The 46303-nt window shown below is 66.2% G+C and carries 40 protein-coding genes and 2 pseudogenes (1 of these 42 only partly in view); 22 read left to right on the top strand and 20 right to left on the bottom strand.

Translation table 11 applies throughout. From position 1 onward, the window contains the following. The 3 genes and pseudogenes from C7402_RS47510 to C7402_RS38925 form a co-directional block, all read left to right on the top strand. On the top strand, nucleotides 1-394 hold a 394-nt coding region (locus tag C7402_RS47510; protein WP_208949071.1), incomplete at its 5' end, for a hypothetical protein. 88 nt (nucleotides 395-482) lie between these two features. Further along, nucleotides 483-1178 (top strand): AbiU2 domain-containing protein, encoded by a 696-nt coding sequence (locus C7402_RS38930; protein ID WP_133254630.1) that lies wholly within the window; start codon nucleotides 483-485, stop codon nucleotides 1176-1178. Between the two features lie 279 nt (nucleotides 1179-1457). Continuing rightward, nucleotides 1458-2540, top strand: a pseudogene (locus C7402_RS38925) (IS256 family transposase); the annotation flags it as partial. 19 nt (nucleotides 2541-2559) lie between these two features. Here C7402_RS38925 and C7402_RS38920 read toward each other — a convergent pair. Continuing rightward, nucleotides 2560-3801 carry an IS110 family RNA-guided transposase gene (locus tag C7402_RS38920; protein WP_116614318.1) on the bottom strand — a complete coding sequence of 414 codons (1242 nt, stop codon included), beginning with the start codon at nucleotides 3799-3801 and terminating at the stop codon, nucleotides 2560-2562. A 237-nt stretch (nucleotides 3802-4038) separates the two neighbouring features. On the opposite strand from C7402_RS38920, the pseudogene C7402_RS38915 reads away from it, so the two are divergent. Continuing rightward, nucleotides 4039-4260: pseudogene (locus tag C7402_RS38915) on the top strand (transposase); the annotation flags it as partial. Nucleotides 4261-4477: 217 nt separating this feature from the next. Here the strand turns inward: C7402_RS38915 and C7402_RS38910 are convergent. From C7402_RS38910 to aroQ, 3 genes are all read right to left on the bottom strand, one after another. Further along, the gene (locus C7402_RS38910) at nucleotides 4478-5767 is read right to left on the bottom strand and encodes an MFS transporter (RefSeq protein ID WP_224045371.1); all 1290 of its coding nucleotides are present in this window, start codon (nucleotides 5765-5767) and stop codon (nucleotides 4478-4480) included. 92 nt (nucleotides 5768-5859) lie between these two features. Next, nucleotides 5860-6759, bottom strand: a complete 900-nt coding sequence (locus C7402_RS38905; protein ID WP_116614317.1) for a shikimate dehydrogenase — start codon at nucleotides 6757-6759, stop codon at nucleotides 5860-5862. Further along, complete coding sequence (gene aroQ, locus C7402_RS38900) at nucleotides 6756-7211, bottom strand: type II 3-dehydroquinate dehydratase (RefSeq protein WP_116614316.1); 456 nt, start codon at nucleotides 7209-7211, stop codon at nucleotides 6756-6758. The genes C7402_RS38905 and aroQ overlap by 4 nt, the downstream gene beginning before the upstream one ends. 305 nt (nucleotides 7212-7516) lie before the next feature. Here aroQ and C7402_RS38895 point away from each other — a divergent pair, with 305 nt between their 5' ends. The 3 genes from C7402_RS38895 (at nucleotide 7517) to C7402_RS38885 (ending at nucleotide 12186) form a co-directional block, all read left to right on the top strand. Then, a complete protein-coding gene (locus C7402_RS38895) occupies nucleotides 7517-9433 on the top strand; it encodes a bifunctional sugar phosphate isomerase/epimerase/4-hydroxyphenylpyruvate dioxygenase family protein (RefSeq protein WP_116614327.1) in 1917 nt (638 codons plus the stop codon). 133 nt (nucleotides 9434-9566) lie between these two features. Then, on the top strand, nucleotides 9567-10745 hold the full coding sequence (locus C7402_RS38890) for a porin (RefSeq protein ID WP_112172135.1): 1179 nt from the start codon (nucleotides 9567-9569) through the stop codon (nucleotides 10743-10745). Between the two features lie 109 nt (nucleotides 10746-10854). Next, the gene (locus tag C7402_RS38885; RefSeq protein ID WP_224045368.1) at nucleotides 10855-12186 is read left to right on the top strand and encodes a PucR family transcriptional regulator; all 1332 of its coding nucleotides are present in this window, start codon (nucleotides 10855-10857) and stop codon (nucleotides 12184-12186) included. Nucleotides 12187-12232: 46 nt separating this feature from the next. On the opposite strand, the gene C7402_RS38880 is transcribed toward C7402_RS38885, so the two are convergent. Then, a complete protein-coding gene (locus C7402_RS38880) occupies nucleotides 12233-13855 on the bottom strand; it encodes an AMP-binding protein (RefSeq protein ID WP_116614325.1) in 1623 nt (540 codons plus the stop codon). Between the two features lie 312 nt (nucleotides 13856-14167). Between C7402_RS38880 and C7402_RS38875 the strand changes: the two genes are divergently transcribed. Next, entirely contained in the window at nucleotides 14168-15751 is a 1584-nt protein-coding gene (locus C7402_RS38875) for an inorganic phosphate transporter (RefSeq protein WP_112172137.1), read from the top strand. Between the two features lie 21 nt (nucleotides 15752-15772). On the opposite strand, the gene C7402_RS38870 is transcribed toward C7402_RS38875, so the two are convergent. Genes C7402_RS38870 through badH form a run of 5 tightly spaced genes read right to left on the bottom strand, consistent with a single transcriptional unit; the run spans nucleotide 15773 to nucleotide 21090 of the window. Continuing rightward, the gene (locus C7402_RS38870) at nucleotides 15773-16549 is read right to left on the bottom strand and encodes an enoyl-CoA hydratase (protein ID WP_116614315.1); all 777 of its coding nucleotides are present in this window, start codon (nucleotides 16547-16549) and stop codon (nucleotides 15773-15775) included. Nucleotides 16550-16562: 13 nt separating this feature from the next. Next, nucleotides 16563-18230: a cyclohexanecarboxylate-CoA ligase gene (gene aliA / locus C7402_RS38865; RefSeq protein ID WP_116614314.1), complete on the bottom strand. Its 1668-nt coding sequence runs from the start codon at nucleotides 18228-18230 to the stop codon at nucleotides 16563-16565. Between the two features lie 46 nt (nucleotides 18231-18276). Continuing rightward, nucleotides 18277-19428 (bottom strand): cyclohexanecarboxyl-CoA dehydrogenase, encoded by a 1152-nt coding sequence (gene aliB / locus C7402_RS38860; RefSeq protein WP_116614313.1) that lies wholly within the window; start codon nucleotides 19426-19428, stop codon nucleotides 18277-18279. A gap of 59 nt (nucleotides 19429-19487) precedes the next feature. Beyond that, the gene (gene badI, locus C7402_RS38855; protein WP_116614312.1) at nucleotides 19488-20270 is read right to left on the bottom strand and encodes a 2-ketocyclohexanecarboxyl-CoA hydrolase; all 783 of its coding nucleotides are present in this window, start codon (nucleotides 20268-20270) and stop codon (nucleotides 19488-19490) included. Between the two features lie 52 nt (nucleotides 20271-20322). Continuing rightward, on the bottom strand, nucleotides 20323-21090 hold the full coding sequence (gene badH, locus C7402_RS38850; protein ID WP_116614311.1) for a 2-hydroxycyclohexanecarboxyl-CoA dehydrogenase: 768 nt from the start codon (nucleotides 21088-21090) through the stop codon (nucleotides 20323-20325). A gap of 163 nt (nucleotides 21091-21253) precedes the next feature. Here badH and C7402_RS38845 point away from each other — a divergent pair, with 163 nt between their 5' ends. Continuing rightward, nucleotides 21254-21742, top strand: a complete 489-nt coding sequence (locus tag C7402_RS38845) for a MarR family winged helix-turn-helix transcriptional regulator (protein ID WP_116614310.1) — start codon at nucleotides 21254-21256, stop codon at nucleotides 21740-21742. A gap of 48 nt (nucleotides 21743-21790) precedes the next feature. Further along, entirely contained in the window at nucleotides 21791-22132 is a 342-nt protein-coding gene (locus C7402_RS38840) for a DHCW motif cupin fold protein (RefSeq protein WP_116614309.1), read from the top strand. 23 nt (nucleotides 22133-22155) lie between these two features. On the opposite strand, the gene C7402_RS38835 is transcribed toward C7402_RS38840, so the two are convergent. From C7402_RS38835 to C7402_RS38825, 3 genes are all read right to left on the bottom strand, one after another. Continuing rightward, entirely contained in the window at nucleotides 22156-23283 is a 1128-nt protein-coding gene (locus tag C7402_RS38835; RefSeq protein WP_116614308.1) for a J domain-containing protein, read from the bottom strand. A 103-nt stretch (nucleotides 23284-23386) separates the two neighbouring features. Continuing rightward, nucleotides 23387-25171: a cobaltochelatase CobT-related protein gene (locus C7402_RS38830; protein ID WP_116614307.1), complete on the bottom strand. Its 1785-nt coding sequence runs from the start codon at nucleotides 25169-25171 to the stop codon at nucleotides 23387-23389. A 14-nt stretch (nucleotides 25172-25185) separates the two neighbouring features. Beyond that, the gene (locus C7402_RS38825; protein WP_116614306.1) at nucleotides 25186-26436 is read right to left on the bottom strand and encodes an AAA family ATPase; all 1251 of its coding nucleotides are present in this window, start codon (nucleotides 26434-26436) and stop codon (nucleotides 25186-25188) included. Between the two features lie 237 nt (nucleotides 26437-26673). Between C7402_RS38825 and C7402_RS38820 the strand changes: the two genes are divergently transcribed. After that, complete coding sequence (locus tag C7402_RS38820; protein WP_116614305.1) at nucleotides 26674-27480, top strand: AraC family transcriptional regulator; 807 nt, start codon at nucleotides 26674-26676, stop codon at nucleotides 27478-27480. Nucleotides 27481-27493: 13 nt separating this feature from the next. On the opposite strand, the gene C7402_RS38815 is transcribed toward C7402_RS38820, so the two are convergent. Then, nucleotides 27494-27697: a hypothetical protein gene (locus tag C7402_RS38815; protein ID WP_112172148.1), complete on the bottom strand. Its 204-nt coding sequence runs from the start codon at nucleotides 27695-27697 to the stop codon at nucleotides 27494-27496. A gap of 178 nt (nucleotides 27698-27875) precedes the next feature. Beyond that, nucleotides 27876-28655 (bottom strand): ABC transporter substrate-binding protein, encoded by a 780-nt coding sequence (locus C7402_RS38810; protein WP_112172149.1) that lies wholly within the window; start codon nucleotides 28653-28655, stop codon nucleotides 27876-27878. 572 nt (nucleotides 28656-29227) lie between these two features. Between C7402_RS38810 and C7402_RS38805 the strand changes: the two genes are divergently transcribed. Genes C7402_RS38805 through C7402_RS38790 form a run of 4 tightly spaced genes read left to right on the top strand, consistent with a single transcriptional unit; the run spans nucleotide 29228 to nucleotide 38615 of the window. Next, nucleotides 29228-30502: an efflux RND transporter periplasmic adaptor subunit gene (locus tag C7402_RS38805; RefSeq protein WP_112172395.1), complete on the top strand. Its 1275-nt coding sequence runs from the start codon at nucleotides 29228-29230 to the stop codon at nucleotides 30500-30502. A gap of 18 nt (nucleotides 30503-30520) precedes the next feature. After that, nucleotides 30521-33664: an efflux RND transporter permease subunit gene (locus tag C7402_RS38800; protein ID WP_112172150.1), complete on the top strand. Its 3144-nt coding sequence runs from the start codon at nucleotides 30521-30523 to the stop codon at nucleotides 33662-33664. Continuing rightward, nucleotides 33661-36975 carry an efflux RND transporter permease subunit gene (locus tag C7402_RS38795; RefSeq protein ID WP_116614304.1) on the top strand — a complete coding sequence of 1105 codons (3315 nt, stop codon included), beginning with the start codon at nucleotides 33661-33663 and terminating at the stop codon, nucleotides 36973-36975. The genes C7402_RS38800 and C7402_RS38795 overlap by 4 nt, the downstream gene beginning before the upstream one ends. 50 nt (nucleotides 36976-37025) lie before the next feature. Then, nucleotides 37026-38615, top strand: a complete 1590-nt coding sequence (locus tag C7402_RS38790) for an efflux transporter outer membrane subunit (protein ID WP_116614303.1) — start codon at nucleotides 37026-37028, stop codon at nucleotides 38613-38615. A 66-nt stretch (nucleotides 38616-38681) separates the two neighbouring features. Here C7402_RS38790 and C7402_RS38785 read toward each other — a convergent pair whose 3' ends face one another. After that, on the bottom strand, nucleotides 38682-39128 hold the full coding sequence (locus C7402_RS38785) for a PACE efflux transporter (protein WP_112172152.1): 447 nt from the start codon (nucleotides 39126-39128) through the stop codon (nucleotides 38682-38684). A 21-nt stretch (nucleotides 39129-39149) separates the two neighbouring features. Then, nucleotides 39150-39800, bottom strand: coding sequence for an oxygen-insensitive NAD(P)H nitroreductase (gene nfsB, locus C7402_RS38780; RefSeq protein WP_116614302.1), 651 nt, complete (start codon nucleotides 39798-39800; stop codon nucleotides 39150-39152). A 189-nt stretch (nucleotides 39801-39989) separates the two neighbouring features. Between nfsB and C7402_RS38775 the strand changes: the two genes are divergently transcribed. The 6 genes from C7402_RS38775 (at nucleotide 39990) to C7402_RS38750 (ending at nucleotide 44142) form a co-directional block, all read left to right on the top strand. After that, nucleotides 39990-40409, top strand: a complete 420-nt coding sequence (locus tag C7402_RS38775; protein WP_116614301.1) for a secondary thiamine-phosphate synthase enzyme YjbQ — start codon at nucleotides 39990-39992, stop codon at nucleotides 40407-40409. A gap of 164 nt (nucleotides 40410-40573) precedes the next feature. Continuing rightward, the gene (locus tag C7402_RS38770) at nucleotides 40574-41296 is read left to right on the top strand and encodes a dienelactone hydrolase family protein (RefSeq protein WP_116614300.1); all 723 of its coding nucleotides are present in this window, start codon (nucleotides 40574-40576) and stop codon (nucleotides 41294-41296) included. 142 nt (nucleotides 41297-41438) lie between these two features. After that, nucleotides 41439-42209 (top strand): bestrophin-like domain, encoded by a 771-nt coding sequence (locus C7402_RS38765; RefSeq protein WP_116614299.1) that lies wholly within the window; start codon nucleotides 41439-41441, stop codon nucleotides 42207-42209. A gap of 84 nt (nucleotides 42210-42293) precedes the next feature. Then, nucleotides 42294-42911 carry a glutathione transferase GstA gene (gene gstA, locus C7402_RS38760; RefSeq protein ID WP_116614324.1) on the top strand — a complete coding sequence of 206 codons (618 nt, stop codon included), beginning with the start codon at nucleotides 42294-42296 and terminating at the stop codon, nucleotides 42909-42911. Between the two features lie 84 nt (nucleotides 42912-42995). Next, nucleotides 42996-43307, top strand: coding sequence for a cupin domain-containing protein (locus C7402_RS38755; protein ID WP_112172157.1), 312 nt, complete (start codon nucleotides 42996-42998; stop codon nucleotides 43305-43307). Nucleotides 43308-43437: 130 nt separating this feature from the next. Further along, nucleotides 43438-44142, top strand: a complete 705-nt coding sequence (locus tag C7402_RS38750; RefSeq protein WP_112172158.1) for a glutathione S-transferase N-terminal domain-containing protein — start codon at nucleotides 43438-43440, stop codon at nucleotides 44140-44142. Nucleotides 44143-44164: 22 nt separating this feature from the next. Here C7402_RS38750 and C7402_RS38745 read toward each other — a convergent pair whose 3' ends face one another. Further along, complete coding sequence (locus C7402_RS38745; RefSeq protein WP_244315038.1) at nucleotides 44165-44884, bottom strand: DUF4410 domain-containing protein; 720 nt, start codon at nucleotides 44882-44884, stop codon at nucleotides 44165-44167. A 190-nt stretch (nucleotides 44885-45074) separates the two neighbouring features. Continuing rightward, entirely contained in the window at nucleotides 45075-45692 is a 618-nt protein-coding gene (locus C7402_RS38740; protein ID WP_116614298.1) for an HAD-IA family hydrolase, read from the bottom strand. Nucleotides 45693-45806: 114 nt separating this feature from the next. Between C7402_RS38740 and C7402_RS38735 the strand changes: the two genes are divergently transcribed. After that, a complete protein-coding gene (locus tag C7402_RS38735) occupies nucleotides 45807-46067 on the top strand; it encodes a hypothetical protein (RefSeq protein WP_112172160.1) in 261 nt (86 codons plus the stop codon). A gap of 24 nt (nucleotides 46068-46091) precedes the next feature. On the opposite strand, the gene C7402_RS38730 is transcribed toward C7402_RS38735, so the two are convergent. Then, nucleotides 46092-46303 carry the 3' portion of a LysR family transcriptional regulator gene (locus C7402_RS38730; protein ID WP_279635600.1) on the bottom strand. Its footprint extends 766 nt past the window's final position, so only the last 212 of its 978 coding nucleotides appear in the window; the start codon falls outside the window, past its right edge — the gene reads right to left on this strand; it ends in the stop codon at nucleotides 46092-46094.

Here is a 46303-nt window from a genome sequence, read left to right as displayed (position 1 = left end):
CATCACGAACGTCAACATCCTGAACCGGTTGGGCTCGACAGTACTGATCGAACTACAGGTGAGGCGCACCGGAGTACAGCCAACCGGACCACTGGGTGACCAACGCGCAAAAGCAATTCTAGGAGCATCCGACGTTTCAAAACCGAGTGTGACCTTCCGGACTTTGGTAATCCCTGAGCAGAATGCACGCGAAGAGGATCAAAGAGACAAAGCAAAATCGTTTCCGTGCTCCCAGGCTCTCCTGGAGAAACTTCGAAGTACCGATCGAGAAAAGGCGGATGGGCTCGCCTGTATAAAGCTGAGCGTACCCAAGGATCACCTCATCGGTCACACCGTCAACGGGCCGGCGACTTATGCCGGTGATTTTTCGCAATATGTCCGGATGGCTCCGTGAAGGCTAATACCCAGTAACGTTGCGCCGCCGATCCAAGACCCAATCTCCAAGTCAAGGCAATATGAGCGCGAGCGAGTCGCTGGACCAAATGAAGGAAGCCGTGAAGGCAGCCCAGGACGAAATAGTCATGGCCGTCATGTTCCACGAGACATGGAAGCCAACGGCATATGATCCCTCCCTGCACGTACGAATGGGTAATTCGTTTGCGACACATTCGTTCCAGATCGTGCGCCTGTCCCTGCGCCGCGAAATGCTGCTCGCGCTCACGAGACTCTGGGACACGAACAAACGTGCTCTTCGAATGACCGCCATAGCGGAAAAGCTTAGCGACCGGCAATTCTTTGATGCTCTTGTCGAAGACCGGGTTGCCCGACTGAAACTCTCATGGGAATACGCGAATAAAAGCGTACGAGAAGAGCTGAGAGCTAAACGCGACGCCGTGTTGGTGCTGGTCCGAAAGTACTCGGAAGGCGGCGAGAGTCAAGGCGTACTGGAAAAGGTTCGATCGCTGCGACACGAGCGACTTGCGCACCGACAACTGGCAGGGCGGAAGACACCGACAAGAGCAGAGGCCAAGGACGCTACCGACGGGGAAATCGAATCTTTCTACAACGACAACCTGGAACTCGTGCGGCTCCTGCTGAGCTTGGTTCTGGCGACGGCCTTCGACCCGACGGACACCGCCGACGTGTACCGGCACCACGCGCGTTTCTTCTGGGCGAGCGCACGCGGCGAGAGGACCGAAGGGCATCCTGATTATTTCGCTCCGCGAGAGCAGAACTGATCGCCTGCCGGGCGGAAACACAATTGGCGGGCACGGCGATAGGTATCCGGCGCGGCGCTCCCGCAAAGTACGCTAGCCTGTCCTGGGACGTGTTCACGGGGGACACCCATCTACAAACCTGCGGCTCTTGATACGACGCGCGTGACGCTCGCCCGAGGTTAGGGTCTGTTAAACCGCCTTGCACACAAAAATGCGGATAGGTTCCCATGTAGTCCCCGCACATGGACCTATCCGTCATTTCGTGGGCGAGGCATATCATGAGAGGTAAAAATCATGGATATGCCGATGAAGAAGAAACGCACGGTAGCTTCGCAGGCAGCGGCCCGAGGGCCGCTGCCTGCCTTGCCTGACGGTCTGCTTGACGAACTGGTCAAGGGGCCGATGACGCCCGCCGAGGTCCAGGACCTGATGCTGGCGTTCAACAAGGCCGTCATCGAGCGCGCGATGGGCGCCGAGATGAACAGGCATCTGGGCTATCCGCCGGGCCAACCCAAACCCGAAGGCCAGGCCAACGAGCGCAACGGTGCCAGCGGCAAGACCATCATCACGGATCACGGCCCGCTCAGGGTTGAACTGCCGCGGGACCGCGACGGTAGCTTCGAGCCGATCCTGATTCCCAAACACGAGCGCCGTTTCACCGGCTTTGACGAGCGCATCATCGCGATGTACGCGCGTGGCATGAGCGTGCGCGAGATCCAGGCGTTTCTGGCCGAGACCTACGGCACCGAGGTTTCGCCCGATTTCATCAGCTCGGTCACCGACGAGGTGATGGCCGAGGCCCTGAGCTGGCAGAACCGACCGCTTGAGCCGATGTATCCGGTGGTCTTCTTCGACGCACTGCGCGTAAAGATCCGCGGTGATGGCGTGGTGAGCAACAAGGCTGTGTACCTGGCCCTGGGCGTCCAGGCGGACGGCCAGCGCGACGTGCTCGGGCTGTGGATCGAGCAGACCGAGGGCGCGAAGTTCTGGCTCAAGGTGTTCAACGAACTCAAGACCCGCGGTTGCCAGGACATCCTGATCGCGGTCGTTGACGGGCTGAAGGGGCTGGCCGAAGCGATTGGCACGGCTTACCCGCGCACCACCGTGCAGACGTGCATCGTGCACCTGATCCGTAACAGTCTGGAATACGCCAGCTACAAGGACCGCAAGACGATCGCGGCAGCGCTGCGTCCGATCTATGCTGCGGCCAGCGAACAGGCGGCGCAACTGGCCATGCAGGCGTTCGCTGACGGCCCCTGGGGCACACGGTACCCGATGATTGTGCAATGCTGGCAGCGGGCCTGGGAGCACGTCACGCCGTTCTTTGTGTTTCCACCCGAGATTCGACGGGTTGTGTACACGACGGATGAAATCGACAAGCTCTTTCGCAAAATTTCTGTTTTTATGTTTGTGTCCGCGTGCCGGGCCACTCCAGCGGTGTGGCATATGCCCTGGGTCGCGTCTGCTTCCATCTCGAGAACAACCGTTGATAGGTGCGCTCGGCCTGTTCGGCAACCGCGCGTTCCTGGTCGCGCACGCTCTTCAGGCTATAGGCAGCAGCAGAACCTTTGCGTGAACCATGCTGCGCCGGCATTCCGGCCTGCAGTTCCAGTGCGCGCAGCTTATGCGCAGTCAGGGCGGGACGATCCCATGCGAATGGCTCGCCTCGTGCGAGCACATACCATACGATGACGGCCAGCTTGCGGGCGGTCGCCACGATGGCGATCTGCTGGCCGCGGCGGTCACGCACGCGCAGGAAGAAAGCGCGCAGCGGGCCAGGCGCCTGTGCCGCCCCCCAGGCTGCCTCGACCAGCATCGCACGGGCGTAAGAACGTCCGCGCTTGGTGATGTGGCCGTGCCTGGCCGGAGTCAGACCGGATTGATAGACCGCCGGATTGAGCCCGAAGTAGCTCACCAGTTTCTCCGGATTCGGAAATCGTGCGATATCACCGATGGCCGACAGCAGGCCGATGGCCACCGTGGTGTTGACGCCGGTGATCGTCAGCAGCTTGCGAAGCCGTTCGTCGCTGATGGTCGCTTGTGCCAGCGCCCGCTCCATCTCTTGCAGGTCCTCGCCGAGACGGTCGAGTTCACGTAGACGCTGTTCGACACCCAGCCGTTCATCCATTGGCAGCAGTTGGGCGCTGAGCCACGTGCGCCCCTTCCTGCCGAAAAGGTCGGAGGCGGGACACCGTTCGATCAGGTGCGCAGCCAGCACCGCGTGGATCTCGTTCTTCAGTCGCGTGCGTTGCCGGACCAGTTGCGCACGACGCGAGATCTGGCGTCGGAGCGCCAGCGTGTCCTCGTCGGGCATCCAGACTTCGGGCAGAAAGCCGCTCGCATATAGTTGCGCCAGGACGGCCGCATCGATCTTGTCCGTCTTGACACGCGCCTCGGCGATCAGCCGCACCTGCAGCGGATTCGCGATCGCCACGCGCGCAACGTGGCGGCGCAGCACGTTGACGATGGTTGCGGTATTGCCGGTTGCTTCAAGCACTACATGATCGGTGCAGCGTAGCGTCGCAGCAAAGCGCTCCAGTTCGTCGCGTCGCAGCCCGGTCCGGCCGCCGGCACGCAGCGTGCCGTCCTGCAGGTACGCGATCTCGGCCACGGAGCGTGAAACATCGAACCCTATGATTCGCATAACCGTCTCCCGTTTCAGATATCACTGCTGGGAGCCGGTGGGACAGCACGACAACTACGGATTCGCGCTCGCAGCGCAACCGGGCGGGTCGCAGGGGCGGCCAACTACTAACACGAGCTCGCAGCTCATCGTATAACAACGGCCTGCCCACCCGAAGTGCTCCCCAGTGCCCCTTGTCCCGGATGGTCACACCATACGCCTGAACTGCCGGACGCGGGACCGCGAGGCACCGGCTATATCATGCCGGTTACCAACGCCATTGAGAGTCTGAACATGCAGCTACGCAAGATCATCAAGACCCGGGGCCACTTCCCCAACGGCGAGGCTGCCATCAAACTACTCTGGCTGGCGCTGCGCAATGTGCTGGCCAAGTCGGTACGGGCAACCTTCGACTGGAAATCCGCGATGAACCAGTTTGCCATCCTGTTTGGCGAGCGCTTTACGCTCGCCCGAGGTTAGGGTCTGTTAAACCGCCTTGCACACAAAAATGCGGATAGGCTCCCGCACATCAAATCTACCCCGAGAGAACTTGCTATGATTGCCATCAAGACCTTGATGGATAAGGGTTCTGGCGAATTGCGGGTGAGGTTTGACGTTGCCCCGCACAGGGGCAACCCAGGCAGACCGACACGACCACAAGAAAACGCGAAAACCCCGGCAAGCCCCCCAACCAACGTCAAAGCTCAATCCGCTTGATATCACCAACAACAAAGATATAAGAAGCCGCACCGACCAACGCGATCACGCCAATAAACACGAGCGCCCAGACAAACGACCCCGTCGCACCGACAATCAGCCCCACAACCAGCGGAGTGATAATGCCCGCAAGATTAGCCGCAAGGTTGAAGATGCCACCGGTAAGACCGAGCATGCCAGCCGGCGCGATATCCGAAACAAGCGTCCATCCAAGCGCGGCCATACCCTGCGCAAAGAACGCCACAGAAAGAATCGCAATCACCGCAACATTACTCTCCACGAAGTTCGCGAGAATGATGGTCGAAGCGAGCAACAGCCCGGCGATGATCGGCAGCTTGCGCGCCACATTGGCCGAAATCCCGCGACGCAGCATCCAGTCAGAGAACGTGCCGCCAAACATCACGCCAATCGAAGCGGCAATAAACGGCATGATCGCGAAGAAGCCGATCTTGAGCCAGCCCATGTGGCGCTCGGTGGCGAGGTAGGTCGGGAACCACGTGAGGAAGAACACGAGCGTGGAGTTGCCTGCGAACTGTCCGAGGCAGATACCTGCAAGCTGACGGCGACGCACGAGCTGCCCGGCCATGCGCCAGTCGAAGCCCTGCTTTTTCCCCTCAGGCTGCGCGTCGGCCTTGCGCTCGTGGCGCGCGAGCCCCCCGCCTGCCTCGATGTAATCGAGCTCGGCGCGATTGGCCGCCGGATGCTCATGCGGCTCGCGATAGAGGAACCACCACACCGCGCCGAACGCAATGCCCACGGCGCCCACCACATAGAACAGCGAGCGCCAGCCATACGCGCCCATCAGCGCGAACAGGAAGGGGCTGAAGAACGCCAGACCGATGTACTCGCCCACCGTATACGTGCCCGTGGCGAACGCGCGCTCGCTTTGCGGGAACCAGGTGGCGACAACGCGGCTGTTGGTCGGAAAGCACGGCGACTCCGCCGCGCCCAGACCCAGGCGGCACGCGAACAGCGCGCCCACGCCGCCGATAAAGCCCTGCGCCAGCGTGCACATCGACCAGAGCGTCATCGAGATCCAGTACGTGAACTTGCTGCCGAAGCGGTCAAGGAACACGCCGCCCGGAATCTGCGCGACGACATAGCTCCACGAAAACGCCGAGAACACGAGCCCCATGAGCGCCGCGTTGATCCCGAGTTCCTTGGTGAGCTGCGGCGCGGCAATGCCGAGCACGGTGCGATCGAGGTAATTGATCATCGTGCCGACGGCCAGCAGGCCCAGGATGCGATAGCGCGCCCGCGAGCGGCGCATCGCGCCCTCGGCGGGCGTCGCGGCGGAAAGGGTCGGCGCGTCGCCGCGCCCCGTGGATACCGGTGGTGCCATGTCTCTCTCCAGGTCGTTTGTTATTCGCAGGCGTTCGCCGCCAGCATGGATTGCAGATGCGCATACATGCGTTCCGCGTCGGGCTCGACGCCCGTGAAAAGCCGGAACGCATCCACTGCCTGGTACACCGCCATGCCGCCACCGCTCAGCGTGCGGCAGCCGCGCGCCTCGGCCGCTTCGAGCAGCGCCGTGCGAATCGGGAAGTAGACGATGTCCGCCACCCACAAGCGCTCGTGCAGGTACTCCGCGGGCAAGGGCATGCCCGGCAGCTTCGCCATGCCGGTGGGCGTGGCGTGGATCAGACCCGTGGCCTGCTGGAGCACTTCGCGCAGATCGCCGCCCGCGTTCACGCGCGCCGCCGGGAAGCGCGCCTGCAATTCGGCGGCGAGCGACGCGGCGCGCGATGCGTCCACGTCGAACAGCGTGAGCGCCTGGGCGCCCATTTGCAGCGCCGCATGCGCGACCGCCGCACCCGCGCCACCCGCGCCCAGTTGCACGACCGCCGCGAGCGAGACGTCGGGCAGGCCGCGCCGGAATGCGCTCGCGAAGCCCGACCAGTCGGTGTTGTGGCCGATGCGTTTGCCGTCGCGGAACAGCACCGTATTCACGGCGCCGAGCGCGCGGGCATCGTCGGAGAGTTCGTCGAGCAGCTCGATCACGGCCTGTTTGCACGGATACGTGATGTTCAGGCCGTCGAAGCCCATGCGCTCAGCGGCGAGCAGCAGTTCGGGGAGTGCTGCGGGCGTGAGCTTCAGCGCTTCGAGATCGATGCGCCGGTACACATAGTTGAAGCCGAGTTCGCGGCCTTCCTGCTCCTGCATTGCGGGCGTGAGCGAGCCGCCAATGCCCGAGCCGATCAGACCGCAGAGAAACGATTGGGCGGTTGCGCGCGCGCCCAGCGCGTTCTTCGGGGCGCTCATTGCGCCACCTTCTTCGCGAGCAGCGTGGCCATGCGCTCCAGCGCGAGCACATAGCCCTGCGTGCCGCAGCCGACGATGATGGCCTCCGCGATGGGCGAAACGAAGGAATGGTGCCGGAACGCCTCGCGCTTGTGCACGTTCGAGATATGGACCTCGATCACGGGCTTGGCGATGGCCGAAAGCGCATCGGCGATCGCCACCGACGTGTGCGTATAGGCAGCCGGATTGATGACGATGCCGTCCACGTGCGTACGCGCTTCGTGCAACCAGTCGATCAACTGATGTTCGGCGTTCGACTGGCGAAAATCGATCTCGATCCCAAGACGCCCCGCCGCCTCGCGGCACAGGGCGGCAACGTCATCTAACGTTTCAGCGCCGTAGATCGCGGGTTCCCGCGTTCCCAGCAAATTCAGGTTGGGTCCGTTCAGGACCAGCACCGAAGGCATTCCCATGACTCACACTCCACAACAACTTGACGACCGGCACGGCGCATACTCAAGAATCGCTGCACGCTTCACCGCATGGTCGCCAGTGTGCCGCGAAGCGCCCCACCGGTCACCTGGGGTTTGCGAGAATTTGTACTAACTAGTTAGTTTGGCGTATTCTTCGGAAACTCCAGCGGCAAGTGTGTCTGCGGTGCGCCAGTTAGTTAAGCATTCGCCCCACGCCGCCGCGCCGGACCTTTTTCAACGCCGTTGCTGTAGCCAGGCCATTCGTCATGCCCATGTCCAAGCCGACCCAAGTCCCCTCTCGCGCACTGCGCCGCTCGATCGCCACGGTGTCGGTCAGCGGCACGCTGGCCGAAAAGCTCGCCGCGATCCACGCCGCGGGTTTCGACGCCGTCGAGATCTTCGAGAACGACCTGCTCTATTTCGAAGGCTCGCCGGCCGACGTGCGCCGCATGGCCGGGGATCTCGGTCTCGATATCGTGCTGTACCAGCCGTTTCGCGATTTCGAGGGCGTCGCGCCCGAGCGCCTTGCGCGCAACATCGAACGCGTCAAGCGCAAGTTCGACGTGATGCATCAACTGGGCACGGACCGTTTGCTGGTGTGCAGCAATGTCTCACCCGAAACGATCTGCGACGACGCGCTGGCCGCCGAGCAACTGGGCGCGCTCGCAAAAGCAGCCGGGGAAGCGGGCGTCACGATCTGTTATGAGGCGCTTGCGTGGGGCCGCCACGTGCGCACCTATGGCCACGCGTGGCGGCTCGTCAACACCGTCAACCACGCCAACCTCACGCTCGCGCTGGACAGTTTCCACACGCTCTCGCTCGACGACACGCCCGACGGCATCGCCGCGATTCCGGGCGAGCGCATCGGCTTCGTGCAGATCGCCGACGCACCGAGAATGCAGATGGACGTGCTCGAATGGAGCCGCCACTATCGTTGCTTCCCGGGCCAGGGCGATTTCGACCTCGCCGACTTCACCGCGCAGGTGGTGAAAAGCGGCTACACGGGTCCGCTTTCGCTCGAAATCTTCAATGACGGCTTTCGCGGCGCGCCGCCCGCCGCCACGGCCGCCGACGGCCACCGCTCGCTGCTGCTGCTCGAAGCCCTCACGCGCGAAACTCTGGCAGTGGAGCATGTCGAGGCGGACGCGCTCTACCACCCGAGCGCCGCGCCCGCCAACGCGCAGTGGCAATTCCTCGAATTCGCCGTGGACGACACGGCGCGCGCGCACGTGGCCAACTGGCTCGAAAAGCTGCATTTCCGCCGCGCGGGCCAGCATCGCTCGAAGGACGTGACGCTCTATCAGCATGGCCTCGCGGCCATCGTGCTCAACGCCGAGCCCGACTCGTTCGCCGGCGCGTTTTTCCAGCGCCACGGCCTCTCGCTGTGCGCCTCGGCGTTTCGCGTGGACGATGCGCGCCTCGCGCTCGAACGCGCGGCCGGCTTCGGCTATCTGCCGTTCTCGGGCCGCGTGGGTCCGAACGAACGCGTGGTGCCCGCCGTTCAGGGTCCGGACGGCAGTCTTAACTATTTCGTTAATGAGGAGCCGGGCCAGCCCACGCTCTTCGAAGCCGATTTCTCGCTCACCGATATCGACGGTCCCGTTGAAGTCGGTCCGATCATCGGCATCGATCACGTGAGCCTTTCGCTGCCCGCCGGCTCGTTCGATTCGTGGGTGCTGTTCCTCAAGTCGGTGTTCGGTCTGGAGGCGAGCCCCGCCGTGCTGGTCCCCGATCCGTACGGACTCGTGCGCAGCCGCGCGCTCATGAGCCGCGACCGCGGGCTGCGCGTCGTGCTCAATGCCTCCGTGGACCAACACACGGCCGCTGCGGAAACGGTGCGCGCCTATCACGGCACGGGCCTGAATCATGTGGCGTTCAATACGGGCGACATCTTCCGCGCGGTGACCGAATTCGAGGCGGCGGGCGTGCCGCTGCTGCGCGTGCCCGCAAACTACTACGACGATCTCGACGCCCGCCACGCGCTCGATCCGGCCTTCCTCGACTCGCTGCGCGCGCACAACCTGCTCTACGACCGCGACGAGCGCGGCGGCGAGTTCCTGCACGCCTACACGGAAACGCTCGACCAGCGCTTCTTCCTGGAAATCGTGGAGCGGCGCGGCGGCTACGACGGCTACGGCGCGCCCAATGCCGCCGTGCGCCTCGCGGCGCAGGCACGCCAGCGCGCGCTCGCCGCGCAGGAAGGGAGCGCATCGCAGGACTGAAACAAACGCTGTCACCCGCAGTCGCTATCCGTCACTTCTCGCCGCCGTACGCACGCCGCAGCAGCCAGTCCGCTCGCGGCGTAGCGAAAAAACGATAAATAAGCAGTCCAAATTTCAATGGAGACACACAACGATGAAAAAAGCAGGCCTCGGTCTTGGAACGTTTCTCGCGACTAGCGCCGCCCTGGTGGCCAACCCCGCGTTCGCGCAAAGCAGCGTCACGCTGTACGGCGCGGTAGACGACGCGATCACCTACGTCAACAATCAGAATGGCCACTCGAACGTCTACATGCGCCAGGGCAACCTGTATGCGTCGAAGTTCGGCCTGCAAGGCAAGGAAGATCTGGGCGGCGGCACGTTCGCGATCTTCGACCTGCAAAACGGCTTCGATCTGAACAGCGGCGCGCTCTCCTCGAGCGGGCTGATCTTCAACCGCCAGGCTTATGTGGGCCTTCAGAACCAGAGCGCGGGCACGCTCACGGCGGGCCGCCAGTACACGCCGTATTACCTGTTCGTCGGCCCGCTCACGGGCAGTTCGTGGCTCACCGGCGCGACCGGCGCGCACCCCGGCGACATCGACGGGCTCGACACGACCGTGCGCATCAACAGCTCGGCCACGTACACCTCGCCGACCTGGTATGGCGTGCAGGCAAGCGCCATGTACGCGTTTGGCGGCATTGCGGGCAGCACCGGCAAGGGTCAGACGTGGAGCGCCGCGCTGCGCTATTCCACCGGCCCCGTGAGCCTCGCGGCCGCGTACCTGCGCATGGACAACGCCCAGCAGACTACCGGCTTCGACAGTGCTTCCACCGGCAGCTTCGGCACGTCCTCGCTGAACAAGGGCTATGTGTCGGCGCGCGCGGTCCAGCATATCGCGGTGGCGGGCAACTACACGCTCGGCAGCCTGCTGCTCGGCGCTTCGTATTCGAATGTCCAGTACATCGCGGGCGGCAAGTCGATCTTCCACGACACGGCCATCTTCAACACCTGGGCCGCGCTCGCGGTCTACCGCTTCACGCCCGCCTTCGACGTGGGCGGCGGCTTCGCCTACACCATGGCCTCGCAGGCCAACGGCATCACGAGCGCCGCGCAGTATCAACAGTATTCGCTCAAGGAGTCGTACCACCTCTCCAAGCGCACCACGCTCTACGCGCTCCAGGCCTACCAGCACGCGGGCGGCCAGACGCTCGGCGCGAACGGCGCGGGCAATATCGTCAACGCGAGCCCCGCCGTGGGCGACTCGCAAAACGCCACGCCTTCGTCCACGCGCTCGCAGTTCGTCGGCATGGCCGGCATCGCACTGCTGTTCTGATACGGCGGCGGGGCCGCGCGAGCCCCGCCGTTTGTGCACACCCTCGACGCGGCGGCACGCCGCTGAGTACACTCGCGGAGATCGTCTCCACGAATTCCGCGAACTCACCGTGCCGCCACCCGTTCCCGCCATCAGCCCGCGCCTGCGCAGCAAGCTGCGCACGCTCGCCAAAACCCAGTCGAAGGCGGTCGAGCGCACCTACGCCACGCTGCTCTCGCTCGAAGGCTATAACGCGCTCACGGCGGCGGCGCGCAAGGACATATTCGATTCGATCGCGTTCTCGGCCGACCTGTGGTTCCAGTGCCTGCTCGACGGCAAACCGCCCGCCGATCCGGTCATGGACCGGACCGCCGCATTCGCGCGGCGCCGCGTGCATCAGAACGTGCCGCTGCGCTCGCTGCTGCGCGCGTTCCGGCTCGGCGCGCGCGAGCTCTGGCGCACCTGCACGGAACTGGCCGAAGCCGACCCGGCGCTTGCGCACGAACTGCTGTTCGAAGTTTCGCCTTATCTGCTCGATTACTTCGACGCCATGGCCGAGCACATCGCCGAGGCGTATCTGGACGAGCAGCACCAGCAGGCGCGCTGGCGCGGCTCGCTGTTGCAGCAGCTTTACGACCTCGTGTTCCACGCACCCGACGACGCCGCACGCTTTCGCGAGACGGTCGAGGCGCTCGGCCTCGACGCCACGCTGCCGCGCATCGCGCTCGCCGTCGATCTGGACTTGCGCGATCACGCGCCTTCGGTGCGCGAGGAAGCGCTCGACCGCTTCGCGCTGGGCGCCGCGCGTCACTTCGAAATCAAGCCCGATGCGCTGGTGCGCGTCTGGCACCGCGAGCGGCTCGTGTTCTGGCTGCCCTGCGTGCGCGGCGACTCGATGACGCGCAATGACCAGCGCACCGCCGATCATGCCGCCGCGCTCACGCGTGCGGAACCGCGCGTGCTCAGCATCGGCATCGGGCTCATGAACGAAGGCGCGCGCGGCTGGGCGGCTTCGGTGGAAGAGGCGCTCAAGGCCGTCGATTTCGCGCCGCGTGCCAAAGGCACGGACGACGAACCGGCCACGCGCGTGCACCGCTTTTCGTCGATCGCCATCGAGGAGAGCGTGCGCAGCAGCGCCAACGTGCTGCGCTATCTCGTCTCGCTGGCCGAGCAACTGGCCACGGAAGCCGACCTGCTCGCCACGCTCGAAGCGTGGTTCGCGAGCGGCCAGCGCCGGCGGCAGACCGCCGAGGCGCTGGGCGTGCACCCGAACACGCTCGACTACCGGCTGGAGCGGATCGAAACGCTGCTGGGCGCGAAGCTCGACGACGCGCACTGGATCGCGCGGCTCGATATCGCGCTGAAGCTGCGCGGGGTGACGAGCGCCGCCGGGCATGACGCGCGCAAGAAGGAGAAGAAGGCGCGCGCGGGCACGAAGAAGGCAAAAGGCGCGGCGCACTGAGTGGCGCACCGGGCACCACACCGCACGCCGCGCCCGCTCGCGGCACTCAAGCCACGTCGCGCAGTTCCCGCCGCAGGATCTTGCCCACCGTCGATTTCGGCAACGCCTCCACGAAGCTCACCACGCGCGGCACCTTGTACGCCGCGAGCTGCTCGCGGCAATGTGCGATCACCTCTTCTGCGGTGAGCACGGCGTCGCGCGCGGGCACCACGAACACGCGCACGGACTCGCCGCTGCGCTCGTCGGCCACGCCCACGCACGCGCATTCGGCCACACCCGGCAGCGCGGTCACGACCGCCTCGATTTCATTGGGGTAAACGTTGAAGCCCGAAACGAGGATCATGTCCTTCGAGCGGTCGACGATGCGCAAGAAGCCGCCCTCGTCGAACATCCCCACGTCGCCCGTGCGGAAGTAGCCGTCCTCGGTAAAGGCTGCGCGCGTGGCCTCGGGCTGGTTCCAGTAACCCTGCATCACCTGCGGACCCTTCGCGCAGATCTCGCCCGCCTCGCCCGGCGCGGCCTCCACGCCGTCGTTCATCAGCTTGACGTGCGTGGACGGCACCGGCAGACCCGTCGTGCCCGTGAAGCGCTCGATGCTGCCCGGATTGAACGAGAGCACCGGGCTCGTCTCCGACAACCCGTAGCCTTCGCGGATAAAGCCGCCCGTAATGGCCTGCCAGCGCGCCGATACCGTGGGAATGATGGCCGCGCCGCCGCCGCCCGCGAGGCGCAGGCGCGAAAAATCGACTTCGCCGATGCGAGGATGCGCAACGAGCCCCGCATAAAGCGTATTCACGCCCATGAAACTCGTGGGGCGCGCGGCCTTGAACACGTCGATCAGGTTGTCGAGGTCGCGGGCGTTCGCGACGAGCCAGTTCTCCGAGCCGATCGAGAAGTAGGTGATGAGATTCACCGTGAGCGCGAAGATGTGATAGAGCGGCAGCGCCGTCACGACCACTTCTTCGCCGGGCGTCATGAAACCCGGCATGAAGGTCTTGAACTGCTCGACGTTGGCCACAAGGTTGCGATGCGTGAGCAGCGCGCCCTTCGAAAGGCCCGTGGTACCGCCCGTGTACTGAAGAAAGAGCGGGTCGTCGCCGCACAACGCGGGCGGCTCGAACGGCAAGGCCGCGCCTTGCGCGAGCGCCGCCGCGAACGAGCCGGGCTGCGGGGCGCTCGCGCCATCTTCGCTACCCGCGTTCCCCAGGCCATCGGCTGCCCCGACACTCAGCACGGTCTTCACGGCCGTGTTCGCCTTGATCGCTTCGAAAGTGGGCAATGCGGCGTCGCACACCACGAGCGCCTGCGCGCCCGAATCGACCAGTTGATGCTGTAGCTCGCGCGGCGTATAGAGCGGATTGACGTTCACCTGCACCGCCCCCGCCCGCACGATGCCGATCAGCGCAATGGGAAACGCCAGCAGATTTGGCAACATCACCGCCACGCGGTCGCCCTTCTTCACGCCCGCATGCTGGAGATACGCCGCGAAGTCGCGCGAAAGCCGGTCGACGTCGGCATAGCTGAGCACGGTGTCGCCCGCGCGCAAGGCGGGACGCCGGGCGTAGCGGCGCATCGCCTCGTCGAACAGATGGGCGAGCGACGGATGCACGTCGGGGTCGATGTCAGCGGGAATATCGCCGTAGCTGGCGAGCCAGGGGGCTTTCGGCACGTTCGTCTCCATGAATTCAATGCGCGGCTTGTCGGCCTCGCGCCGCGCTTCATGCCATCGTACGGCTTCGATCGTCGCCGGAGAACTGGGAAAGCGGCTAAGGTGATTGTGAAAAGTCACAAAGACCATGGGCGCGCCAGGACGTGCGACGTCACGTCCATATCTGATTCCGATCAATTGTGCGACACTGCGTCGTCTCGTTGGAATCGCCTTTGCGGCATTGCGACGCGGCATCGCGCCGCGCACGTTTGCTAACCCGCAAGCGCCGCGCCGAGGCGCTTCCCAAAGCGGATACATCAGAGCCACGCTTTCATGCCGGACATACCCTTGTCCCCCTACCGCGCGACGGACGCACGCCGCCGCGGCATTGGCATCGCCCTCTTTCTCGCCATCATCGCGGCGGGGGCGATCTACGTAATCGATCATCTCGTCGTCGACCTGCGCGCCGTGCGCGAAAGCTCCGCGCTGCCCTTCGTCCTGCTCGGGCTCGCGCTGCTCATCGCGCTCGGCTTCGAGTTCGTGAACGGCTTTCACGACACAGCCAACGCGGTCGCCACCGTCATCTACACGAACTCACTCGATCCGCATCTGGCCGTGGCCTGGTCGGGCGCGTGGAACTTCATCGGCGTGCTCGTTTCCAGCGGCGCGGTGGCGTTCGGCATCCTGCAACTGCTGCCCGTCGAGCTGATCCTCCAGGTCGGCAGCAGCGCGGGCTTCGCCATGGTGTTCGCACTCCTGATCGCCGCCATACTCTGGAATCTCGGCACCTGGTATTTCGGGCTGCCTTCATCCAGCTCGCATACGCTGGTGGGCTCGATCATCGGCGTGGGCATCATGAACCAGTTGATCAGCGGGCCTTCGGGCACGAGCGGCGTGGACTGGGATCAGGCGCTCGGCGTGGGCAAGGCGCTGCTGTTCTCGCCCGTGGTCGGCTTCGTCATGGCCGGCCTGCTGCTGCTCTCGCTCAAGCTGCTCGTGCGCGTGCCCGCGCTCTACGCCGAACCCGAACCGAACCGCGCGCCGCCGTTCTGGATCCGCGCCCTCCTCATCCTCACCTGCACGGGCGTGTCCTTCGCGCACGGTTCGAACGACGGGCAAAAAGGCATGGGCCTCATCATGCTGATCCTGATCGGCGTCGTGCCCACCGCCTACGCGCTCAACAAGGCCGTCACGCCAGAGGAAACCACGGCATTCGTGGTCGTGGCGCGCGAAGCGTCCGCCACGCTCGGCCGCTACGCAAACGGCGCGCCGCCGGAAAACGCGCGCGCCGAGGTCGAGGCGTTCGTGCGCACGCGCCAGCTCACGCCCGCCACGCTGCCCGCGCTGCGCCAGCTCACCGACACCATCGGCGACCAGGTGGCGCTTTCGGGTTCGATGGCCACCGTGCCCGACACGATCGTGGACAACGTGCGCAACAACATGTATGTCGCAAGCGAAGCGATCCGCCTCATGCAGAAAGCAAAGGCGCCCGAGATGTCACCGGAGGACGCCAGGGTGCTCGACACCTTCCGCAAACAGATGGACCACGCAACCAAGTTCATTCCCACCTGGGTGAAGGTGGCCGTGGCCGTCGCGCTTGGCCTTGGGACCATGGTGGGCTGGAAGCGCATCGTCGTGACCGTGGGCGAGAAGATCGGCAAGCAGCATCTCACCTACGGTCAAGGCGCCTCGGCCGAGGCCGTGGCCATGGTCACGATCGGCATGGCCGACGCCTACGGGCTGCCCGTATCCACCACGCACGTGCTCGCCTCGGGCGTGGCCGGCACGATGGCCGCGAACGGCTCGGGCCTGCAATGGGGCACCGTGCGCAATCTCGTGCTCGCGTGGGTGCTCACACTGCCGGCGTCGATCGCGCTCGCGGCAGGGCTTTACTGGGTCTTCCGGCAGATTTTCTGAACGCGGCATGCGCGTGCGGCTTTAATGGTGGCCGAATGCGGGCTTGCGCTTTTCGATGAACGCGTTCATGCCCTCATGCGCGTCTTCGCTCGCAAAGCGCGCATGCAACTGGCGGCGCTCGAAGCCGATCCCCTCGCTCAGCGCGCCTTCGTAGGCGCGATTCACGCACTCCTTGATCGCCATGAGCGCGGGCAGCGAATAGCCCGCGATCGTCGCCGCGAGCGCCAACGCTGCGCCGCGCAATGCGTCGAGCGGCACGACACGCGAAACGAGGCCATAACGGTCGGCCTCCCCGGCATCGAGCACGCGCGCGCTCAGGCACATGTCCATGGCCTTCGCCTTGCCGATGGCGCGCGGCAGGCGCTGCGTGCCGCCCGCGCCCGGCAGCATGGCGAGGCGCACCTCGGGCAGCGCGAAGCGCGCGTTGTCGGCTGCGATGACGATGTCGCACGCGAGCGCCAGTTCGCAGCCGCCACCCATGGCATGCCCGGCCACGGCGGCGATCACCGGCTTGCGCACGCGCCGGATGGTCTCCCAGTTGCGCGTGATGAAGTCGCTGCGGTAGACGTCCATATACGACCAGTGCGTCATCTCGGCAATGTCCGCCCCCGCCGCGAACGCGCGCTCGTCGCCCGTGATGACGATGGCGCCGATCGCGTCGTCGGCGTCGAGGCGCAGCAACGCCTCGCCAAGCGCGTCCATCAAGGCGTCGTTCAGCGCGTTCAACTGATGCGGCCGGTTCAGCGTGAGCACGCCCACGCGCCCCGTCACTTCGACCCGAACCACCGGTTCACTCATCTTCGCTCCTTGTTTAGCACTGCCGTTCATCGATCTCGCGCAGCATGTCGCGCAAGCGGAACTTCTGCACCTTCCCTGCGGGCGTGGACGGCATGGCGTCGAGCACCAGCAGGCGCTCGGGCAAATACTGCACGGCGATACGGTGCGACTTGAGGAAATCGACGAGCGCAGGCAGATCGACCGCCTCGCCCGCTTTCGGCACCACCACGGCGCAGGCGCGCTCGCCGAGACGCTCGTCCGCGTACGCGACCACGGCCACTTGCGCGATGGCCGGGTGCCGATAAAGCAGCGACTCGATCTCGACCACGGGGATGTTCTCGCCGCCGCGAATGATCACGTCCTTGCTGCGTCCGCGGATGCGGATATAGCCGCGTTCGTCGATATGCGCGAGGTCGCCCGTGTCGAACCAGCCTTCGTCGTCGGTGGCGTTGAGGTGTGCGCGCTTGAGGTAGCCGCCGAACGCGGAGCACGCGCGTACGAAAAGCCGCCCCGCCACGTTCGGCGGCAGCGCGCCGTCGTTCTCGTCCACCACCTTGACTTCCACACCCGGCAACGGCGCACCGTCGGTCGTAAAGGCGCGCTCATCATCGTCATCGAGGCCCGTGAGCGTCACCGCGCCGAGTTCCGTCATGCCCCAGGCCGAGACGATTTTCGCGCCCAACGCCCCGCGTGCGCGTTCGGCCAAGGCGCCCGGTATCGGCGCGCCCGCGCACAGAAACGTGCGCAGCGACGGCACCTGGGTGCCCGTTTTGAGCGCCGCGTTCGCCAGATCGCCGAGGAACGCCGTGGAGGCCATCGTGAACGTCGCGCGCTCCCGAGCGATCAGGGCTAGCGCCGCCTCCGGCTGCCACACGTCTTGCAGCACGGCGCTCGCACGCAGCGCGATCGGCATCATCAGGCCGTACATGAAGCCCGTTTGATGCGCCATGGGCGAAGCCATCAGCACGACGTCGTCGCCGCCAAGCCGCATGGCCCGTGCATAAGGCAGGATGTTCGAAAACAGCGTGTTCGCCGTGTGCATCACACCCTTGGGCTCGCCCGTCGTACCCGAGGTGTAAAGCAGTTGCGTCACTTCGTCGGGGCCGGGGCGGTGACGCGTGAGGATCGCTTCGGCGTCACTCGACGTTTCCCACCGCGGGCCGCTCAGCAGCGCCTCGAAGCTGTGGGGTGCGGCTCCGTTCTCATCGGTTGCGCCCACAACGACCAGATGGCTCAACGACGGGATCTCGGGCTGGAGCGCTCGCAGCATGGCCTCGTAGTCGAAGCCGCGATAGCGCTTCGGCACGATCATCACCTTGCTGCCACCGTGATTGAGCATGAATCTCAACTCGCGCTCGCGAAAGATCGGCATGAGCGGATTGAGCACCGCGCCAATGCGCGAGCACGCCAGATAAAGCAGTGTGAACTGCCACGCGTTGGGCAACTGCATCGACACCACGTCGCCCTGTGTGACGCCCAGGCGCGCGAGTCCCACGGCGATGCGGTCCGCCATTTGCGCCATTTGGGCATAGGTGAAGCGCGTGGTCTGCCCGTCCTCGATCTGCACCGCCGTGAGCGCGATCTTGCCGGGGCATTCGGCCACGCAAGCGTCCAGCTCGTCGTTGATGGTGCGCTCCGGCCACCCGCGCCGCGTGTCCTCCCGCGCGCGGCGCGGCCCGATCAGTACCGCGTCGAACTCCATGTGCTGCCTCCGGTGGCGTGGATGGAAACCTCGCAGGCGGCGCGCGTCATGCGGGCACCGCGTCGCGGCCCGCGCTCGCGCGCGCGATGATGGTCTTCATGATCTGCGCGGTGCCGTCGCCGATCTGGAAGCCCAGCACGTCGCGCAGGCGCTGCTCCAGCGGCCCGCGGTCGTAGCCGCCATGTCCGAACGAGAGCAGGCACTGGTGCACCACGTCGTAAGCGAGCTTGGGCCCCCACCACTTGCACATGGCCGCCTCGGCCGTATGCGGCAGGCCGCGGTCCTTGAGCCACAGCGTTTGCAGGCACAGCAGGCGCGCCGCTTCCACCTGGGTCGTGTACTCGGCGAGCGGGTGCGAGACGCCCTGGAACGCCGAAAGCGGTTTGCCGAACGCCTCGCGCTGCGCGACGTACGCCCAGGTTTCTTCTAGGCTCACGTTCGCCACCGCGAGCACCTGAAGGCCGATCAGCGCACGCGAGAAGTCGAAGCCCTGCATGACCTGCACGAAGCCCTTGCCCTCATCGCCCAGCAGATGGTCCGCGGGCACGCGCACGTTCTCGAAGAAGATCGAGCCGCGCCCAATGGCGCGCTGGCCGTGGCAGTCGAAGCGGTTGCGCGTGATGCCGGGCAGATCCATCGGCACGAGCAACGCCGAAACGCCGCGCGCGCCGTCCTCCACGCTGCCGGTGCGTGCGAACACCACGGCGGCGTCGGCCTGATCGGCGGCCGAAATCGAGGTCTTTTCGCCGTTGAGCACGTAATGGTCGCCGACACGCTCCATCTTCAGGCGCAGGTTCGCGGCGTCCGAGCCGCCGCGCGGTTCCGTGAGCGCGATGGCGAGCAGCGCGCGTCCCTGGGTCAGACGTTCGAGCCACGGCCGCGCGATTTCAGGCGCGGCGTGCTGCGCGAGAATCTGCCCGTTGAGCGAGGCGAGCAGATTGATATACGAGAGGCTCAGGTCGGCGCGCGCGATCTCTTCGTGAATCACGCCCGCGGCGAGGCAGCCCATCCCCTGGCCACCGTACTGCTCCGGCAACTCCGGCGCGATGAAGCCCATCTCGCCCATTTCCCGCATGAGGCCGCGATCGAGCACGCGCGTCGCATCGCGTTCGATGAAGCCGGGCGCGACGCGGCCCTGCGCGAAGCGCCGCGCGTGCTCGCCGAGCGCGGCGAGGTCTTCGTCGATATAGGGATTCATGATGTCTCCTTGAATGAGCGCTTGACTAATTCGTCATCCTGATCGTTATGAAGACGCGTTTATTTGGCGTACTTGCGGAACTCGGGTTTGCGCTTTTCCTGGAAGGCCTTGACGCCTTCCTTGGACTCCTCGGTGTCGTAGTAGAGCTTGAGCGCGTACATGCCCATACCCGCGATGCCCGCCTGGTGCGCGGTGTCCATGTTGAACGAGCGCTTGGCGATGGCAATGGCCGTGGGGCTCTTTTCCATGATCTCGTCGCACCACTTCTGCACCTCGGCGTCGAGCTGGTCGTGCGGCACGACGGCGTTCACGAGGCCCATGGCCAGTGCCTCGGCGGCCGGATAACGGCGGCACAGATACCAGATCTCGCGCGCCTTCTTCTCGCCCACCACGCGCGCGAGAAACGCCGTGCCGTAGCCCGGATCGACCGACCCCACCTTCGGTCCCGCCTGCGCAAAAACGGCTTTCTCCGAAGCGATGGTGAAATCGCAGATCGTGCACAGCACATTGCCGCCGCCCACCGCATAACCCTGCACGCGCGCGATCACGGGCTTGGGCACATCGCGAATCGCCGTGTGCAGTTCTTCCATTGGCAGGCCGATCGTGCCGCGCCCGTCGTACTGGCCCGAGTGCGCGGACTGGTCGCCGCCCGTGCAGAACGCCTTCTCGCCCGCGCCCGCCAGCACGATCACGCCGATCTCGCGGTCGTAGCCCGCCTTGTTGATGGCGTGAATCAGCTCGTCGCAGGTGCGGCCGCGAAACGCGTTCATTTTCTCGGGCCGGTTGATGGTGATCCATGCCGCGCCGTTGCGCACTTCGTACAGAATGTCTTCGTAGTTCATGATCGATGCCTTTACTGTTTCGTCGTCACTATGCGTAGGGAGCGCGGGCGCGTCAGCCCGCCATGGTCAGGCCGCCCGACACGCTCAGGACCTGCCCCGTGATATAGCCCGCGTCGTCGCTTGCGAAGAACACGATGGCGCCCGGCAAGTCGTCGGGCTGGCCGATGCGGCCGAGCGGAATGGAACGCTGGAACGCTTCGAGCAGCTTTTCCGGATTGCCCGCGCCTTCCTTGTACTCGGCGAAGAGCGCGGTGTCGGTCGGGCCCGGACACACCACGTTCACCGTGATGCCGTGGCGCGCATGCTCGCGCGCGATGGTCTTGGAAAACGCCACGAGGCCGCCCTTGCACGCCGCATAGACCGCTTCGCCCGAGGAGCCCACGCGCGCCGCATCGGAAGCGATGTTGATGATGCGGCCGCGCTTGCGCTCGACCATGCGGGGCAGCATCGCGTGATGCATGTGCAGCGCGCCCGTGAGATTGATGTCGATGAGCTTCGCCCACTGCGCCGGCTCCGTCTTCGTGAACGGGCGGAACACATCCCAGCCCGCGTTGTTCACGAGGACGTCCACGGGGCCGAGTTCGGCTTCGGCTTGCGCAAGCGCCGTATCCACTTCGGCGCGGTTCGTGATGTCGCAGCGCAGCGCGAGCGCCCGGCCGCCTTTTTCGTGGATATCGTCGGCCACCTTCAGCGCGGCTTCGAGCGAGAGATCGAGCACCGCCACGCGCGCGCCCTCGGCCGCGAAGCGCCGGCAGGTCGCCCCGCCGATGCCGCCGCCGCCGCCCGTCACCACGACCGTCTTGCCTTCGAGTTTTCGCACTGTGATCCTCCATGGGTTTGCGGGGTACCATTGACGCCTTCGACGCTTGCGCCCTCTCGGTTTCGCCTTAAATTACGTCAACATATTGACGTATACTAGGTAACACCCAGAGCGATGACAAGCGCGGAAACACCAGGAGAAACCCTTGCATAAAACGCCAAAAATGCAGGAATCAAGCCGCTACGAGCTCGCCAACCGGTTGTTCTTCCGGCTCTATCAATGCGCAAACATGTTGCATAAAACGGGCACGCGCGCCGTGGAAGCCGAAGGCTTGACCACGCAGCAATGGGCCGTGCTGGGCGCGCTTTCGCGCGAAGAGGCGCAGCCGGGGATGAGCGTGGGCGATCTCGCGCGCTATCTGATGGTGAGCCGCCAGAATCTCTCGGGCCTCATCAGCCGCATGGAACGCGACGGCCATGTGTGCACGCAGGCGGACGAGCGCGACCGCCGCTCGCGGCTCGTGTGCATGACCGGGGCCGGCCAGAAACTATGGCTGCGGCAGGCCACGCCGAAAATCGCGGCGTACTATGAAGACGTGCTCGCCAATTTCTCGTCGGACGACATGACGCATACGCTTCACTATCTGCTCAAGCTGCTGGACAACATGAAGCGAGTGGACGAAGGCGACCAGGCAACGGAAGATGACGCTTGATCGCGCATCGCCAATGTTCTTCAACACACGCACGGGAGAGAAAACCACATGAAAATGGACGCATTTCGCTTCGGCACGACCGACTGGTCCGCTGTCGAGCCGACCGGACACAAGGGCGAAACGGGCATGGCCACCTGGCGCACGTGCTTTTTCGGCGACGAGGCCAACCCGATCCGCGTGCGCATGGTCGAATACTCGCCCGGCTATCTGGCGGACCACTGGTGCAAGAAAGGGCACGTCCTGCTTTGCCTCGAAGGCGAGCTCGAAACCACGCTCGACGACGGGCGCAAGTTCGTGCTCACGCCGGGCATGAGCTACCAGGTGGGCGACAACGCAGAAGCGCACCAGTCGTACACCCGCACTGGCGCGAAGCTTTTCGTCGTCGATTGAAGGCGGCCGCGCGGGCCGCCGCGCTAGCGGGGCGCGCCGAGGTCGGCGTCCAGGCGCTTGCGCAGGTCGCGCACCACGCGCGCGGCGGGCACGAGCCACCAGCTGGGCGCGGCCACGGAGAAGTCATAGGCGAGCGCCGTCTGCGCGGCGCCGGTCGTGCGCGCCTGGCAGCGAAACGTCACCGTGTAACGGCGCACGGCGGCGTGCGAACCAGGCGCGAACCGCAGCGTGGCGCGCACGGCGAATTGCGCGTCGTCGGGCGCGGCCTCGTAGCCTTCGATGCTCCATTCGGCGCCGTAATGCGGCTCGTGGCGCAACGCGGCGCTCACGCGGTTGCGCGCTTCGGCGGCGGGCAAGGCCACCGCGTGCTCACGCCCCGCGCGCGCCGCGCGATATAGCGTGCGCTGCGCCCAGCCCCAGCCGAACACGAGCACCACGCCACCCGCCACGAGCACCCACTGCACGACGTTCGCGAGCCAGCGCCCGGCCTCGAAGCGCGCGATGGGCGCGAATAGCAGGCCGACGGCCAGGTGCGCAACCACGAAGATCACGAGGCACGCGAACACACTCGCGGAAATCGTGAGGAGCCAGCCGCGCGAAGGGTCGTCGAATTTCGCAAAGAGGAAGTCGCGCACGCCGCCCTGGCGCGCAGGCGCGTCGACGGCTTGCTGCGCGGCTTCGCGCTGCGGCCCGTTCGGGTTGTCATGCGCGTCGTCGCGAAGCTCGGCAAGTTCGCCGCGCAACGCGTCGCGCTCCCTCTGCATGTGCCGGATCTCGTCGAGCGTATGGGTGCGCTCGGCGCGCAGCGCGTCCAGCTCGCTGCGCACGCGCTCGCGCTGCGCCAGCAGCGACTGCATCTGCGCGTGCAACTGCTCGGCCTGCGCGACGCTCAGCGCCGCGCGGCTCACCGGCGGCGCATGGTGCACCGACCAGTAGGCCTCCAGCAGCTCGCGCGCCTCCTTCACGCGCTTGAACTGGTCGTCGGCCCAGCGCATGGAAGCGGCCGTGGGGTGCCGCCATTTGTCGGGATGCAGGATCTGCGCGAGGTGGCGATAGTGGTGCTTGATTTCCGCCTCGCTTGCGCCCGGCTCGAGATCGAGCCGGTAATAGAGACGGTCGTAATCCACGGGGCGGTAATCGTGGCCTGGCATGACCTGGGTGTCTTCGTCGGTGGATGGCGGCTTGCCGGGGTTGCAGCGCCTGCTTCACTCAAGGTAGCGCACCGCGCCGCCTCCGGCAAGGACAGCGCCGCGTTCAATACGGCCGTCCCACGAGCAGACGGCTCAAGGTGGCGAATGCGACCGTGGGCAGCTCGTGCAGCTTGCGCACGACCACGGCGTTCGGATAGAAGGCTTCGACGGCGTCGTCGAGGATGCCGATGCCCACGAGTTCGATACCCTGCGCTTTCACCGCCTGCACGCGCGCGAGCAGGTCGGTGCGCAGCACGGCCGCGTCGCCGTCGCTCGTCGAGGGGTAGCCGTCGGAAAGCACGAAAAGGAGCCGCCGCCGCGCCTTGCGCTGCGCGAGCCGCGCGGCGGCCCAGGCGAGCGCTTCGCCATCGGGGTTCTCAAAACCGCATTCGATGGCCGCGAGCCCGCTCAGGTCGCGCGCGCCGAAGCGCTTGAAAACGCGCAGATCGAGCCGCTCCACAAAACGGTTATAGCCCCGCAGGTCCGCGCCCGCCGCGCGCGCGCGCTCAAAGCGCGCGCGCATTTCGGCCGATTCGACCGAGCTGTAGCCGAGCACCTCCGCGTCGAACGCCAACTGCGTGAGCGCGTCGCAAAGCGCCGCCGCGCATAGCCGAGCGAGTTCGATCTTGCGCCCCGCCATCGAGCCGCTCAAGTCGAGCAGCAGCGTGACGACCGTGTCGCGCCCGCTCGCCTGGCGCGCCACGCGAAACGGTGTGCGATAGCCGCGCGAGGCCGCAAGGCGCGCAAGCGCCGCGCGGTCGATCTCGCCGCGCTCCTGCTCGCGCTTCCAGTGTGTGAGTTCGTCGGCCTTGAGCACGCGTTCGAGGTGGGTCTTGAGTGCGCCCGTCTCCGCGCGGGCAAGCGCGCGCAGCTTGCGCCAGGCGGCGGCGTCGCCCCGGCCGGTGAGGTCGGTGACGGTATCGAAGGCCGTGGTGAGCGGGATCGACAGGCGCGCTCGCGCGTGGGCGTCGCCGTGCGACGCGACGGCAGCGTGCGGCGCATCGGCTTCGGAAAGCGCTGCGCCGGCAGCGGATTCGGCCTCGGCCGCGGCCTGAGAGACCGTGCCATTCTCGCGATCGGCGTGCTCCGCCGATGCACCGCCGCCCGGCGGCTCGATCTCGTCTTGCGCGCCGAATTCGTCCAAAGCTTGTGCGAGCCGCGCCGCTTCGTCGTCCAGGCCTTCGGCCGGTCCGGCCGTCTGCATCATGTTGTTCGCGCCGCGCGAGGCGAGCGAGCGCACGCCCGCCACGATCGCTTCAGCCGCGCGCACGCTCGCGCGCGTGGACCGGCTCGCGCGCGACGCCGCGAGCGGGCCGTCGATCGCGCGCAGTGCGGCGGCAAGCGCCGTGGCGTCGCGCTCGCGCGCCCCGGATGGCTCATCCGCTTCGGACCACAGCGCGCGCTCGATCGCCCAGACGAGCCGCTCGCGCCAGGCCAGCGCGCTCCAGCGCCACGCGATATCCGCCGTGCGCTGCGCGCGCCAGCGCTCGACATAGTGGCGCGCACCCGGATAAGCAAACGCCAGTTGCGCGAGCACGCGGCGATCCTCGACAGCCTGCGCGATGCGCCCCGTTACGCCCGCTTGCGGTGTGTCGAGGCGCGCGGCCTCGCTGTAGCGATAGCGCGCCGCCAGCAGGTCGAGCGCACCGAATAGCGCAGCCTCGCTCGCGGGGTCGTCAACCAGGCGCGCCGGCACCACGAAGCGCTCGCCTTGCACGTGCGGCTCACCGGCGCCGAACGCCACGCTCACGCGCGGGTCGCCGGTGAGCACGCGCGCGACGCGGCCGAGCGCGCCTTCGGGATCGCCGCTCGCGGCGAAGCCTTCGGCATGAGGATGCGGACTGGACACGGCGGCCTCGGCGCTCAGGCGTCGAAGATCACATGGTGGCGGATGATGCTGCGAATCAGCGCCGCGTCGTCCGCACTCACCTTCGCGTAGATCGCCGGGCCCGCCGCACGCTCGACATCGCCCGTGCGCAGCATCAGTTCGGCCCAGTCGATGAGCCGCCGCGTGGAAAACGCGCTCGCCAGGTCCTCGCGCGCGAACGCGGCGCGGCAGTCGGCGGCGATGGCGGCGAGCGTTTGCGCGAGCGGCCGCGTGAGTTGCGGCAGCGTGCGCAGCAATACTTCGGTTTCCTCTTCAATCGGGAGATAGTCGAAGAGATAGACGCGCCAACGATCGAGAAACGCCTCGTTGAGCAGATTCGCGCCCTGATACAAGTGGCGATATGCGCTCATCGCACCCGCCGCGTTCGCGGTGGCGAAGAGGCGAAACGACGCATGCGGCTCGACGATCTCGTTGCCGCGCTCCTTGAGCAGCAAACGTCCGTTCGGCTCCAGCACGGCCGTGAGCACCGCGAGAATGGAGGGTTCGGCAAAGTCGAGTTCGTCGATGACGAGCCAGTAGCCTTCGCGCATCGCCACGGGCAGAACGCCGTCCACCCAGATCGTTTCACCGCCCTTCACGGTCCAGAAGCCGACGAGGTCGCCTGGCGTCGTCTGGCCGTTCATGTTCGCGCGCAGCACGCCGTGGTTCGTGCGCGCGGCCACCTGTTCGATGAAACTCGTCTTGCCCGAGCCCGTGTGGCCGATCAGCATCACGCGGCGATTCTCGACGATGTCCTGGACAATATCGTCGCCGCGCGCCGTGAAGAGATACGCCTCGTTCACGCGCGGCACGAGCGCGTTTGCGCGAGCGCGGGGCATGTCCACGCCGCCTATGCGCACGGCGGGCTGCGCGTCTGCGTGAGCGCCCCTCGCGGCTTCGGCCGCTTCGGCGGCTTCGGCGGCTTTCGCCTCCCGCACCGCCGCCACGGCCTGCCGCAGCGCCTCCGAAAACACGCTGCCCGCCTGCGCGGCGCGCACTTCGTCGGCGTGCTGCGCTTCGGAAGCAAAGCCTTCGCGCCGCCACTTCAAAAGCTTGGCTTCGAGATTGTCGAGATCGATCTCAGTGTCGATATCCACTTCGTCACGCTCGCCCTGACCATGCTCGATGCGGTACATATGCGCACGTGCGGAAGGCGTGACGCGCCACCATTCGCGCGCCGTGCCGATGCCGCGCGTGTAGAGACCGAGGGGGGCTTCGTCTTGCACGGCGGGTTCGGATGCGTTCATCGGCGGGAAAACGGGCGTGGGCCCTCGGCGCGGTCAATCGCCTAATCTTACGCGCGCGTGCCGCAGCGCGCAAAAACGGGGCGGATGCGAACCGCTCGTGTCCCGCAAGCGCACCGAGGCGAAACCGCGCCGAGCTTCCGGCGCGCACCCAGGCGTGCTAGCGTGACGTTCGCCGCGCGCCGGATTGACCGCCAGCGCCCCGGCAACGCCTCGCCCCTCGCACGGAGACTCCCCGCCATGCCGCTCGCCACCCCGCCCGAACTCGACGACGAGCCCGGGCGCGCCCGCTCGCTCGCGCGTCACTACCCGCGCGGGCTGCGTATCGACGCGCACTCGCACACATGGGCGCAGGTGCTCTACGCCGTGTCCGGCGTGATGTGGGTGGAGGTGGAGCGCGAAGCGCTCGTCGTGCCGCCGCAGCGCGCCGTGTGGCTGCCGCCCGGCGCGCAGCACGCCATTCATATGCTCAGCGACGTGGAGATGCGCAACCTCTATCTGCACGAGCGTGACAGCCGGCACCTGAGCGCCAGTTGCGAGGTGTTCGAGATCAATGGCCTGTTGCGCGAGCTCATCACGAGCCTCGCCGAGCGCACGCGCGAAGACGATGACGCCTGGCTCGCCGCCGCCTGGCGCCTCGCCACGATCGAGCTTGCGCATGCGCCGCGCTCCACGTTGCGCATTCCGCTGCCCGACGCGTCGGACCGCCGCCTCGCCACGCTGTGCCGCGCGGTGATCGACAACCCTTCGGCCGAGATGAGCTTCGAGCACCACGCGGCAGCGGTGGGCGCGAGCGTGCGCACGCTCGCGCGGCTTTTCACGCGCGAACTGGGCATGGGGTTTGCAGAATGGCGGCGTCAGGTGCAACTGGCCGTGGCGGTGTCGCGTCTCGCGGAAGGCCAGCCGGTGAGCGCCGTGGCACGCATGCTCGGCTATCTGCCGAGCAGCTTCAGCGACATGTTCCGCCGCGAACTGGGCATGCCGCCCAGCGAGTTCCGCCCGGCGGGCACGCTCGGATTCACGCGGGAAGCGCAAGCGGCGTCATAGCGCGCTGGCTGGCTCAATGCGGCGGCAGGTCGCCGATGAGCGGATACATGTCGGGCGTGTAGGCCATATTGAAGTAACCGGCCCGTGCGTAGCTCGCGATCCGTTCAAGGTGTTCGGGCTCCCGGGAGGCCACTTGCGCGCCGGACGGCGAATGCGTGCGGTCGTGGCGCGCTTGCACGCGCCGCGTGAACCAGGCCGGCATCGATAGCTTGGGCATTGCGTGCTCCTTGACGAGCGTTGAACACCTCCAATCTAGACAGTGCGTCGCGCGCACGCAAACAAGCATTTCTTCGATGCATTGCACGGCGCGGGGGCGTGGCGTTCGCCCCCCCCCGCCGCGTATCAACAACTCATTAACCACTTCAAACTACGTTGCGCGTATCGCCGCGCGCGCGTCACTTGCCATAAACGTCGAAGTCGAAATACTTCTTCTCGATCTTCTTGTACGTGCCGTCCTTGATGATGCTGGCGATCGCGCCGTCGATCTTCGTCTTGAGCGCGGTGTCTTCCTTGCGCAGGCCGATGCCCGCGCCGTTGCCGAGCGTCACCGGGTCGTCGAGGTCGCCGCCCGCGAAGCTGTAATCCTTGCCGCGCGGCGTCTTCAGGAAGCCGACTTCGGCCTGCACCGCGTCTTGCAGCGCGGCGTCCACACGGCCGGCCAGCAGATCCTGATACACCTGGTCCTGGTTCTGGTACGGCACGACTTCCACGCCGGCGTTCGCCCAATGGGCCTTCGCATAGGCTTCCTGGATCGTGCCCTGCTCCACGCCCACGCGCTTGCCCTTGAGCGATGCGGCGCTCGGCTGGATGCCGGAGCCCGTCTTGGCGACGAGGCGCGTCGGCGTATTGAAGAGCTTGGAGGAGAACGCGATCTCCTTCTCGCGCACCGGCGTCATCGACATCGAGGAGAGCACGCCGTCGAACTTGCGCGCCTTCAGCGCCGGAATCATGCCGTCGAAATCGTTCTCGATCCACACGCACTTCGCATCCAGACGACGGCAAATCTCGTTGCCGAGGTCGATGTCGAAGCCAACCAGCTTGCCGTCGGCCGCCTTGGATTCGAACGGCGGGTAGCTCGCATCGACGCCGAAGCGAATGGTGTCTGCCGCAAACGCCCCGGCAGAAGCCGTGGCGGCGAACAAGGCGACGGATACGGCTGCAAACAGCTTTTTCATGGGGATCCCCCTGGGTTCTGGGTATAGGTCGTGTTCCGGCCCGAACCGTGCCGGCTCAGTCACACATCAGTGATGCCATGGACGGTCCGGACGCAGCGTGCGTCGCGGACGTGATCGACGTCGCGCAAGCACCTGCGCCGCGCAAGGTAGCAGTCCAGAATCCGTGCGTCGAGTGTTCAAAACTCGGGAGAAATGCCAGGGCGCGGCCCCGCCGGAACGCGATAGCCTGCCCAGACCGCACCGGTCACGTCCCTTTCTTTTTGCTTTCGACTTGTAACCGCCAATCACGAGACGCGGCGGCTGTAACGCGCCAAAACCTTACAAATAACTAACGTTTCGAAATTGGCGCACGAGTTGGTTAGACTGACAGTCCTGGCCTTTGCTGCGCGGCAAAGTTGGGCTTCGACGGCATGGCAAGGCGGCATAACAATCATGAGAATGCGTATGCAGCAACCCGACAGTCCCCGGCGGTATCGCGAGGCGGCCATCGCGCCGCGAGCGCCGGCTTCGTTTCTTTCTTCACGCGTGAACCGCGCCGCAACGCGCGACGGTTTGACCTCCCGGAGGCAGGCATGAGCGACGTCCCGCAGGCGCAACCCGCGCCCCAGCCACCCGCTCCTCCACCGCCGCCCCCGCCTCCCGTGCCGCCTCCCCCGGCGCCGAAGCGCCGCAGCCGCGGCCCGCTGATTCTGGCTGTCGTCGTGATCGTGCTGATCGCGCTCGTGATCCTGCATATCGTGCGCAACAAGAAAACCGAGCACGGCGCCACGCCGCAGGTCGTCACCGTGGCTGCCGCCGCGCTCGGCCCCATGCCCGTCACGCTCAACGCGCTCGGCACGGTCACGCCCGTCGCCACGGTCACGGTGCTGCCGCAAATCAGCGGCTACCTGACCGAAGTGGGCTACAAGGAAGGCCAGGATGTCGTGAAGGGGCAGTTCCTCGCGCAGATCGACCCGCGCCAGTACGAGATCAGCAAGGAACAGGCGCTCGCGCAACTCGCGAAGGACCAGGCCCTTCTCGCCCAGGCCCGCGCCGACCTCGCGCGCTATACGCAGTTGAACGAGAAGCGGTCGATCGCCGAGCAGACCTACACCGACCAGCGTTTCCTCGTCCAGCAGTACGAAGCCGCCGTGAAGGCCGACATGGCCAACGTCAGGCTGTTCGAGCTCGACCTCATCTATTGCCGCATCACCGCGCCGGTCTCGGGCCGCGTGGGCCTGCGGCTCGTCGACCCGGGCAATTACGTGACCTCGTCGAGTTCCACGGGCATTGCCGTCATCACGACGATGAAGCCCACCACCGTGCAGTTCGCCATCCCGCAAACCTCGCTCGGCAGCGTGCTGGAACGCGTGAATGCGGGCGCGAAGCTGCCGATCACCGTCTTCAGCAGCGACAACACGCGCCAGCTCGCCACCGGCACGCTGTTCGCGCTCAGCAACCAGATGGCCACCGCCACCGGCACGGTCACGCTGCGCGCGAGCGTACCCAACGACGACGAAGCGCTCTTTCCCAATGAGTTCGTCAACGTGAAGCTGCTCGTCGACACCATGCAGAGCGCCGTGCTCGTGCCCACGCCCGCCGTGCAGACCGGCGCGCCCGGCGACTATGTGTACCTCGTGAACGCCGACAACACCGTGTCGGTCCACAAGGTCACGCTCGGGCCGAGCGACGGCCGGCACACGGTGATCGTCTCGGGCTTGCAGGCGGGCCAGCGCGTCGTGACCGACGGGCTCGACCGCCTGAACGACGGCGCGAAGATCCAGCCCGCCGCCGCGCGCCCCGCCGCCCAGGCGGGCGCGGCCAGCGGCGCGGGCGGCAAGCGCGCCGCGGCCTCGCAAGCCGGTTAAGCCGCGGACCACGCGCCGATGAATATTTCGCGTCTTTTCATCCTGCGGCCGGTCGCGACTTCGCTGTTGATGATCGCGATGGTGCTGGTCGGCCTCGTGGCGATGAAGTTCCTGCCGGTCTCCTCGCTGCCCGCGGTGGATTACCCCACCATCCAGGTGCAGACCTTCTATCCGGGCGCGAGCCCGAACGTGATGGCGACCACCGTCACCGCGCCGCTCGAAGTGCAGCTTGGAGAAATACCGGGCTTGCAGCAGATGATCTCGTACAGCTCCGAGGGCGCCTCGGTCATCACGCTGCAATTCGATCTTTCGCTGAGCCTCGACGTCGCCGAGCAGAACGTGCAGCAGGCCATCAACGCGGCCAACAGCTTCCTGCCGAGCGGCCTGCCCGCGCCGCCGACCTACGCCAAGGTCAACCCGGCCGACCAGCCCATTCTCACGCTCGCGGTCACTTCGAAGTCGATGTCGCTCACGCAGTTGCAGGACGCGGCCAACAACCGTCTCGCCACCAAGATTTCCGAGGTGCCGGGCGTGGGTCTCGTCACCACGGCGGGCGGCAACGTGCCCGCCGTGCGCGTGGAGGCCGACCCGCACAAGCTCGCCGCCTACGGCCTGAATCTCGACGACTTGCGCACGCTGCTCGCCAACGTCAACGTGAGCAACCCGAAGGGCAACTTCGACGGCCCCGAGCTCAACTACACGATCAATTCCAACGACCAGATCTCGGACCCCAGGGACTACGAAGACACGGTCATCGCCTACCAGAACGGCTCGCCCGTGTTCATGCGCGACGTGGCGCGCGTTTCCACGGCGGCGCAGGACGTGGAGCGCGGCGCCTGGTACAACAAGGCGCCCGCGATCGTGCTGAACGTGCAGCGCCAGCCGGGCGCGAACGTGATCGCCACCGTCAACCAGATCATGCGGCAACTGCCGCAGCTCGAATCGACGCTGCCCGCCGGCATGCAGGTCACGGTGGTGTCGAACAGCGTGGGCGTGATCAAGGCTTCGGTGAGCGACGCGGCGTTCGAACTCGTGCTCGCCGTGGCGCTCGTGGTGGCCGTGATCTTCGTGTTCCTGCGCAACCTGCCCGCCACCATCATTCCGAGCATTTCGGTGCCGGTTTCGCTCATTGGCACGCTCGCGGTCATGTACGAGCTGGGCTACTCGATCGACAACCTCTCGCTCATGGCGCTCATCATCGCCACGGGTTTCGTGGTGGACGACTCGATCGTGATGATCGAAAACATCGTGCGCTACCTGGAGGAAGGCGACAAACCTTTGCAGGCGGCGCTCAAAGGCGCGGGGCAAATCGGCTTCACGATTCTTTCGCTGACCATTTCGCTCATCGCCGTGCTGATTCCGCTGCTTTTCATGGGCGGCGTGATCGGGCGCCTCTTCAGCGAGTTCGCGGTCACGCTCGCCGTGACCATCGTGCTCTCCGCCGTGGTCTCGCTCACCGTGGTGCCGATGATGTGCGCGCGCATCCTGCGCGCCCAGGCCGAGCGCCACCCGAGCCGCTTCGAGCGCTTCAGCGAAGGGCTTTTCGACAAGACGCTCAATGCCTACGAACGCGGCCTGCGCTGGGTGCTCGACCACCAGACGCTCACGCTCATCGTGGCCGTGATCACCGTGGTGCTCACCGGCCTGCTCTACGTCGTGATCCCCAAGGGCCTCTTTCCCGTGCAGGACGTGGGGGTGCTGCAAGGCATCAGCGTGGCCGACAATTCCATCTCGTACAGCGCGATGGTGCAGCGCCAGGCCGCGCTCGCCGAGGAAATTCTCAAGGACCCCGATGTGGTTTCGCTCACCTCGTACGTGGGCATCGACGGCATCAACAACACGCTCAACAACGGGCGCTTCCTCATCAACCTGAAGCCGCACGACGACCGATCGGAAACCGCCGACGAGATCGGCAGGCGCATCCAGCAGTCGGTGGCGAAGGTGGCGGGCATCCGGCTTTACGTGCAGCCCGAGCAGGACCTCACGCTCGACACCACGGTTTCGCGCAACCAGTACAACTTCGTGCTGCGCGGGCCGAGCCAGGAAGCGTTCCAGCAATACGTGCCCGCGCTGATCGCGCGCATGAAGCAGATTGCGTCGATCCGCGACGTCACGAGCGACCTCAACACGGACGGCCTGTCCGTGAACGTCGAAGTGAACCGCCAGCTCGCGGCGCGCTACGGCATCACGGCGGCGACCATCGACAACGCGCTGTACGACGCGCTCGGCCAGCGCATCGTTTCGACCATCTTCCAGCAGTCGGACCAGTACCGCGTAATTCTCGTGGCCAAGCCCGAGTCGCTGCCCACGGTCGAGTCGATCGGCGACCTCTATCTGCCGAGCCAGACAAGCAGCGAAGGCCAGGTGCCGCTCAAGGGCATTGCGAAGATCAGCATCACGCGCTCGCCGCTCATGATCAGCCATCTCGCGCAGTTCCCGTCCGTCACGATCTCGTTCAATCTCGCCGATGGCGCCTCGCTTTCCGCCGCCGTGCGCGACGTGCGCAAGGCGGAGGCCGCCGTGAATCTGCCGCCCTCGATCACCTCGTCGTTCCAGGGCGCGGCGCAGGCGTTCGAGGACTCGCTCTCGAGCGAGGTGTATCTGCTGATCGCGGCGCTGGTGGCCGTGTATATCGTGCTGGGCGTGCTCTACGAGAGCTATGTGCACCCGGTCACGATTCTCTCCACGCTGCCTTCGGCCGGCATTGGCGCGCTGCTTGCGCTGATGATCGCGGGCAAGGACCTGGACGTGATCGGCATCATCGGCATCGTGCTGCTGATCGGCATCGTCAAGAAGAACGCCATCATGATGGTGGACTTCGCGCTCGAAGCCGAACGCGTGCACGGCAAGCCGGCGCGCGAGGCGATTTTCGAGGCGTCGCTGCTGCGTTTCCGGCCGATTCTCATGACCACGCTCGCGGCCATGCTCGGCGCGCTGCCCATGCTGCTCGGCAGCGGCACGGGTTCCGAACTGCGCCGCCCGCTGGGTCTTGCGATTATCGGCGGCCTCACGCTCTCGCAGATGCTCACGCTCTTCACGACGCCCGTGATCTATCTGTTCTTCGACCGCCTCGCGGAACGCTTCGGCCGCAAGCGCAAGCCTGAAGACGACACGGACAGCGGCGGCAGCAGCGCGCCACCCGCGCCCGAGGGCTCGCCGTGAACCTCTCGGCGCTCTTCATCCGGCGGCCGGTCGCGACTTCGCTGCTCGCGATCGCGATCCTCATTTCGGGGATGCTGGCCTTTTTCCGGCTGCCGGTGGCGCCGCTGCCCAACATCGCTTATCCGGTGATCGTGGTGCAGGCCAACATGGCGGGCGCGAGCCCGGACATCATGGCGTCCACCGTGGCCGAGCCGCTGGAGCGCCGTCTTGGCACCATCGCCGATGTGAGCCAGCTCACGTCGATCAGCAATACGGGTTCTTCGCTTATCGTGGTCGTGTTCGGCCTGAACCGCGACATCAACGGCGCGGCACGCGACGTGGAAGCGGCCATTCAGGCCGCGCGCGCCGACCTGCCCACCACGCTGCGCAGCAACCCGACCTACCGCCAGTACAACCCTGCGAGCGCGCCGATCATGGTGCTCGCGCTCACCTCGGACACGCTCACCAAGGCGCAGCTTTACGATTCCGCCGATTCGGTCATCATGCAGCAGCTCTCGCAGGTGGACGGCGTGGGCCAGATCACGCTGGGCGGCGGCGCGCTGCCCTCGGTGCGCGTGGAACTGGAGCCGGGCAAGCTCAACAGCTACGGCATCGGTCTCGAAGACGTGCGCGCGGCCATTGGCGCGGCCAACGCGAACAGCGCGAAAGGCCATATCGACCAGGGCGAGCAGCGCTACCAGGTGCTCTCGAACGACCAGATCAGCAAGGCCGCGCCGTTTCGCGACGTGGTGATCGCCTATCGCGAAGGCGCGCCCGTGTTCCTGCGCGACGTGGCCTCGGTCATCGACTCCAACGAAAACATCCGCAACGCGGGCCTCTACAACGGCAAGTCGGCCGTGCTCGTGATCGTCTACCCGATGCCGGGCAGCAACGTCGTCAAGACCGTGCAGCAGATCCGCGCGCGCCTGCCCTCCATCGAAGCCGCGCTGCCCGCCACGATCAAGGTGAACGTGGCGATCGACCGATCCGAGTCCGTGCGCGCCTCCGTGGCCGATACCGAGCGCACCCTCTTCATCGCCGTGCTGCTCGTGATCGGCGTGGTGTTCATCTTCCTGCTCTCGCCGCGCGCCACACTCATTCCGGCCGTGGCGCTGCCGCTTTCCATCGTGGGCACGTTCGGGCCCATGTACCTGCTCGGCTACAGCATCGACAACCTCTCGCTCATGGCGCTCACCATCGGCACCGGCTTCGTGGTGGACGACGCCGTGGTGGTGCTGGAAAACATCGTGCGCCATATCGAGGCGGGCATGGAGCCGAAGGAGGCGGCGCTCAAAGGCGCGGGCGAAGTGGGCTTCACGGTGCTGTCCATGAGCCTTTCGCTCATCGCCGTATTCCTGCCCATTCTGCTGATGCCCGGCATCGTGGGCCTGCTCTTTCACGAGTTCGCGATGACGCTCTCCATCGCGATCCTCATCTCGCTCGTGATCTCGCTCACGGTCACGCCCACCATGTGCGCCTACGTGCTCAAGCGCGAGGTGCTGCATCGCCAGCCGTCGCGCGCGGCCGTGTGGATCGACGCGCAGTTCGAGCGCTTCAAGCAGTTCTATTCGCGCACGCTTCACGTCGCGCTCAACCACGCGCGCCTCACGATCTTCATCCTGTTCGCGCTGCTCGTGGGCAATGTGTTTCTCGCGCGGCTGCTTTCGGGCACCTTCTTCCCCGAGCAGGACACGGGCATCCTGATCGGGCAGATCATCGCGGACCAGAGCATTTCGTTTACGGCGATGGAAAAGAAGCTCGCGCAGTTGCAGGCCATCGTGAAGGCCGACCCCGCCGTGGAGTCGGTGGCGGGCTTCACGGGCGGACGCGCGCTCAATTCAGCCACGGTGTTCGTCGAACTGAAGCCGCTTGCCGAGCGGCGCCTTTCGGCCACCGAGGTCGTGAACCGCCTGCGTCCCAAGCTCAATGCCGTTTCTGGCGCGCGCCTGTTCATGCAGGCGCAGCAGGACCTGCAAATCGGCGGGCGGCAGTCGGCGGCGGAATACCAGTACACGCTCACGAGCGACGACGCCGACGCCCTCTTCACCTGGGTGCCGCGCCTCGTGGACGCGCTGAACAAGCACCACGACCAGATGACGGACGTGAATTCGGACCTCCAGCAAAATGGTCTGGAGGCCTACATGACGGTGGAGCGCGCCACGGCCAAGCGCTATGGGTTCGACCCGAACCAGATCGACAGCGTGCTCTACGACGCCTTCGGCCAGCGCACTGTTTCGACCATCTACAACGCGATCAACCAGTATTTCGTCGTGATGGAAGTAGCCCCGCAGTACTGGCAGTTTCCGCAGTCGTTCCAGGACATCTGGCTGAGCACGGCCGCGGGCAATGCGAGCGGCGCCGCGCAAACGCAAATGCCGTCAAGCGTCATTTCGGGCGTCACGCCCTTCACGGCCGTGACCACCGCCGGCAACGCGTCGAGCAGCACCAACGCCCGCAACGCCAACGCCGTGGCCAACCAGCAGAACAACTCGATCGCGAACAGCAAGGGCGGCAGCTCCAGCGGCAGCGCGGACAGCACGGCCGCCGAAACGATGGTGCCGCTCATGGCGCTCATGAACTGGAAAACCCGCCATACGGCCACCCAGGTCAATCACCAGGGCACGGAAGTGGCGGGCACGATCTCGTTCAACCTGCCCAAGGGCGGCTCGCTTTCGGAGGCCGGCAAGATTATCGAACAGGCCGAGCGCGACATCGGCATGCCGGCGTCCATTCACGGCGAGTTCGCGGGCGCGGCGCAGGCCTACGCGCAGTCCATGGGCGTCGTGCCGCTGCTCATTCTCGCGGCGCTGGGCGTGGTGTACATCGTGCTGGGCGTGCTCTACGAAAACACCATCCACCCGCTTACGATCCTCTCGACGCTGCCCTCCGCCGGCATCGGCGCGACGCTCGCCATGCTGATCTTCGGCACGCCGTTCTCCGTGATCGCGATGATCGGCATCATCCTGCTGATCGGTATCGTGAAGAAGAACGGCATCATGATGGTCGACGTGGCGATCCAGTTGCAGCGCCACGACAACATGGACGCGCGCAGCGCGATTCACGAAGCCGCCGTGGTGCGGCTGCGCCCGATCATGATGACCACCTTCGCGGCCGTGCTCGGCGCGGTGCCGCTCGCCATCGGCATCGGCCAGGGCGCGTCGTTGCGCCAGCCGCTCGGCGTGACCGTGATGGGCGGTCTGATCCTGAGCCAGGTCTTTACGCTGTACACCACACCCGTGATTTATCTGTTCCTCGACCGCCTGCGCGCGCGCGTGTCGCGCTGGACCGCTCGCCTGCCGTGGAATCGCCAGGCCGATGAGAGCGCATCATGATGAAGACCCGCCTAACCCGATCGCTCACGCGTGCCGTCACGCGAACGTTTATGCCCTCTGCTTCGCGTGCGTCGACGCTCGCACCGCTTGCTGCCCCGCTTGCTGCCTCGCTTGCCGCCACGCTGCTGCTCGCGGGCTGCATGGTCGGGCCGGACTACCATCGCCCGCAGGTGGCGGTGCCCGCCACGTGGAAGGAACTGCCCGGCTGGACCCAGGCCGAGCCCGAAGCCGCGCAAGGCCCCAAGGGCGAATGGTGGGCCGCCTTCCAGGACCCGCTGCTCGACGAACTGGAGCCGCTCGTGGCCGTGTCGAACCAGAGCGTGCGGCAAAGCTATGCGAATTACCAGGAGGCGCTGGCCGAAGTGCGCGTGGCGCGCGCGAGCCTCTTCCCGACCATCGGCATCACCGGCTCCGCCGCGCGCGAGCGTTCCTCCACGGGCACGCTCAGCAGCGTGAGCAGCATCACGTCCACGCCGAGCGGCGCGCGCATCGTCAACGGCGGCACGCTGGAGGCCAACGCGAGCTGGGACATCGACCTCTGGGGCCAGGTGCGCCGCCAGATCGAGGAGCAGTCGGCCACGGCGCAGGCAAGCGAGGCCACGCTCGCCAATGCTACGTTGTCCGAACAGATCGCGCTCGCCAACGCCGTGATCGACCTGCGCGTGACCGACGCCGACATCGACCTGCTCACGCATACCGTGCAGGCGTACACGGACTTCCTGCGCGTGGTGGCCGACCAGGACAGCGCGGGCACCGTGGCGCCCTCCGACCTCATTTCCGCGCGCACGCAACTCGAAACCGCGCGGGCCAACCTCATCGCACTGGGTGTGGCGCGCGCGCAGTACGAGCACGCCATCGCGGTGCTCGTGGGCCGCAATCCCGAAGAAGTCACGATCGCACACAGCGCGAAACTGCCCACTCTGCCCGCGATCCCCACGGGCGTGCCCTCCACGCTGCTGCAACGCCGCCCCGACATCGCGACCGCCGAGCGCCAGATGGCATCGGCCAATGCGGCGATCGGCGTGGCGGTGGCCGCGTACTATCCCGCGATCTCGCTTACGGCGCTCGACGGCTTCACGCAGTCGCCGCTATCGGGCCTGCTGCATATGAGCAACTATGTGTGGTCGCTCGGCGCGAGCGCGACGCAGACGCTCTTCGACGGCGGGCAGCGCAGCGGCCAGGTGGCGGCCGCGCGCGCGAGCTACGACGCGGCGGTGGCGAACTATCGCGGCACCGTGCTGACTGCGTTCCAGGGCGTGGAAAACGATCTCTCGGGGCTGCGCATTCTCGCGCAGCAGGCCGAAGTGCTCGAATCCGCCGTACGCGACGCCACACGCGGCGCGCAGATCGCGCAGAACGAGTACGAAGCGGGCACCGTGGACTACACAACGGTCGCAACGGCCCTCGCCACGCAGTTGACCAATCAGCAGAGCGCGCTCAACGTGCAACAGCAGCGCCTGCTGGATACGGCTTCGCTGATCGGCGATCTGGGTGGCGGCTGGTCCGGCGAACTGCACGACGCGCAACATCCGGCGCGCGCAGCCGCGAGCGCTTCGGACGCTGCCGCTAGCGGCACGAGTGCGAATCATTCGGCAAGCGTCGAGGCCAATCAGCCGCACAACGCCGCCGTCAGTCCCTGATCGATTGCACCGATCGCACCGATCGCGCCGGCGCGGCTGCACCGTGCCGCGTAGAGAGGAGCAGCACTACGCGCGCGGCTTGGTTTCCGTAACGGGCATGGCCGAGGCCGGCAAGCCGAACACGGAATCGAAGATCAGGTTGTAGACATACGCGTAGACGAGAAAGAACATCGAAAGGCCGATGTCCATCAGGAACGATTCGAGCAAGGACACGCGCAAGGTGAGCGCGATCATCGGCACGAGGAACACCATGAGGCCGGCCTCGAAGCCGACCGCATGCGCGATGCGGCGCGCCACGCTGCGCCCGCGTTTGGCCTGGCGGGCCTCCCAGCGCTCGAACAGCATGTTGTAGACGAAGTTCCAGCCCACCGCGATCAGCGACGAGAACACGGCGGCCGCGCCCGCGCGATCCATGCCGCTGCCCGAGAGCGAGGCGAAACTCGTGCTCGTGATGAAAAGCGCGAGGCCCTCGAACAGCGTGACGTAGACGATCCGGCGTTTGATGCCCTGCATGGACTCGCGCCCTCGCGAAAATCAGCCCAGGTCGGTGAACACCGTTGCCGCAGGCAGGCGCGACTTCGGCAGCTTCGCGTTGAAGTCGTCCGCGCTGTGGTAGCCGAGGCCGATCACCACGAGCGCGGTGAGGCCCTGCTCGCGCAGGCCCAGTTCCTCGTCGAGCGCCTGGGCGTTGAAGCCCTCCATCGGGCAGGCGTCGATTTCGAGCGTGGCAGCGCCGATGAGCAGCGTGCCGAGCGCGAGATACGCCTGCTTCTCCATCCACGCCGGCAGGTCGCTGCGCTCGCGGTGCAGGTTCACGTAGAACGAGCGCGTCTTTTCCTGACCCGCCTTCGCTTCCGCATTGGCGAAACGGCCGTCCACGTCTTCCTGGGCGAGCACCTGGGCCAGATGCGCTTCGTCCATGTCCGTGCGCACGCACAGCACCACGACGTGCGAGGCGCGGCTCACCTTCGGTTCGTTGTATGCGAAACCTTCCATGCCCTTCGCAATGCGCGCGCGGGCCGCGTCGCTGTGCGCCAGCACGAAGTGCCACGGCTGCGAGTTCACCGAGGAGGCGCTGAAGCGGATCAGCTCCTTGAGCTCGTCAATGACGGGCGCGGGAATCTTGCGGGCGGGGTCGAACGCCTTGGTGGCATGGCGGGCTTTCGCGAAGCGGGTGAGGTTCAAATCGTTTCTCCATCCTGTACGGTCGGCCGACGTCGTGCATCGCGGTTTTCACCGGCGTTTGCAGCCGTAATCGGCAAGCCCGACATCGTACCAGCATGCGGCACGGCGCGTGCGGCGCACCCCGGGCGTCGCGCGCGTGCGCTATGCTCGGGGCAGATCCGCCGCCCCGGCACGCCAGGAGAACCGATCATGCGCCAGGCCATTCATCATCTGCATGTGAGCACGCGCACGCGCGGGCTCGTCGAAATCAGCGCCCAGGTGCGCGCGTTCGTACGCGAGCAGCGCATCGCCACGGGCCTGCTCACGCTCTTTTGCCGCCACACCTCGGCGTCGCTGCTGATCCAGGAGAACGCCGATCCCTCGGTGCGCCGCGATCTCGAACGCTACTTCGAGACCATCGCGCCCGAAGACCCGCAGCGCTACGAGCACGACACCGAAGGCCCCGACGACATGCCCGCGCATCTGCGCACGGCGCTCACGCACACGCAGCTCTCGATTCCGGTCGAGCACGGCCATCCCGTGCTGGGCACGTGGCAGGGCGTCTATCTGTTCGAGCATCGCAGCGAAGCCCACACGCGCGACGTCGTGCTGCATCTGATTGGCGAATGAGCGACGAACGGGCGACGAACAAGCGACGAACAAGCGGCAAATAAGCGGCAAATAAGCGGCGAGCGCCCACGCTGTGACCGTGCGCCCGGCGCATCTGCGCAAAGGCGTGGCGCAAGCGCTATGCTACGGCTTTCGCTCAACCGAACCACCGAGGGTTGCCCCAAATGACACAGTCCGCCGGATCCATGATTTCCTTTACCCGCCCTGACGGCCAGACGCTCCAGGGTTATCTCGCCAGGCCGGAGAAGACCGAAGGCGCGCCCGCCATCGTCGTGATCCAGGAATGGTGGGGCTTGAATGACCAGATTCGCGGCGTGGCCGACCGGCTCGCGCAGTCGGGTTATCTGGCGCTCGTGCCCGACCTCTATCGCGGCAAGACCACGGTCGAGCAGGAAGAGGCGCACCATCTGATGACGGGCCTCGACTTCGCCGACGCGGCCTCCCAGGACGTGTACGGCGCGGTCAACTACCTCAAGACGCTCACCGACCGCGTGGGCGTGACGGGCTACTGCATGGGCGGCGCGCTCACCCTGCTCGCCTCGACCATGATCCCGGGCCTTTCGGGCGCCGTGGTGTGGTACGGCTTCCCGCCGCTCGAATACATCGACGCGAGCAAGATCACCGCGCCGATCCTCGGCCATTTCGCGACCCAGGACCAGGCCTTCAGCATCGAAACCGTGGCGACGCTCGAAACGAAGCTTAACGAAGCCAACGTCGACGTCGAATTCCATCGCTATCTCGCTCACCACGCGTTCGCAAACGAAACCGCCGTGGGCCCGACCCGCATCGCCATCACGCAGTACGACCCGGTCTGGGCGCAGCTTGCGTGGGACCGCACGCTGACCTTCTGGGGCCGCACGTTGTGGCCGCAACGCACGGCGCGCTAAAGCGCCACGCCCCCGCAGCGGCGCCATCGCCGCGCGCCCGGGGCCTAAACTGTCGTAGAATCGGCGTCGCCCCGTCTTGCGCGGGGCGACGCCGATTTGCATTGCAACGCCTTCGTCCATGCCTTCCCGATCGTGGAGAATCATGACGTCGCTCCTTCATCATCCCGCGTTTCTCCTCGTCACGTTGCTCGTGTTGCTGCCGCTTGGGGCCGCGCTGGGCTCGAACGTGCTGCACAAAGGCTTCCCGCTTGCCGAGGAAGGGCGCGAGAACTACAAGATCGTGCAGGGCGCGACGCTCACGCTGCTCGCGCTGCTGATCGGCTTCACGCTCTCGATGGCGGTGAGCCGCTACGACCAGCGCAAGAACTACGAGGAAGAGGAAGCCAACGCGATCGGCACGGAGTATCTGCGCGCCGACCTCATTGGCGGCGAAGGCACGGCGCGCACCAAGGCGCTGCTGGTGCGCTACCTGGAGGCGCGCATCCAGAATTACCAGACGCGCGACGCGAACGAGCTTGCACAAATCAACCGCGCGACCGGCGAGCTGCAAGCGCAGCTTTGGGCCGAGGTGCGCGAAGCCGCGAAGGCGCAGCCTAATCCAGTCACCGCGCTCGTGGTGGCGGGCATGAACGATGTCATCAACACCCAGGGCTATACGCAGGCCGCGTGGCTCAACCGCATTCCGGTCTCGGCGTGGGGGCTGATGATCGTCATCGCGTTCTTCAGCAACATGATGCAAGGCTATGGCGCACCCAGCAAAAGCGGCCGGCGCGTGCTGCTGCTCGTGCTGCCCGTCACGGTGACACTATCGCTCACGCTCATATCTGATATCGACAGCCCGCGCGGCGGCTTCATTCGCGTCGCGCCGCTCAATATGATTAGCCTTGCGCAATCGTTGGCGTCAAATCCTTAACGAGACATATCCAGGCCTGATTAATATGGCGTTCCCGCCACGCCGAATCCGTACGTGGCGCAATATCTCAATCAAGGGAACACCATGAAGCTCTACTATCTCGCCGGCGCATGCTCTCTGGCGCCGCATATCGTTGCGCGCGAAGCGGGTGTTGCACTCGAAATCGAAGCGGTCGACGTCAGGGAGAAGCGCACGGCGAGCGGCAAGGATTTTCGCGCCATCAACCCGAAAGGCTCGGTGCCGGCACTCGAACTCGACAATGGCGAGATCCTCACCGAAGGCCCGGCGATCATCCAGTATCTCGCCGACCTGAAACCCGCCACCGGTCTCGCGCCCGCGAATGGCACGATGGCCCGTTACCGCTTGCAGGAAATGCTGGCCTTCCTCAGCTCCGAAGTGCACAAGCGCCATGTGCCGTTCTTCTATCCTGCGTACGAAAGCGTGCGCGCCCTCTCGCTGGATGCGCTCTACGCTCACTACGCCCTGCTCGAGCAGCGACTCAGCGCACAAGAGTGGCTGGTCGGCGAGCACTTCACGGGTGCCGACGCCTATCTGTTTACGCTCACAACCTGGGCGGGCCACGTCGGCCTCGATCTCGCGCGCTTTCCGGCTGTGAGCGCTTTCCGTGAGCGCGTGGCGCAGCGTCCAGCCGTGCGCGCCGCGCTCGAAGCCGAAGGTCTGCTCAATCACGACACCAGGTAGCGCCCCCGACGACATGCTTCGCTGGCCACACACGCGTATCATGGCGGCCAACGAAGCATACAACCCGGCCCGGCCGGTTGCCGCATGAAAATCATCCGCTCGAAAACCTTCACCGCCGCACGCCCGTGGGGCGCGCTCGACATCGCCAACATGAACGGCACGACGGTGCGCCTGCACTGGACCGACCAGCCGTACAAGTGGCACGTGAACGACGGCGAGGAAGTGTTCGCCGTGCTCGACGGCGTGGTCGACATGCATTACCGCGAAGGCGGCGCGGAGCACGTAGCGGTGCTCGAAGCCGGCGACGTGTTTTTCGCGGGCGTGGGCTGCGAGCATGTCGCCCACCCGCGCGGCGCGGCGCGCATTCTCGTGGTCGAACGCGAAGGCAGCGTGTAAGCGGCGCGGCGCCCTGCGCCCTGCGCCCAAAACACGGCATGCGCCATTTCCACTAAACTTGGCGGCCTGACTTCGTTCCCGCCGTTCGCGCCGCCCTCAGCCCGGCGTTGCAGGCATTCAAGGACCTCGCATGAGCGATCTTTCCGCGTTTCCCATCACCCAGAAGTGGCCCGCGCAACATCCCGAGCGCATTCAGCTCTACTCGCTGCCCACGCCCAATGGCGTCAAGGTATCGATCATGCTGGAGGAAAGCGGCCTCGCCTATGAGCCGCATCTGGTGCGCTTCGACGCGAACGACCAGACGTCGCCCGCCTTCCTCTCGCTGAACCCCAACAACAAGATTCCCGCGATCCTCGATCCGCATGGCCCCGGCGGCCAGCCGCTCGCGCTCTTCGAGTCGGGCGCGATCCTGATCTATCTCGCCGACAAGACCGGCAAGTTCCTCGCGCGTGAAGGCGCGGCGCGCTACGAAACGATCCAGTGGGTCATGTTCCAGATGGGCGGCATCGGCCCGATGTTCGGCCAGGTGGGCTTCTTCCACAAGTTCGCCGGCAAGGACTACGAGGACAAGCGCCCGCGCGATCGCTACGTCGCCGAATCGCGGCGTCTGCTCGCCGTGCTCGACCAGCGTCTCGAAGGCCGCCAGTGGATCATGGGCGACGAGTACACCATCGCCGACATCGCGACCTTCGGCTGGGTGCGCAACCTGGTCGGCTTCTACGAGGCCGGCGATCTCGTGGGCTATGCGGACTTCAAGAACGTCGAGCGCGTGCTCGATGCGTTTCTCGCGCGCCCGGCGGTCCAGCGCGGCCTCAATATTCCGGCGCGCGACTGAGCACCGCACCACGCGCGGCGCGTCACGGCTGCGCCTTCACGCGCGCCGCGACGGCGTCGGCCACTTCGGCCGCCGCGCGGTCCACGTTCTTGCGATCGTCGGCGCGCGCGAGCACGAATTTCGCCGCCGCCACATAGGGATTGAGCGCAATCGCCGCGCCGGCACCCGGCCCGGCGTGGCTCGACTCGCTGTCGATCACCTGATAGAGCGGCTGTGGCGGCGCGGCCGCGAGATCGTCGACGGCAACGGCCAGTTCGATCTGGCTCGCGCCCGCACCGAGCCCCACCACCGCGCGCCGCATGCTGTTGCCTTCGTCCACGCTCAGGAACACGCCGCGCACGAGCCAGCCCTGCGCGGGCGGCGGCGCGCCGCTGGCGAGGCGGCGCGCGTCGAGGCCCTTCGCGCGCAAGTCGTTGACGAGCGCGTTGGCCAGTTTCTCGACGATCTGCTGCGCCTGCTGCTGGGGATTCTGGTGGCGCGACAGCGGCCGTGGCAGCAGGCCGCCGGCAAAGTGACGCGCATTCTCCACGGGATTCGAGTCCTGCTTGACGTTGGCGGCATCGAGCTCGAAATCCGTCACGTAGACGACCGGCGCGCCGGGCACCGGACCGGGCGCCGCCGGCGCGCTCAACACCTGTGCGCCAGCGAGCGGCGCGAACACGCACAGCCACAGGGCCGCGAGCAGATTCCCACTCCATCGCGTTTTCATCGCAAGCTCCCGTATGTTCGTGATTGCGTTCATGAGCGGTGCTTCGTGCTGGATGCGGACCGCCACTGCCGGATCGCCGCATGACATCGCACGTGGCATTTCGCCTGGGAATCCATAACACAAATACCCGCCGCGAGATCGACAGCTTGCCGCATTCTCCGCGCGCTCCCGACCACAATAATCATAGTCTCGCGCTGTGAACGCGCCGACGATCGTGGCCCACTCACGCGTCGAGCAACCCAAGGCGCCCAAGATCATGCGCGAGGGCACCGGCGTCGACAAAGTGGCGTGCCTGCAAGCCCGCGGCGAGCGCACCCGTCACGTTGGCTTCGCTGTCATCGATGAACAGCGTTTGCGCCGGCTGCGCGCCGAGCCGCGCAACGCAACCGAGGTAGGTCTGCGCCGCGGGCTTGATGGCGCCAAACGCCGCCGACGAATAGATTTGCGCGCCGAACAGCCGGGCAACGGGCGGATTCAGATAGTCGAGATGATCGGTAACGAGCGCGCAGTTGTTGGTCAGCACGGCGATGCGGCAACGCCGCGCCACGCACGCCGCGAGGGCGAGCGCCGCATCGTTGGGCGCGATCGAGGCGCGCCGCGACGCGAGCCACACATCGCGCGCCACTTCGCAGCCGAGCATGGCGCCTAGCGCTTGCAGGTACGCTTCAGGCGTGAGTTCGCCCGCGTCGGCGCGCGCTTCCAGCCCGGAGTCCCAGATGGCGTGACGCACGGCATCGGGCGCCGCGCCCGTGGCGGCGGCGAGGCTTGCGACGCGCGCGTCGCGGTCATAGCGCGAAAGCACGCCCTCCATGTCGAACAGCACTACGCCGATCGCCGCCATTCGCCGCTCCCGCCATCCCAAGTCCGCAGCCGATCATACCGCCGTCGCCTCCGCTATTGGCGCGCATTGATCGCGCCCCGAAACCGTCCGGCGAATCCGGGTAAACTGGGCCACATGGACACCTGCCGTTACTGCGGAAAGCTGCGCGACGAATGGGATTGCCACGGCCCCGCGTGCCGCCGGTCCATCGCGCAAGCGCTGCACCGCCAGCGCAAGGGCTTGCCGATGGTGGCGAACACCATCCGCAACGAGATTCCCGCCGACGCCACCACCGGCCAGATCATCACCGTCCTTTCGCGCCAGCGCATGCGCGCGCGGCGCGGCAACGAGGAGCGCCGCGAGCGCAAGGCGCTGGAGGGCGCCGACGGCGAGTGAGACCCACGCTCGCGGGCAAAACGCTCAGCCGCGCTCGTTCACCGGCGCGGGCGCGCCCAGCCCGATGCGCGCGAACGTTTCCTCCAGATGATTCACGCACACGCGCACTTTCGCCGACTGCGCGAGCCGCGCCGGATACACGGCCCAGACGTTGGCCGGCTGCGTGACGCCAGGCAGCACGCGCTGCAAGCGTCCGCTCTCCAGCAATGGCGCCACGTCCCAGATCGAGCGCAGGA

This window comes from Paraburkholderia unamae (assembly GCF_003096875.1).
In the GTDB taxonomy this organism is placed as follows: domain Bacteria; phylum Pseudomonadota; class Gammaproteobacteria; order Burkholderiales; family Burkholderiaceae; genus Paraburkholderia; species Paraburkholderia unamae.
This window is presented reverse-complemented; position numbering and strand designations above follow the sequence as displayed.

Coding starts and splice junctions, on each gene's coding strand:
- C7402_RS38815 (WP_112172148.1), bottom strand. CDS start 27,697: ATGCCCAAGCTATCGATGCCGGCCTGGTTCACGCGGCGCGTGCAAGCG.
- C7402_RS38905 (WP_116614317.1), bottom strand. CDS start 6,759: ATGAGCGCCCCGAAGAACGCGCTGGGCGCGCGCGCAACCGCCCAATCG.
- C7402_RS38755 (WP_112172157.1), top strand. CDS start 42,996: ATGAAAATCATCCGCTCGAAAACCTTCACCGCCGCACGCCCGTGGGGC.
- C7402_RS38735 (WP_112172160.1), top strand. CDS start 45,807: ATGGACACCTGCCGTTACTGCGGAAAGCTGCGCGACGAATGGGATTGC.
- C7402_RS38875 (WP_112172137.1), top strand. CDS start 14,168: ATGCCGGACATACCCTTGTCCCCCTACCGCGCGACGGACGCACGCCGC.
- aliA (WP_116614314.1), bottom strand. CDS start 18,230: ATGGAGTTCGACGCGGTACTGATCGGGCCGCGCCGCGCGCGGGAGGAC.
- badI (WP_116614312.1), bottom strand. CDS start 20,270: ATGAACTACGAAGACATTCTGTACGAAGTGCGCAACGGCGCGGCATGG.
- aroQ (WP_116614316.1), bottom strand. CDS start 7,211: ATGGGAATGCCTTCGGTGCTGGTCCTGAACGGACCCAACCTGAATTTG.
- C7402_RS38785 (WP_112172152.1), bottom strand. CDS start 39,128: ATGCAGGGCATCAAACGCCGGATCGTCTACGTCACGCTGTTCGAGGGC.
- C7402_RS38920 (WP_116614318.1), bottom strand. CDS start 3,801: ATGCGAATCATAGGGTTCGATGTTTCACGCTCCGTGGCCGAGATCGCG.
- C7402_RS38745 (WP_244315038.1), bottom strand. CDS start 44,884: ATGAACGCAATCACGAACATACGGGAGCTTGCGATGAAAACGCGATGG.
- C7402_RS38930 (WP_133254630.1), top strand. CDS start 483: ATGAAGGAAGCCGTGAAGGCAGCCCAGGACGAAATAGTCATGGCCGTC.
- C7402_RS38840 (WP_116614309.1), top strand. CDS start 21,791: ATGAAAATGGACGCATTTCGCTTCGGCACGACCGACTGGTCCGCTGTC.
- C7402_RS38790 (WP_116614303.1), top strand. CDS start 37,026: ATGCCCTCTGCTTCGCGTGCGTCGACGCTCGCACCGCTTGCTGCCCCG.
- C7402_RS38820 (WP_116614305.1), top strand. CDS start 26,674: ATGCCGCTCGCCACCCCGCCCGAACTCGACGACGAGCCCGGGCGCGCC.
- C7402_RS38740 (WP_116614298.1), bottom strand. CDS start 45,692: ATGGCGGCGATCGGCGTAGTGCTGTTCGACATGGAGGGCGTGCTTTCG.
- C7402_RS38770 (WP_116614300.1), top strand. CDS start 40,574: ATGACACAGTCCGCCGGATCCATGATTTCCTTTACCCGCCCTGACGGC.
- C7402_RS38890 (WP_112172135.1), top strand. CDS start 9,567: ATGAAAAAAGCAGGCCTCGGTCTTGGAACGTTTCTCGCGACTAGCGCC.
- C7402_RS38750 (WP_112172158.1), top strand. CDS start 43,438: ATGAGCGATCTTTCCGCGTTTCCCATCACCCAGAAGTGGCCCGCGCAA.
- aliB (WP_116614313.1), bottom strand. CDS start 19,428: ATGAATCCCTATATCGACGAAGACCTCGCCGCGCTCGGCGAGCACGCG.
- C7402_RS38845 (WP_116614310.1), top strand. CDS start 21,254: ATGCAGGAATCAAGCCGCTACGAGCTCGCCAACCGGTTGTTCTTCCGG.
- C7402_RS38805 (WP_112172395.1), top strand. CDS start 29,228: ATGAGCGACGTCCCGCAGGCGCAACCCGCGCCCCAGCCACCCGCTCCT.
- C7402_RS38800 (WP_112172150.1), top strand. CDS start 30,521: ATGAATATTTCGCGTCTTTTCATCCTGCGGCCGGTCGCGACTTCGCTG.
- C7402_RS38765 (WP_116614299.1), top strand. CDS start 41,439: ATGACGTCGCTCCTTCATCATCCCGCGTTTCTCCTCGTCACGTTGCTC.
- C7402_RS38825 (WP_116614306.1), bottom strand. CDS start 26,436: ATGAACGCATCCGAACCCGCCGTGCAAGACGAAGCCCCCCTCGGTCTC.
- C7402_RS38775 (WP_116614301.1), top strand. CDS start 39,990: ATGCGCCAGGCCATTCATCATCTGCATGTGAGCACGCGCACGCGCGGG.
- C7402_RS38835 (WP_116614308.1), bottom strand. CDS start 23,283: ATGCCAGGCCACGATTACCGCCCCGTGGATTACGACCGTCTCTATTAC.
- C7402_RS38870 (WP_116614315.1), bottom strand. CDS start 16,549: ATGAGTGAACCGGTGGTTCGGGTCGAAGTGACGGGGCGCGTGGGCGTG.
- gstA (WP_116614324.1), top strand. CDS start 42,294: ATGAAGCTCTACTATCTCGCCGGCGCATGCTCTCTGGCGCCGCATATC.
- C7402_RS38910 (WP_224045371.1), bottom strand. CDS start 5,767: ATGCGCCGCTCGCGGGCGCGCTATCGCATCCTGGGCCTGCTGGCCGTC.
- C7402_RS38810 (WP_112172149.1), bottom strand. CDS start 28,655: ATGAAAAAGCTGTTTGCAGCCGTATCCGTCGCCTTGTTCGCCGCCACG.